The organism is Caulobacter sp. AVps18 (genome assembly GCF_058681425.1).
The window spans coordinates 3345663-3402547 of sequence record NZ_CM178737.1; the positions used below are offsets into that span (position 1 = coordinate 3345663).

At 64.1% G+C, this 56885-nt stretch carries 55 protein-coding genes, 3 tRNA genes and 1 riboswitch (2 of these 59 cut by a window edge); of the genes, 17 read left to right on the forward strand and 41 right to left on the reverse strand.

Going from position 1 to position 56885, the window contains the following annotated elements; translation table 11 throughout:
• Positions 1 to 129: the 5' end (the start) of a DsbA family oxidoreductase gene (locus ACW179_RS15275; RefSeq protein WP_492060327.1), read on the reverse strand. Its footprint begins 516 nt before the window's first position; only the first 129 of its 645 coding nucleotides appear in the window; the start codon lies at positions 127 to 129; its stop codon lies beyond the left edge, outside the window.
• Between the two features lie 13 nt (positions 130 to 142).
• On the reverse strand, positions 143 to 1468 hold the full coding sequence (locus ACW179_RS15280; RefSeq protein WP_492060328.1) for a diguanylate cyclase domain-containing protein: 1326 nt from the start codon (positions 1466 to 1468) through the stop codon (positions 143 to 145).
• 257 nt (positions 1469 to 1725) lie between these two features.
• Here ACW179_RS15280 and ACW179_RS15285 point away from each other — a divergent pair, with 257 nt between their 5' ends.
• Together ACW179_RS15285 and ACW179_RS15290 are read left to right on the forward strand one after the other, a co-directional pair.
• Positions 1726 to 2853, forward strand: a complete 1128-nt coding sequence (locus tag ACW179_RS15285; protein ID WP_492060329.1) for a CaiB/BaiF CoA transferase family protein — start codon at positions 1726 to 1728, stop codon at positions 2851 to 2853.
• 210 nt (positions 2854 to 3063) lie between these two features.
• On the forward strand, positions 3064 to 4011 hold the full coding sequence (locus tag ACW179_RS15290; RefSeq protein WP_492060330.1) for a YihY/virulence factor BrkB family protein: 948 nt from the start codon (positions 3064 to 3066) through the stop codon (positions 4009 to 4011).
• Here ACW179_RS15290 and ACW179_RS15295 read toward each other — a convergent pair.
• From ACW179_RS15295 to ACW179_RS15310, 4 genes are all read right to left on the reverse strand, one after another.
• Positions 3983 to 4216 carry a sulfurtransferase TusA family protein gene (locus ACW179_RS15295; RefSeq protein WP_492060331.1) on the reverse strand — a complete coding sequence of 78 codons (234 nt, stop codon included), beginning with the start codon at positions 4214 to 4216 and terminating at the stop codon, positions 3983 to 3985. The genes ACW179_RS15290 and ACW179_RS15295 overlap by 29 nt on opposite strands.
• Complete coding sequence (locus tag ACW179_RS15300) at positions 4209 to 4949, reverse strand: pseudouridine synthase (protein WP_492060332.1); 741 nt, start codon at positions 4947 to 4949, stop codon at positions 4209 to 4211. The genes ACW179_RS15295 and ACW179_RS15300 overlap by 8 nt, the downstream gene beginning before the upstream one ends.
• Positions 4946 to 5857: a class I SAM-dependent methyltransferase gene (locus ACW179_RS15305; RefSeq protein WP_492064328.1), complete on the reverse strand. Its 912-nt coding sequence runs from the start codon at positions 5855 to 5857 to the stop codon at positions 4946 to 4948. Before ACW179_RS15305 ends, ACW179_RS15300 begins: the two co-directional genes overlap by 4 nt.
• 61 nt (positions 5858 to 5918) lie before the next feature.
• Positions 5919 to 6008, reverse strand: a tRNA-Ser gene (locus ACW179_RS15310).
• 103 nt (positions 6009 to 6111) lie between these two features.
• On the opposite strand from ACW179_RS15310, the gene ACW179_RS15315 reads away from it, so the two are divergent.
• The 5 genes from ACW179_RS15315 to ACW179_RS15335 are packed head-to-tail and all read left to right on the forward strand — an operon-like array spanning position 6112 to position 10290.
• Positions 6112 to 7014 (forward strand): septal ring lytic transglycosylase RlpA family protein, encoded by a 903-nt coding sequence (locus ACW179_RS15315; protein ID WP_492060333.1) that lies wholly within the window; start codon positions 6112 to 6114, stop codon positions 7012 to 7014.
• Positions 7015 to 7068: 54 nt separating this feature from the next.
• Positions 7069 to 7695: a dTMP kinase gene (gene tmk / locus ACW179_RS15320; RefSeq protein ID WP_492060334.1), complete on the forward strand. Its 627-nt coding sequence runs from the start codon at positions 7069 to 7071 to the stop codon at positions 7693 to 7695.
• Positions 7692 to 8702, forward strand: a complete 1011-nt coding sequence (locus ACW179_RS15325; protein WP_492060335.1) for a DNA polymerase III subunit delta' — start codon at positions 7692 to 7694, stop codon at positions 8700 to 8702. Before tmk ends, ACW179_RS15325 begins: the two co-directional genes overlap by 4 nt.
• Positions 8699 to 9487: a TatD family hydrolase gene (locus ACW179_RS15330; RefSeq protein ID WP_492060336.1), complete on the forward strand. Its 789-nt coding sequence runs from the start codon at positions 8699 to 8701 to the stop codon at positions 9485 to 9487. The genes ACW179_RS15325 and ACW179_RS15330 overlap by 4 nt, the downstream gene beginning before the upstream one ends.
• Positions 9484 to 10290 (forward strand): MBL fold metallo-hydrolase, encoded by an 807-nt coding sequence (locus tag ACW179_RS15335; RefSeq protein WP_492060337.1) that lies wholly within the window; start codon positions 9484 to 9486, stop codon positions 10288 to 10290. Before ACW179_RS15330 ends, ACW179_RS15335 begins: the two co-directional genes overlap by 4 nt.
• 276 nt (positions 10291 to 10566) lie before the next feature.
• Here ACW179_RS15335 and ACW179_RS15340 read toward each other — a convergent pair whose 3' ends face one another.
• On the reverse strand, positions 10567 to 12645 hold the full coding sequence (locus tag ACW179_RS15340; RefSeq protein WP_492060338.1) for a TonB-dependent siderophore receptor: 2079 nt from the start codon (positions 12643 to 12645) through the stop codon (positions 10567 to 10569).
• 150 nt (positions 12646 to 12795) lie between these two features.
• On the opposite strand from ACW179_RS15340, the gene ACW179_RS15345 reads away from it, so the two are divergent.
• From ACW179_RS15345 to ACW179_RS15355, 3 genes are read left to right on the forward strand one after another with little or no spacing between them, the layout of a single operon-like run.
• Positions 12796 to 13524, forward strand: coding sequence for an ABC transporter ATP-binding protein (locus tag ACW179_RS15345; protein ID WP_492060339.1), 729 nt, complete (start codon positions 12796 to 12798; stop codon positions 13522 to 13524).
• Positions 13521 to 14954, forward strand: a complete 1434-nt coding sequence (locus ACW179_RS15350) for an ABC transporter permease (RefSeq protein ID WP_492060340.1) — start codon at positions 13521 to 13523, stop codon at positions 14952 to 14954. Before ACW179_RS15345 ends, ACW179_RS15350 begins: the two co-directional genes overlap by 4 nt.
• Positions 14951 to 16309, forward strand: coding sequence for an ABC transporter permease (locus tag ACW179_RS15355; RefSeq protein WP_492060341.1), 1359 nt, complete (start codon positions 14951 to 14953; stop codon positions 16307 to 16309). Before ACW179_RS15350 ends, ACW179_RS15355 begins: the two co-directional genes overlap by 4 nt.
• 89 nt (positions 16310 to 16398) lie before the next feature.
• On the opposite strand, the gene ACW179_RS15360 is transcribed toward ACW179_RS15355, so the two are convergent.
• The 5 genes from ACW179_RS15360 to ACW179_RS15380 form a co-directional block, all read right to left on the reverse strand.
• A complete protein-coding gene (locus ACW179_RS15360) occupies positions 16399 to 17859 on the reverse strand; it encodes an AcvB/VirJ family lysyl-phosphatidylglycerol hydrolase (RefSeq protein ID WP_492060342.1) in 1461 nt (486 codons plus the stop codon).
• Positions 17860 to 17930: 71 nt separating this feature from the next.
• Positions 17931 to 20459, reverse strand: a complete 2529-nt coding sequence (gene mprF, locus ACW179_RS15365) for a bifunctional lysylphosphatidylglycerol flippase/synthetase MprF (RefSeq protein WP_492060343.1) — start codon at positions 20457 to 20459, stop codon at positions 17931 to 17933.
• Positions 20460 to 20518: 59 nt separating this feature from the next.
• Positions 20519 to 21082 carry a DUF1003 domain-containing protein gene (locus ACW179_RS15370; protein WP_492060344.1) on the reverse strand — a complete coding sequence of 188 codons (564 nt, stop codon included), beginning with the start codon at positions 21080 to 21082 and terminating at the stop codon, positions 20519 to 20521.
• 84 nt (positions 21083 to 21166) lie between these two features.
• Positions 21167 to 22489: a sensor histidine kinase gene (locus ACW179_RS15375; protein WP_492060345.1), complete on the reverse strand. Its 1323-nt coding sequence runs from the start codon at positions 22487 to 22489 to the stop codon at positions 21167 to 21169.
• 50 nt (positions 22490 to 22539) lie between these two features.
• Entirely contained in the window at positions 22540 to 23223 is a 684-nt protein-coding gene (locus tag ACW179_RS15380) for a response regulator transcription factor (RefSeq protein WP_492060346.1), read from the reverse strand.
• A gap of 217 nt (positions 23224 to 23440) precedes the next feature.
• Between ACW179_RS15380 and ACW179_RS15385 the strand changes: the two genes are divergently transcribed.
• From ACW179_RS15385 to ACW179_RS15395, 3 genes are all read left to right on the forward strand, one after another.
• Positions 23441 to 24640, forward strand: a complete 1200-nt coding sequence (locus ACW179_RS15385) for an IS256 family transposase (RefSeq protein ID WP_492059584.1) — start codon at positions 23441 to 23443, stop codon at positions 24638 to 24640.
• 198 nt (positions 24641 to 24838) lie between these two features.
• Positions 24839 to 25057 (forward strand): hypothetical protein, encoded by a 219-nt coding sequence (locus ACW179_RS15390; RefSeq protein ID WP_492060347.1) that lies wholly within the window; start codon positions 24839 to 24841, stop codon positions 25055 to 25057.
• Between the two features lie 93 nt (positions 25058 to 25150).
• Positions 25151 to 25909, forward strand: a complete 759-nt coding sequence (locus tag ACW179_RS15395) for an AcvB/VirJ family lysyl-phosphatidylglycerol hydrolase (protein WP_492060348.1) — start codon at positions 25151 to 25153, stop codon at positions 25907 to 25909.
• Positions 25910 to 26474: 565 nt separating this feature from the next.
• On the opposite strand, the gene ACW179_RS15400 is transcribed toward ACW179_RS15395, so the two are convergent.
• The 5 genes from ACW179_RS15400 to proS all read right to left on the reverse strand — a co-directional run bounded on the left by ACW179_RS15400 (position 26475) and on the right by proS (position 34023).
• Entirely contained in the window at positions 26475 to 27932 is a 1458-nt protein-coding gene (locus ACW179_RS15400) for a cobyric acid synthase (RefSeq protein WP_492060349.1), read from the reverse strand.
• Between the two features lie 256 nt (positions 27933 to 28188).
• A complete protein-coding gene (locus ACW179_RS15405; RefSeq protein ID WP_492060350.1) occupies positions 28189 to 30141 on the reverse strand; it encodes a TonB-dependent receptor plug domain-containing protein in 1953 nt (650 codons plus the stop codon).
• Positions 30142 to 30279: 138 nt separating this feature from the next.
• Positions 30280 to 30467: riboswitch (cobalamin riboswitch) on the reverse strand.
• Between the two features lie 268 nt (positions 30468 to 30735).
• On the reverse strand, positions 30736 to 31422 hold the full coding sequence (locus tag ACW179_RS15410) for an ABC transporter ATP-binding protein (RefSeq protein WP_492060351.1): 687 nt from the start codon (positions 31420 to 31422) through the stop codon (positions 30736 to 30738).
• Positions 31415 to 32695 carry a lipoprotein-releasing ABC transporter permease subunit gene (locus ACW179_RS15415; protein ID WP_492060352.1) on the reverse strand — a complete coding sequence of 427 codons (1281 nt, stop codon included), beginning with the start codon at positions 32693 to 32695 and terminating at the stop codon, positions 31415 to 31417. The genes ACW179_RS15410 and ACW179_RS15415 overlap by 8 nt, the downstream gene beginning before the upstream one ends.
• Positions 32695 to 34023, reverse strand: coding sequence for a proline--tRNA ligase (gene proS, locus ACW179_RS15420; RefSeq protein ID WP_492060353.1), 1329 nt, complete (start codon positions 34021 to 34023; stop codon positions 32695 to 32697). The genes ACW179_RS15415 and proS overlap by 1 nt, the downstream gene beginning before the upstream one ends.
• 442 nt (positions 34024 to 34465) lie before the next feature.
• Between proS and ACW179_RS15425 the strand changes: the two genes are divergently transcribed.
• Positions 34466 to 35229, forward strand: a protein-coding gene (locus ACW179_RS15425) for an IS5 family transposase (RefSeq protein WP_492059466.1) whose coding sequence is annotated in 2 segments (ribosomal slippage) — positions 34466 to 34801 and positions 34804 to 35229 — 762 coding nt in all. Because the reading frame shifts where the segments join, the coding sequence is not laid out codon by codon here.
• 76 nt (positions 35230 to 35305) lie between these two features.
• Here the strand turns inward: ACW179_RS15425 and ACW179_RS15430 are convergent.
• The 23 genes from ACW179_RS15430 to ACW179_RS15540 all read right to left on the reverse strand — a co-directional run bounded on the left by ACW179_RS15430 (position 35306) and on the right by ACW179_RS15540 (position 55061).
• Positions 35306 to 35566, reverse strand: a complete 261-nt coding sequence (locus tag ACW179_RS15430; protein WP_492060354.1) for a DUF1467 family protein — start codon at positions 35564 to 35566, stop codon at positions 35306 to 35308.
• Positions 35566 to 35985, reverse strand: a complete 420-nt coding sequence (gene mce / locus ACW179_RS15435; protein WP_492060355.1) for a methylmalonyl-CoA epimerase — start codon at positions 35983 to 35985, stop codon at positions 35566 to 35568. Before mce ends, ACW179_RS15430 begins: the two co-directional genes overlap by 1 nt.
• 110 nt (positions 35986 to 36095) lie before the next feature.
• Entirely contained in the window at positions 36096 to 37790 is a 1695-nt protein-coding gene (locus ACW179_RS15440) for a ribonuclease J (protein ID WP_492060356.1), read from the reverse strand.
• Positions 37790 to 38569 (reverse strand): type III pantothenate kinase, encoded by a 780-nt coding sequence (locus ACW179_RS15445; protein WP_492064329.1) that lies wholly within the window; start codon positions 38567 to 38569, stop codon positions 37790 to 37792. The genes ACW179_RS15440 and ACW179_RS15445 overlap by 1 nt, the downstream gene beginning before the upstream one ends.
• Positions 38566 to 39327 carry a biotin--[acetyl-CoA-carboxylase] ligase gene (locus ACW179_RS15450; RefSeq protein ID WP_492064330.1) on the reverse strand — a complete coding sequence of 254 codons (762 nt, stop codon included), beginning with the start codon at positions 39325 to 39327 and terminating at the stop codon, positions 38566 to 38568. Before ACW179_RS15450 ends, ACW179_RS15445 begins: the two co-directional genes overlap by 4 nt.
• Before the next feature lies 1 nt (position 39328).
• Positions 39329 to 40768, reverse strand: a complete 1440-nt coding sequence (nuoN, locus tag ACW179_RS15455) for an NADH-quinone oxidoreductase subunit NuoN (protein ID WP_492060357.1) — start codon at positions 40766 to 40768, stop codon at positions 39329 to 39331.
• A gap of 8 nt (positions 40769 to 40776) precedes the next feature.
• Positions 40777 to 42279, reverse strand: coding sequence for an NADH-quinone oxidoreductase subunit M (locus tag ACW179_RS15460; RefSeq protein WP_492060358.1), 1503 nt, complete (start codon positions 42277 to 42279; stop codon positions 40777 to 40779).
• Positions 42276 to 44339: an NADH-quinone oxidoreductase subunit L gene (gene nuoL / locus ACW179_RS15465; protein WP_492060359.1), complete on the reverse strand. Its 2064-nt coding sequence runs from the start codon at positions 44337 to 44339 to the stop codon at positions 42276 to 42278. Before nuoL ends, ACW179_RS15460 begins: the two co-directional genes overlap by 4 nt.
• Before the next feature lie 8 nt (positions 44340 to 44347).
• Complete coding sequence (gene nuoK, locus ACW179_RS15470) at positions 44348 to 44653, reverse strand: NADH-quinone oxidoreductase subunit NuoK (protein WP_492060360.1); 306 nt, start codon at positions 44651 to 44653, stop codon at positions 44348 to 44350.
• Positions 44650 to 45261, reverse strand: a complete 612-nt coding sequence (locus tag ACW179_RS15475) for an NADH-quinone oxidoreductase subunit J (protein WP_492060361.1) — start codon at positions 45259 to 45261, stop codon at positions 44650 to 44652. The genes nuoK and ACW179_RS15475 overlap by 4 nt, the downstream gene beginning before the upstream one ends.
• 77 nt (positions 45262 to 45338) lie before the next feature.
• Positions 45339 to 45830, reverse strand: a complete 492-nt coding sequence (gene nuoI / locus ACW179_RS15480; protein WP_492060362.1) for an NADH-quinone oxidoreductase subunit NuoI — start codon at positions 45828 to 45830, stop codon at positions 45339 to 45341.
• A gap of 231 nt (positions 45831 to 46061) precedes the next feature.
• Positions 46062 to 46298, reverse strand: coding sequence for a hypothetical protein (locus tag ACW179_RS15485; RefSeq protein ID WP_492064331.1), 237 nt, complete (start codon positions 46296 to 46298; stop codon positions 46062 to 46064).
• A gap of 8 nt (positions 46299 to 46306) precedes the next feature.
• On the reverse strand, positions 46307 to 47377 hold the full coding sequence (gene nuoH / locus ACW179_RS15490) for an NADH-quinone oxidoreductase subunit NuoH (protein WP_492060363.1): 1071 nt from the start codon (positions 47375 to 47377) through the stop codon (positions 46307 to 46309).
• 5 nt (positions 47378 to 47382) lie between these two features.
• Positions 47383 to 49443, reverse strand: coding sequence for an NADH-quinone oxidoreductase subunit NuoG (nuoG, locus tag ACW179_RS15495; RefSeq protein ID WP_492060364.1), 2061 nt, complete (start codon positions 49441 to 49443; stop codon positions 47383 to 47385).
• Positions 49444 to 49448: 5 nt separating this feature from the next.
• Entirely contained in the window at positions 49449 to 50768 is a 1320-nt protein-coding gene (gene nuoF / locus ACW179_RS15500; RefSeq protein WP_492060365.1) for an NADH-quinone oxidoreductase subunit NuoF, read from the reverse strand.
• Positions 50769 to 50771: 3 nt separating this feature from the next.
• Positions 50772 to 51038: a hypothetical protein gene (locus ACW179_RS15505; RefSeq protein WP_492060366.1), complete on the reverse strand. Its 267-nt coding sequence runs from the start codon at positions 51036 to 51038 to the stop codon at positions 50772 to 50774.
• Entirely contained in the window at positions 51035 to 51262 is a 228-nt protein-coding gene (locus ACW179_RS15510) for a hypothetical protein (protein ID WP_492060367.1), read from the reverse strand. The genes ACW179_RS15505 and ACW179_RS15510 overlap by 4 nt, the downstream gene beginning before the upstream one ends.
• Positions 51262 to 51948 (reverse strand): NADH-quinone oxidoreductase subunit NuoE, encoded by a 687-nt coding sequence (nuoE, locus tag ACW179_RS15515; protein ID WP_492060368.1) that lies wholly within the window; start codon positions 51946 to 51948, stop codon positions 51262 to 51264. Before nuoE ends, ACW179_RS15510 begins: the two co-directional genes overlap by 1 nt.
• Before the next feature lie 3 nt (positions 51949 to 51951).
• A complete protein-coding gene (locus ACW179_RS15520; protein ID WP_492060369.1) occupies positions 51952 to 52287 on the reverse strand; it encodes a nuclear transport factor 2 family protein in 336 nt (111 codons plus the stop codon).
• Positions 52284 to 53498, reverse strand: a complete 1215-nt coding sequence (locus ACW179_RS15525) for an NADH-quinone oxidoreductase subunit D (protein WP_492060370.1) — start codon at positions 53496 to 53498, stop codon at positions 52284 to 52286. The genes ACW179_RS15520 and ACW179_RS15525 overlap by 4 nt, the downstream gene beginning before the upstream one ends.
• Positions 53498 to 54097, reverse strand: coding sequence for an NADH-quinone oxidoreductase subunit C (locus tag ACW179_RS15530; protein WP_492060371.1), 600 nt, complete (start codon positions 54095 to 54097; stop codon positions 53498 to 53500). Before ACW179_RS15530 ends, ACW179_RS15525 begins: the two co-directional genes overlap by 1 nt.
• Positions 54094 to 54714: a NuoB/complex I 20 kDa subunit family protein gene (locus ACW179_RS15535; protein ID WP_492060372.1), complete on the reverse strand. Its 621-nt coding sequence runs from the start codon at positions 54712 to 54714 to the stop codon at positions 54094 to 54096. The genes ACW179_RS15530 and ACW179_RS15535 overlap by 4 nt, the downstream gene beginning before the upstream one ends.
• The gene (locus tag ACW179_RS15540) at positions 54684 to 55061 is read right to left on the reverse strand and encodes an NADH-quinone oxidoreductase subunit A (RefSeq protein ID WP_492060373.1); all 378 of its coding nucleotides are present in this window, start codon (positions 55059 to 55061) and stop codon (positions 54684 to 54686) included. Before ACW179_RS15540 ends, ACW179_RS15535 begins: the two co-directional genes overlap by 31 nt.
• 200 nt (positions 55062 to 55261) lie before the next feature.
• Here ACW179_RS15540 and ACW179_RS15545 point away from each other — a divergent pair.
• From ACW179_RS15545 to ACW179_RS15555, 3 genes are all read left to right on the forward strand, one after another.
• Positions 55262 to 55338: transfer RNA gene (locus ACW179_RS15545), tRNA-Asp, on the forward strand.
• A gap of 69 nt (positions 55339 to 55407) precedes the next feature.
• A tRNA-Asp gene (locus tag ACW179_RS15550) sits at positions 55408 to 55484 on the forward strand.
• Positions 55485 to 55586: 102 nt separating this feature from the next.
• Positions 55587 to 56600, forward strand: coding sequence for an LLM class flavin-dependent oxidoreductase (locus ACW179_RS15555; RefSeq protein ID WP_492060374.1), 1014 nt, complete (start codon positions 55587 to 55589; stop codon positions 56598 to 56600).
• 10 nt (positions 56601 to 56610) lie between these two features.
• On the opposite strand, the gene ACW179_RS15560 is transcribed toward ACW179_RS15555, so the two are convergent.
• Positions 56611 to 56885: the 3' end of a glycosyltransferase family 4 protein gene (locus tag ACW179_RS15560; RefSeq protein WP_492060375.1), read on the reverse strand. Its footprint extends 940 nt past the window's final position; the window shows 275 of its 1215 coding nt (coding positions 941-1215); its start codon lies off the right edge, out of view; the stop codon is at positions 56611 to 56613.

A 56885-nucleotide genomic window follows, 5' to 3' on the forward strand; every position in this document is an offset into this window, starting at 1 on the left:
GGGCCGCCAGACCACAGCGGCCTTTAGATCGGGCCTGGAAGCTAGAGCGGTCTTCACCCGCCTCCAGCCCAGATAGCACCAGGGACAAACCACATCGGCGACCACGTCGACGATCAAAGGTGGAGTCATGCTGCGATCCTCGTCAGCTCGCTTCGCGTTGCAGGGCGCGGGCGGCGGCACGCTCAAGCGCCTTGACGGCGCCTTCATTGCCCTCGATCTGGGCGACTCCGATATCGAACTCGCAAACGAAAGGCGGACGATCTTCGCCGGCATCGAAGGCCGTACAGCCGATCACGGCCGCGATTCGCTCAGCGGCGGCGCGGGCGGCGGCCTGATTTGTAGCGGGCAGGGCCAGGGCGAACACTTCCGGAGCAAGCCGCGCGGCAGTGTCTTCCACGCGGACCAGGCGACCGACCATTGAGCCGATCTGAGGAATGGCGCGATCCAGCCAGCCATTCTGTCTCGCCCAGACCGTTTCGGGCTTGTCGGCGACGCGCAGGACGCAAATCGACAGGGGCCTGGCCCGCTCTCGTGCCGCAGCAGTCAATCGCGCAAGGTGGGCGGCGAACAGGTCGCGGGTGAACAAACCCGTGGCAGCGTCCATGAGTCCCGAGCTGCGAGCCTTCTCCAAGGCACCGCGGATCGACTCGCCCCGGCGATAGTTGCGTGCAAGCTCCATGACGCGCCGGGCGGTCTCGACCTCGGCGGTTTCGGGCGAGGCGACATCGGATACCCCCCGGTGGAAGGCCTCCGACATGGTCACATAGCTCTCGGCCTTGAGGTACAGCATCGCCGGGATGTGGAAGAGGCGGGTGTTGCGACGCATGCCTGCCGCTATGGACAGCGCTTCCTGCTGGTTGTCGCCGGCCCAGAGAACCACGGAATCAAACGCGCGCTCGTGCAGGTAGTCGAACGCCGTATAGGCGGTGAAGGCCCCGACGACCTCAGCGCCGCTGCGCTTCAGCGCATTGGACAGGGCCAGAAACTGCGGCGCAGGCTCACCGACAGCCAGAATTCGAAATGGCGAGGGCTGGGGCTCGGGCAGGTCCATCCGGCGACCCCGCTCCCCGAAGGTCTGGAGCCGAAGCTCGAACTCTTCCTCGGCGATGGCCGTGCGGACCAGAGATTCCAGGCGCAGGGCGGCCTGGGACGGGTGCAGCGGCGGTGACAGGGTCAGGTCGAAGGCCTGGCCTAGCTGGATATCGTCAGGCTCGCCGATGGCGATGACCGGCAGGCGGCGCGGCGCAACAGCGGCCTTCAGCCGACGGGCGAGGGATTGCGTATCGGGACCGGCGCTAGCCAGATCGACAATCACCGCCTCGATGGGCAGGTCGCCAAGGGCGGCGAGGGCGGCATAGGGCCCCCGCGCGGTGATGGTGCGCCAGCCAAGGCGATCCAGCCCCTCGGCCAGGGGACCAGCGCGCAGATCGTCACGCGCCACGATCAGGATCCGGGCGTCTACCGCCACACTCAACCTCCGCCCGAACCCCACTGAACCCAGGCCAACGATGGCCCGCGAGATTCGACGCCGCAACATAGCAGAGGCTATCGGGCGGGATAGGGATGCAACGCCGCAGGCCCGTTTAAGGGCTTGCTGCGCGGTCATTTGGCGCGGACGGCGGTGTCGGGGGCAGCGGTTTAGCGGCAATGCTCTTGCATGACCGAACGTCACGGCCGTTCTAGTCCCTCCAGACAACGCGCCGAAGAGTCGCCAAGGAGGACGCCATGGGTCAGGGACCGCTTTCAGGACTGAAGATCGTCGAGTTCGCTGGCATCGGACCGGGCCCCTTCTGCGGCATGCTGCTTTCGGACCTCGGTGCCGACGTCGTGCGGATCGACCGTAAGGGGCATGGCAGGGGCTCGCCGGCCGATGTTACCGCCCGGGGACGGCGCTCAATCGCTCTGGACCTGAAGCAAACGGCGTCCATTGAGGCTTGCCTCAAGCTGATCGAGTCCGCCGATGGCCTGATCGAAGGCTTCCGGCCCGGTGTCATGGAGCGACTGGGGCTGGGCCCAGAGGTGATGCTGGCCCGCAATCCCCGGCTGGTTTACGGCCGGATGACCGGGTGGGGGCAGTTTGGCCCATACGCCAAGGCCGCCGGCCACGACATGAACTATATCGCCATCACCGGAGCGCTGGACGCGATCGGGACTCAGGACAAACCCGTTCCGCCGTTGAACCTGGTTGGAGACTTCGGCGGTGGCGCTCTCTACCTGGCGTTCGGCCTGCTGGCGGGGATCATTCACGCGCGGGCTTCGGGCCAGGGGCAGGTGATCGACTGTGCGATGAGCGATGGCGCAGCTTCGCTGATGGCCATGTTCTACGGCTTCAAGGCGGGCGGGATGTGGACCGAAGGACGGCGCTCCAACCTGCTGGATGGCGGCGCGCACTTCTACGACACCTATCAATGCGCGGACGGCGGCTGGATATCGATCGGATCGATTGAGCCGCAATTCTATTTGCTCCTTCTGGAGAAGACAGGGATCACCGATCCCCAGTTCCAGCACCAGATGAGCCGCGAAGAATGGCCACAGCTTCGCGAAAAGCTTGCCGCAGTTATCAAGACCAAGACACGTGACGAGTGGTGCGTTCTGATGGACGGTACCGACGTCTGCTTCGCCCCCGTTCTCAGCATGGATGAAGCCCCGAAACATCCGCACAACGCGGCGCGGGAGACCTTTGTCGAGGTAGGCGGGGTTGTTCAGCCCGCGCCAGCGCCGCGATTCTCAGCGACTCCCGGCAAGATTCAGGGCCCTCCGCCCCGGATCGGCGGGGACAATGACACCGCCCTGGCCGACTGGGGCTTTTCAGACCACGCTATCGCGCAGCTGAAGGCTACGGGTGCGCTCTAACGCGCCAGGACCGTTCAGCGGCGGTTCAGGTGGCCCCTCATAGGTAGTGCTTCAACCGGTCGCTGCGCCACCCGTCCCTCGATGCGGTGATCGGTTTCAGGCTCGTCCTGCGGAGACGCGTCGCCTTTCCCGGGCGGCGCGTCTTTGTCGTTTCCCGCAGGATGGCAGGCGGGGTTGCGCCGAGGCCCGGGCGCGGGCAGTTTCCGCCCGATGCAAGACCCCCAACCTATCCGCTGGCGCGACCTGGATCTGGATCCGATCCACTGGGCGCGAGAAGTGCTGCGCGTCCTGGGCCTTGCCCTGGCGCGCATCTGGGGTCGCGACGTCATGCTCTATGTTGGGGGCGTGTCATTCTTTGCGTTGCTTGCCGTGTTTCCCGGGTTGGCGATCCTGATCGGCATCTACAGCCTGATGCTGACGCCGCAGCAGGCGGCCGCTCAGGCTGAAAACTTCGCCGATCTGATGCCATCGGGGGCGCGATCGTTGTTTGAGAGCGAACTGACCCGGCTGGCGCATGCGCCTGAACAGGCCGTCTCCGCCCAAAGCGCCGTCGTACTTGTGATCGGTGCCTATGCCGCGCATCGCGGCTTCAAGGCCTTACTGGCCGGCCTGTCGTTCATCCACGACGAGGAGGATCAGCGCGGTTTTGTCGGCTTCAATTTGATGGCCTTGTTCGTCCTGATCGCCGCTTTCGGGCTGCTGTTCGTGATGTCGGGAATCTTTCTTATCTTCCGCCTGCTGGGAAGCGCCCTGAACCTGCGACCGCTGGAAGGTGTGCCCTGGATCCAGAGTGAGTGGACCTGGGCCAGCCTGGGCGTCGTCATCGGCATGACCCTGATCTATCGTTACGCCATGTCACGGGCACCTGTCGGCTGGCGCGCCTCCATCGCCGGGGGCATTGCCGCTGCGGTGCTTTGTTTGTTCATGTCATCGGCCAGCGCCTTCTATGTCGAGAAGGTCGCTCGTCTCGGCGCCACCTATGGCTCGATCTCTGCGGTGATCATCTTCCTGATCTGGCTGTCCTGGAGCGTGAACGCCATCTTCCTGGGCGGAGCCTTGGCGACCGAGGTGGAAATCGCTCTTGATGAGCGCCCGCGGGATTTGGTCGAAGGTCCGCGCGCTGTGGCGCTCAAGGAGCCTTTGACACCAGAAAGCTGAGGGTGCCGCCGGGCTCATCGTTGATCTCGATCACGGTGGCACCGGCGCTTACCGCGAAATGCGGAACATCGATGCGCGCCATCGGATCGTCGGCAATCAGGCGAACCTGCCCTCCAGCTGGTGCAGCTTCCAAGGCCCGACGCAGGCGAAGTGTTGGCACCGGGCAGCGATGCCCCCGGGCATCGACGACGACTGGATCATCCATCGCCAAACACCGTTTCGGCATCTCGTGCCGTCAGGGTCCGGTGCTGGCCAGGTTCCAGGTCAGCGGGCAGGGCGATGCCTCCGATCCGCTCGCGGTGTAGTCCGACCACATGGTTGCCCACCGCAGCGAACATCCTCCGAACCTGATGATAGCGCCCCTCCTTGATGGTCAGCCTGGCGGTGTGGCTGTCGATCACCTGCAGTTGCGCTGGTAGCAGGGGCTTTTCCTCACCCTCGAGCATCAGGTCGCCGGCGGCGAACCGCTCGCCCTCGTCACCGCGCAGCGGCCGGTCCAGCTTTGTCAGATAGATCTTGGGTACGTGCCGCTTGGGCGATATCACCCGATGCAGATAGTCGCCGTCATCCGTAATGAGGATCAGGCCCGAGGTATCCTTGTCCAGCCGCCCCACCGTCGAGAGGCCCGGATCGCGGATGCGCCAGCGGCGCGGCAAGAGGTCATAGATCCTCTCGCCATCTTCCTTGTGGGAACACACAACGCCTAGCGGCTTGTGCATGATCAGCACCAGCGGCGCGGGCGGATCGACCGGCGCGCCCCGGATGGTCATACGCGCCGGCAGGTCAGGCGTGACGGCGACCTTGACGCCCACATCCTTCAGAACCTTGCCATCCAGCACGACCTTGCCGCTGGAAATAAGCGCCTGGACGTCCTTGCGACTGCCATAGCCCAGATTGGCCAGCAGTCGGTCAAGGCGCGCCATCAGGGCCTTTGTCACTTACGCGCCTCATAGACCTTGTAGCCGTTGGTTTCGCCGGCCAGCCGCACCTTGGAAAAATGCTCGGCCAGAATGACTTCATAGGGCAGGTGTCGATTGGCGACGATCCATAGGGTCCCGCCTTTTCGCAAGGTCGTCGCCGCAAGGCGGATAAAGGCTTGGCCCAGCGAGCGGTCCTCGCCGCCGGTTTCATGGAATGGCGGATTGGTGATCACGAAATCCAGTCCGCTGAGTTGAGTCGCCGCCTGCCGGACGTCATCCCAGATCATGGAGGCTCGAGGATCTTCGATATTGCGACAGGCGGCGTCGACCGCCCGACGATCCAGATCAATCAGGCTAAGCTTTGTCACCTTGGACGAGCTCAGGGCGGCGCGCGAAAGCCAGCCAATGCCACAACCAAAGTCGGCACCTTCGCCAGCCAGAGGCGGCAGGGTTTTGAGGAGCAGGTCGGTGCCCGGATCAAGCCTGTCCCAGCTGAACACACCGGGCTGGGTCCACAATCCGTCTGCATCCCGACGCGGCGCGCCGGCCTCGATCGCTTCTGCCAGGCCCGTGGGCGCGTCCGGCCGCAGGGCGACGCAGATCCGATGATGCCGCTTGGCGCTTTCGCCGACGACGCAGCCAAACGCCTGAAGCTCCTTGCGCAGTCTTTGACCGCCGCGATCCTTGGGTGCGAAGACGGTGAGGCGACCCTCGGCGCTAAGCGTTCGTAGCGCATGGGCCAGGACATAACGCCGCTCGATTACGCCGGCTGGAGCCCGGACTGTCACACTGTCCAGCGAGCCGTCGTCGAGAGTGGCCAGGTCGGTTGCGCCTGAAATCAGCGGCGAAACCTGCAGCGCATCGGACGCCACCTCAGCCAGATCATGATCGGCCTGGCCGTAGAGCGCGGTGCGAGAGGTCGACATCGAAATCCTGGATTTGGGCCCGCCGCGCTGGATCGACAGATCCGGCGCGGCGGTGAAGGTGTGGCGGACAGGGTGGGATTCGAACCCACGGTAGGCTTCCACCTACGGCGGTTTTCAAGACCGCTGCCTTAAACCACTCGGCCACCTGTCCAGACGCGCGGCTATATCAGCGTGTCCGCGCCTTAACCAGACCGCAAAACACTTCCGTCACCATGATGCTCACAAAGGACGCCCTGGCGTCGGAAAGTCGGCACATGGCAGCGGATCAATACATCTGGCGCGGCCTGCGCGCATTCTGTCTGATGGCTCTGGCCGCGGCCAGTCTTACGGCTTGCGCCACGCCAAAACCCAAGTTCGACGGCGGCGGCTCGGTCGCGTCTTCGCCGCGCGGCCCCATGGTCTCGCCGTCCGGCCGACCTTCGCGCGGAACCGAAAAGCCCTATCAAATCAGGGGCGTGTGGTATTATCCCAAGGATGATCCCGACTATGACGCCAAGGGCGTAGGCTCATGGTACGGCGAGCAATTCCACAATCGCCGGACGGCCAATGGCGAGATCTTCGACATGGACCTGCCGTCTGCCGCCCACACGACCTTGCCCCTGCCAAGCCTGGTCGAGGTGACCAATCTCGACAATGGTCGCAAGATGATCGTGCGGGTTAACGATCGTGGTCCTTTTGTGGATGACCGGGTCATCGACCTGTCGCGCGCCGCTGCGGAACAGTTGGGCTACCGGCGACAGGGTGTCGCACGGGTGCGTGTCCGGTATGTCGGGCCTGCCCCCAAGACCGCTTTCGACGCGCGTCAGTACGCTCAGACGGGTGTTTCACAGTCCAGGCCGCAGTCTTCGATCGACGCGGTCGATTCGCCGCGGGCCTGGCCGTCGGAACCCGCGCCCGTTGTCGCAGCGCCGCCCGCGCCCGTTCGTCAGACCAACTTCCGGGTTCAGGCCGGGGCCTTCGCCAATCGTGAGAATGCCGAACGAGCCGTAGCCGAACTTCGCGAGGCTGGTCGGGCGACCATTGAGGCGTTCGAGCGCTCCGGGGGCGTACTTTACCGGGTAACGGTCACTGCGGGGGAGGATGAGGGCGAGGCCTGGTCCATGCGCGACCGCGTGGTTGCGCTGGGCTATTCCGGGGCTACTGTGCTGCGCCCCTGACGCGCGACTGCGAGACCTCTAGACAAGGCGTGCGATCCGGTCGAATTGAGACCCGTGACACGTGGCGCATTCATCAGTTTCGAGGGCGGCGAGGGGGCTGGAAAGTCCACTCAGATCCGACGCCTCGCTCAGCGGCTGGAAGCTGCAGGCTTTGACGTTGCGTTGACACGAGAGCCGGGCGGCAGTGCCGGCGCGGAAGCGATCCGCGATTTGCTGGTGAACGGCGAGGCCGACCGCTGGTCGTCGATCACCGAGACCTTGCTGATGTACGCAGCGCGGCGCGATCATCTTGAACGGGTCATTCGCCCAGCCCTGGATCGCGGCGCCATTGTGTTGTGCGATCGCTTTGCGGACTCGACCCGGGCCTATCAGGGCGCAGGGGGCGACGCGCCGGCTTCGCTGATCGCCTCGCTGGAAGATCACGTCCTGGGCGGCACGATCCCTGGCCTGACCCTGATCTTCGATATCCCGGCCGAGGTGGGGCTACAGCGAGCCTCAGCGCGTGGCGGCGCGGCCCGATTCGAGTCAAAAGGCCTGGAATTCCACGAGCGCCTGCGCGCCGGCTTTCTGGCCATCGCCAGGCGCGAGCCGGACCGCTGTGCGGTCATCGAGGCCAGCAACACGCCCGACGAGGTGTTCGCCGATGTCTGGAGCGTGGTTTCGGCACGGTTGTCGTTGTGAGTGTTGAGGCACCGCCCCATCCCCGCGATGTCTATGGCCTGGAAGGGCAAGGCGCGGCGGAAGCATCATTCCTTGATGCCCTGGGACGCAATCGTCTGCATCATGCCTGGCTGCTGACGGGCCCGGAGGGCGTGGGCAAGGCGACCCTGGCCTATCGAATGGCGCGCCGTCTTTTGGGTGCGCGCGCCGACGATTCTTTCGGTGTGCTGGGCGCATCGCCCTCCGATCCGGTATCGCGGCAGGTCGCTGCCCGCTCTCACCCGGACCTGATGATTCTGGAGCGAGCCACCGATGATGGCAAGGCGCGCAAGGCTATTCCCGTCGACGAAGCGCGCCGCCTGCCGGAATTCTTCGCCAATTCGCCAGCGACCTCGCCTTACCGCGTGGCGATCATCGACGCTGCCGACGATCTGAACGTCAACGCCGCCAATGCCGTGCTCAAAACGCTGGAAGAGCCGCCGCCCAGGGGCGTTATCCTGCTGGTCAGCCACGCGCCGGGGAAGCTATTGCCGACGATCCGGTCGCGGTGCCGACGGCTGGCGATACCGGCGCCGGGCGTGGCGATGGCGGCGCGGATGATCGAGCAGCGCACGACGCTGGACCATGACGCGGCTGAACGTCTGGCTCGCATGGCCCATGGCGCGCCGGGCAGGGGGCTGCAACTGGCCTCCGCCGGCGCTCTGGCGATGGACGACGCAGCAGGCGAAATCCTGCGGGGCCTGCCGGCCATTGACGAGGCGGCCTTGCTGGCCTTGGCCGACACCTTCCGGGGCGGCGAGGGGGCTGCACGGTTCGAGCTGCTCTTCGAACGCCTGGCTGATCAGATCCACGCCATGACAACTCGACTGGCCAAGGCAGGCAGTACGCCCGCTGTGGATCGCTGGGCCGCGGTCTGGGACCGGATCTCGCGATGGCCAGGAGAGGCCGAGGCCGTGAACCTGGATCGCGCCGATGTGTTCTGGAGCGCCATCTCGGACTTGCGCGCCGCCGCCAGGACAGCGATGTGAGCCGTATGCTCATCGACAGTCACGTCAATCTCCACGCCCACCAGTACGACGAGGACCGCGACGCGGTGATCGCCCGCGCCCGCGACGCCGGGATCGGCCTGATGGTCACCATTTGCGACAAGGTTTCGTCATTCGAGGCCGTCCACGCCATTGCCATGGCCCAGCCCGATATCTGGTGCACGGTCGGCACGCACCCTCACGAAGCCAAGGAAAATCCCGACCTGACAGTCGAGACCCTGGTGACCTTGGCTGAGCGGCCGCGCGTGATCGGCATTGGCGAGTGTGGCCTGGATTTCCACTATGATTTCTCGCCGCGCGACGTGCAGGCGCGCGTCTTTCGGGCTCACGTCGTCGCTGCGCGCCAGACGGGCCTGCCCCTGGTGGTTCACACCCGCGAGGCTGACGCCCTGATGGCTGAAATCCTCGAAGAGGAACATGCCAAGGGCCCCTTCAAGATTCTGATGCACTGCTACACCAGTGGCGCGGAACTGGCCGCGCGCGCGGCTGCGTTGGGCGCGTGGTTCTCGGTGTCGGGCATCGCTACGTTCAAGGCGGCTGAAGAGGTCAGGGCGATCATCCGCGACATGCCGGCTGACAGGATTATCGTCGAGACCGATTGCCCTTATCTGGCGCCTGTTCCGATGCGCGGCCGCCGCAATGAACCGGCCTACCTGCCGCACATCGTCGACAAGCTGGGTGAAATCCGGGGCTGGACCCGGGCGGAAGCCGAGGCGCGAACGGAAGACGCCTTCTTCGCCTTGTTCGAGAAGGTCACGCGCTCATGACCGGGCCACTGGAGTTCACTATTCTGGGCTCAGGCTCATCAGGGGGCGTGCCGCGCGCCGATGGCAACTGGGGTGATTGCGATCCTACCGATCCCCATAACCTGAGGACGCGCTGCTCGATGCTGGTCAGACGAAAGGGGCCTAGCGGCGATACGCCCGAGACCACCGTGGTCGTCGATACCTCGCCGGACTTTAGGCTTCAGGCGGTTCGGGCCGGCGTTCGCCGTATCGACGCCGCGCTGTTCACACACGATCATGCCGACCAGACCCATGGCATCGACGACCTGCGCCCGTTCTTCCTCAATCAGCGCCGTCGCATCCCGGCCTATATGGATGGTCCGACCTACAAGGGCCTGACCGACCGGTTCGACTACATCTTCGATAGTCGGGGAGGCTATCCGGCTATCTGCGAGCCGGTGGCCTTGCCGGAACACGGCAAGTCTTGGAGCCTGGACGGACCCAGCGGTGAAATCCCGGTCGAGAGTTTCGATCTGGATCATGGCGGAGTTCGATCTGTCGGTTTCCGGTTCAACGACGTGGCCTATACGCCCGACGTCGTGGCCATACCCGCCGAGAGCTGGCCAAGTCTGATGGATCTGGATGTCTGGGTGGTCGATGCATTGCGCTGGACACCCCATCCGACCCACGCTCACGTCGAGCTAGCGCTGCAATGGATCGCCCGCGCCAAACCTCGGCTCGCAATCTTGACAAACCTTCATATCGATCTGGACTTCAAAGCGTTGTCGGAAAAACTTCCCGTCAATGTCGTGCCGGGTTTCGACAATATGCGCTTCCTAGCATAGGTCTCAAATCAGAGGCGGCACATGTGCACTTTCAGCGGCTCGATATAGCTAGTTGATGAATTGGCCTTTTTCTCAAGATCCAGGCCATTCCAGATGTAGTGCTCAATGCGATCGTTGCTCTGGCATCGCGCCGCTTCTGTCCTTCGATCCAGGCCAGAAAGCGGAGCGTGCCGAAGCGTTCTAAAATTCCTCTATCGATAGAACTTGGCTCCGTGACCAAGTTCCGTTCCCGGCGGGTCGCTGTCTATCAAGACCGCGGCGGTATTCGAGGCAGAGCTACATTTTCCACTTTGCCCGGATCGTGACTGTCTGAGGAGCGCCGGGGGCGATCCAGAGGTTGCTGTAGGAACTTTCCAGATAGTAGGCGTCCAGCAGGTTTTCGGCGTCCAGATGCAGCGAAAGCCTCTGGGTCGCCTGGTAGCTGAGGTTCAGCCGCGCGGTGACGTAGTCGGGCAGTTTGAAGCCGGAATTGACGTCGTCGCCCGGACGCTTGCCGACATAGACCAGCCCGCCGCCGACACTGACCGCTCCGGGACCCTCTAGGGCCGTTTGCCAGTGTGCGTAGACCGCCGCCGACTGGCGCGGAATGTTGCTCAGAGCGCTACCCACGAAACCCGCGCGGGTGTCCTTGGTGATCTCTGTGTCGGTGAAGGCGTAGACCCCGGTGAGCGTCAGCTGGTCGTTAACCCGCAGGTTGGCGTCGAACTCCATGCCCTTGCTGCGGGCCTCGCCGACGGCGACCGAGAAGCCGGCATTGGCGGGATCGTTGACCAGGATGTTACTCTTGTCGATGCGGAAGGCCGAGGCTGTCCCGGTGAGCCTGCCGTCAAGCAGGGCGTATTTGACGCCGCCCTCGAAGGCCTCGCCCTCTTCAGGTGCGAAGGCGGCGCTGGCGGCGTCGGTCCCCTGATTGTAGCGGAACGATTGGCCCCAGCTGACATAGGCCGAGATCGTGTCTGACGGCGACCAGGTCAGGGCGGCGCGGGGCGAGGTGCGCGACGGGCTCTGTTTACCCACCGTGTTGTTGCGATAGTTGGTGTTGGTTTGCTGGATCCAGTCATGACGCAGGCCCACCAGGACGGTGAACTGGCCCGCCGTGATGAGATCCTGCGCATAGAGGCTCTGGCCGCGCAGTTCCTCCAGCAGGTTCTGATTCATCGTCGCCACCGGCTTGGCCTGGCCATAGACCGGTTTGAAGATATCAATGGCGTAGGGCGTGGCCGCTGTCGGGCTGAAGCGCAGGAAGACCCGGCGCTGGTCATAGCTGAAGGCGTCGCCGCCCAGGCGCATCTGATGCTCGACATCCATCATCTGGCGTTTGACGCTCAGCTCCAGGCGGCCCGACAGGTCCTGCCAGTCATAGTCGTGTACCCGCAGCTGGCGTCGCAACTGGGTCCCGACCAGGGCTGAGTTATGGGTCGACTGACCCTTGAAATATCCGTCGCGATACTGGACGCCACCCTCAAGCGAAACGCCCTCGGCGAGGTCGAACGCGGCGGAAGCCTGATGCTGCAGACTTTGCTGGTGGATCTTGCCGTCATTGGGCTCGCCCAGGAAGCGTTCGCGGGGCAGGGCCTTGCCGTTGCCGTTCACGGCCACCAAGCCCCGGTCATGGACGAAATGCACGTCCATCGCTTCGAACTGATAGAGGAAGTGGGCCTTGTCGGTCGGATCCCAGGCTAGGGATGGGGCCAGGACGAGCCGGTCGCTTCCGACGTGGTCGCGGAAGCCGTCCGTGGTTTGATAGGCACCAACCAGCCGCACAGAGACCGTGTCACTCACTGGACCACCCAGATCACCAGTCGTGCGCCAGGTGTCGAAGCTGCCATAGCCCAACTCAGTCGAGGCGTGAGCGTGGCGCAGCGGGGCCTTGGTGACGATGTTGATCGAGCCGCCGGGTTCGCCCTTGCCGGACAGAGCCGAGGCTGGCCCCTTGAGCACCTGGAAGGTCTCGACCGTGGCGGTGTCTCGACGCGGATTGAAGCCGCGATTGGCGGTGAAACGATTGACCAGCAGGTCGGGCCCCTGGTTGATGTCGCCCGAGAAGCCCCGGATCGCATAGGCGTCCCAGGCACCGCCGAAGCTGTTCTGGCGCGCCATCCCTCCGGCCAGGTCGAACAGATCCGAGAGGTTGGCCAGGCCGGTCTGATCGATGAGCTCACGTTCCAGCACGCGCACGCTCTGCGGCAACTTCAGGGGCGATACGTCCAGTCCATTGATGCTGGCATTGGCCCGCCGCGCCGTGACGGTGACGTCCTCGACACGTGCGCTGTCGGTATCAATCTCTGCCGCTGCGGACGTTGCTGACAGTGCGGTCGCCGCGCAACCCGCGAGCAGCGCGACCCGAAAATCCATGAAACTCACGTCGTTCCCCCGAAACCACACGAACCTGTCAATCCGCGATTGACTCTCAATAGTGGCGTTACGTTATAACGTACTAATTCGGGCGGGCGCGGCTTGGCAAGCGCCTTTGCGTTTTTGAATGAAGGGGTCCGGGTTTTGGTCATGACATCCGCCGCTGCGCTGGAGGCCGTGGGCCTAGAGCAGCGCTATGGGAGCCAACTGGTCCTTCGGGACCTGACCTTTTCGGTGCGGGCAGGGGAGATCTACGCCCTGCTTGGCGGCAATGGCGCGGGCAAGTCCACGACCCTGAACCTGTTTCTGGGCCTGGCCAGTCCGACGGCGGGATCGGCCCGGGTATGTGGCGTCGAGGTTGGCGCTGACCCGACAGCGGCGCGCTCGCGCATCGCCTATGTGCCTGAAAATGTCGCGCTTTATGAGCACCTGACCGCACGCGAAAACATCGACTATCTGTTGACCCTGGCGCGAGCCGACACTGAGCGGGTCTTGATCGAAGAGGCCCTAGACGCCGTCGGCCTGGCGCGGGACGCCTGGGACCGCCGGCTGGGCGGCTTCTCCAAGGGCATGCGCCAGAAGGTGGCCATCGCCCTGGCCATCGCCAGACGGGTTCCCGTGCTGCTGCTGGACGAGCCGACCTCGGGCCTGGATCCGCGCGCCGTCGCCGACTTCAATCGTCTGCTGCAGACCGCCCGCGAACGCGGCGTGGCGACCCTGATGGTGACCCACGACCTGCTGGGCGCGTCGGAGGTCGCCGATCGCATCGGCTTCCTGGCCAACGGCCATATCGAGGTCGAGCTCACCGCCGAGGGACCTGATCGCTTTGACCTTCGGGCCCTTCATCAGCGCTATGTTCAGGTCGGGGCGGCGGCGTGAGCGGGCGACCAAGTCTGATCTGGAGGGTAGCGCGCGAGGAATGGCGCGCCCTGATCCGCAACCGCGTGTCGACGGTTGCCGGCGCGATCCTGGCCGCTTTGCTGGTCAGCGCCGCTATCCTGGGGGTTGAACAGCGCAACGCTATCGAGGCGACCCGCCAGCACCATCAGGCTAGCTCGGACCAGCAGTTTGACGCCCAGCCCGACCGCCATCCGCATCGCATGGTCCACTACGGTCAGTTCGTTTTCCGGCCGCTGTCGGCCCTGGCCTTCTTCGACCGAGGCGTCGACAGCTTCACGGGCCATACGGTTTTTCTGGAAGGCCATCGGCAGAACAGCGCCAATTTCAGTGAGGCTCGGCAGTCGTCCCTGCTGCTAAGGTTTGGTGAACTGACGCCGGCCTTCGTATTGCAGACCCTCGCGCCGCTGCTGGTGATCTTCCTGGCCTATGGCGCGGTGGCTGGAGAGCGCGAGCGCGGCACGCTGCGGCTGATGGCCGCTCAGGGCCTGGCACCGAGCCAAATGCTGATGGGCAAGTTGGCGGCCTATGGGGGCGTGGTCGGGCTGATCCTGGCGCCGGCGGCCCTGGCGCTGCTGATTGCCGCGCTGGCGGGCTGGGCACCGCCGGTACCGGCTCTGCTGCTTCTTCTGGTCTATGGTCTCTACCTTGCGATCTGGGCGGTGGCTGCGGTCTTGATCTCGGCCCTGGCGCGCCGGTCGCGCGATGCCCTGATCGTTCTGGTCTCGATCTGGATGGTTTTGGTGGTGCTGCTTCCCCGCACCCTGCCTGAGATAGCGGCTTGCCTACAGACGCCGACCAGGATCGAGACCGACATCGCCATCCATGAGGATCTCAAAAAGATCGGCGACAGCCACAATCCCGACGACCCCTATTTCGCGGCCTTCAAGGCCAAGACCTTGGCCAGGTACGGCGTTCAGCGTGTCGAAGATTTGCCGGTCCAGTGGGGTGGTCTGGTGGGCATGGAGGGCGAGCGCCTGACCAGCCAGCTTTTCGACCGCTATGCCCGCGAAGCTTTCGCGCGCGAGCAGGCGCAGAACGGGTTTGTGCGCGGCTTCGGCGCGATCAGCCCGGTGATTGCCCTGCGCCAGGCCTCCATGAGTCTGGCCGGCACGGACACGGAGAGCCACCAGGACTTCCTCAATCAGGTCGAGCGCTATCGCTACGCCTTTGTACAGGCGCTCAACCGCATGCAGGTCGAGCAAATCCCCAACCAGAACGCCGGACAGGATCCGCGCATCTCGGCCGACAACTGGAAGCGTGTGCCCAGCTTCTCCTATGTCGCACCGGACAGGTTGAGCCTCGCCGGCGGCCGAGTGGCCGCCAATCTGGCCATTCTCACCATCTGGCTCGTTGCGCTGCTGGCCTTGTGCGCTCCCGTCGCTCGCCGTCTTCGTAAGGACGCCCGATGATCCGTCTTCGATATGAACTGCGGCTGTTGCTTCGGTCGCGGGTCAGCGCTGCCGCCCTGATCCTGCTGCTGACCCTTTCCATTGTGGCGGTCTGTGCAGGGCTTGCAGCCACTGCGCGCCAGAACACCGTCATCGACAGGGTGGCGGCCGCGCAGAACCGCGACCTCGCCGCCGTCGCCAAGCAATACGGGAAGCCAGATAGCGAGGCGGGCAATGCCGCCTATTACACCTTCTTCCTGACCTCGGATCGTCCTCCCAGCCTGGCCTTTGCCGCCCTTGGTCAGCGGGATATCCAGCCCTTTGTGCTGCGTGTCCGTCTGCTTGGCCTCCAGGCCCAATTGTACGAAACCGAGACGGTCAACCCCGAACTGGCCCTCCCGGGGCCCTTCGACTTCGCCTTCGTACTGATCTATCTGGCGCCGCTGGCTGTGATTGCGCTGATGCACGACCTGGTTTCCGGCGAACGGGAGGCTGGCCGTCTGCGGGTGCTGAACGCCCTGCCGGCCAAGCCTGGAAGGCTCTGGTTGCAGCGTGCCGGGCTGAGGCTGGGGCTGGTGCTCATTGCCCTGTTGGTGCCGTTCCTGGTCGGTGCAATGATCGCTCAGGCGCCCATTGCCGGTGTCGCGACGCTCACTCTGGTCGCCGTGCTCTATGTTGCCTTCTGGACGGGTCTTGGCCTGCTGGTTGGGGCCTGGGGGCGTCGCTCGGCCTTCAACGCCGCAACCCTGGTCGGATGCTGGATCGTGCTCGTCCTCCTGGTTCCTGCCTTGGGTAACGCCGTGCTGTTGCGGGCCGTGCCGGTTGGTCGCGGCGTCGACCTGACCCTGGCCCAGCGCGAGGCCGTCCACCGCGCCTGGGACATTCCGCGCGAGGCGATCTTGGGCCCCTTCAGGGCCAAGCATCCGGAGTGGAAGGACACACCGCCGGTCGTCGGCCGCTTCCACTGGAAATGGTACTACGCCATGCACGAGATGGGCGACGACAGCGTGGCGGGGCAGGTCGTTGCCTACCGGTCGAGCCTAGCCGCGCGCCAAGCCTGGACGGAACGCCTGGGCTGGCTTTCCCCGGCCGCTGCCGCCCAGACGCTGGTCCACCGCGCCGCAGATAGCGACCTTCCGGCTCATCTGGCTTACCAGGACAGCGTCGCACGGTTCCATCGTCGCCTGCAGGATTTCTACTACCCCTACCTCTTCAACGGGCGACCGTTTCAGCGGGCTGACTTCGACCGGCTACCCACCTATGAGCAGAGAAGCCCGTCGGGCTCAACTCCGCCTGGGCCGCTGCTAGCGCTTGTCGTCTTTACGGCAGGGGCCTGGTTCATGGCGTTCTCCCGAGCCCGCCGCGTCAAGGAATAGTTCCATGAAACAAGGGTGACGCACAGCCAGGCCGAGGCGAGCACGGCCGAAAAATCGAGCCAGAGCGGAACCCCGCTGCGCAGGGTGGGCTACAGCCCCGCCGCGCTATTCAGCGCCCGCCCCACAGCGTCGTAGTCGCCGTTGAAATGGTGATCACCGGGCAGACCGATCTTGCGCACTGAGGCGGGAAAGGTCGGGCAGGCGTCGTCATGCTCCTGGGCCCCATAGACACAGACCACGGGGAGGTCCTTCAGCGATGCCAGGACCGGGGCGATTGGGTAGGTGTCCCTACCGCTGACGTTGAGCCAGTCGCCTGGATGGAATTCCAGTTCGCCGGTGGCGTCGGTCCCCAGTAGGGCGACGATCCGGACCTGGCCGCGCAGGTCGGCCGGCAGGTGCTGGACGATGATTGGCAGGGCATCGGCACCGAAAGAATAGCCGGCCAGGATCACCCGTTGCTTACCCCAGACGGCCTGATAGTGCCGGATGACTGCAGCCAGATCGTCGGCGGCGTCCTGGGGGCTGCGCTTGCTCCAGAAGTAGCGCAGGGAGTCGTAGCCAACGACCGGCACGCCGGCCTCGACGAAGCCCTGTGCCAGTCCCCGGTCGATGCTGGCCCAGCCGCCATCGCCTGAATAGAACACCGCCAGGGTGTCGCCTTGCGAGGCGACCGGCACCTCGACCAACGGCAGGTCCGCCAGCCGCGCGCTGTAGCCCTGAACCTTGGGCTCCTTGGTGGGCGCAAGCGTTTCCAGGGCGCGCGACACCGCTGCGCCAATCTGCGCGCCGGCAGGAAGTGTCTCTATGCGGCCCTGCGGGAGCTTGCCGACGAAGGCTTGGGCGCTCAGGGGCGAGGCCGCCGGGGCGTCTCTGGCCTGCAGCACGAGGAACGGGACACTTAGCTTGGGGTTGGGAGCGTAGCTGAAGCCGCCTTTGGGCGATGCGAGGTGCGTAAGGCCCCCGTCGCCTGGCAACAGGGGGCGGTCGGTCAGCAGGTCTGGCCGGAAGTCAAGCGCCACACCGGCTTGGAAGATGCCTGCCGGCGATTGGGCCAGCGTGCCATAGGCCAGGGCCGCGCCAGCCCCTTGGCCCACCAGGATCGGCCGGCGATAGGACTTCAACTTAAGGGCCTTCTGGACGGCCTGGGACAGTTGGGAAAAGTCGCCCGCAGGATATAGGCCACGGGGTCCCGCCGCATCCCGGGCAGCGGTCAGGTAGTGGCTCAGGTCCACGCCGACGACCGTGACGTCGGCTTGGGTCAACTGGCGGGCGAAGTCGGTCAGGGCAGGGGTCCAGCCGCTCTTGTCGGAGATCAGGATCACGAACCGGCCCGGCTCGCCGCTGCGCCGGAAGATGGTGACCCGGCCCGCCGAGCCATAGCGAAAGGGCAGTTCGATCAGAGGACCGGTAGGGGCGGCGGGAACGACGGCCGCCAGAGCGGACGGCGCTGCGGTTGCCGGCTCGCTCAGGCCGCCGCGCGAGACCACGACAGCGCCGAGGGTCAGCGCAAGGACGGCGCCGCTGGTCAACAGGATCTTGCGGATTGGCATCATGGCGCTCCCAAGCGGCTGAGTGTGAAACTGTTTTCACAGAGCCTCCTGGCGCTCCCCTGGCCTCCGCCTTACCGATTTGTGAGGCTGGATGGTTCGCGCGCAATCAGGCGCGTGGCGTCCAGTAGGGCCGCGGCCAGGCCCGAGGGTGGAGCCGCCAGGTAGCGCGGCGTCCACACCGGATCGAACTTGCTTTTGAACACTCGCAAGCCCTCAAAGCCGTAATAGGCTCCGCCGCGCCGGGCGATCTGGCGACCGATCTTGTGCCAGAAGGGGGCCAGGCGATGATCGACCAGTCCCGAAAGCGGAGCCATGCCGAGATTGAACCAGACATAACCCTGAGCCTTGGCCCACAGGAGCAGTTCGACGAACAGGAAGTCCATCGTGCCGCGTGGCGCATCGTCGATGTGGCGCATGAGGTCAACTGAGGCCTCGACGCCGCCGCCGGTCCAGAGGTTGGCGAAGGCGATGACTTCATCGCCGCGCCAGACTAAGGCGATGGGGTCGTGCACCAACACAGCCGGATCGAAGCGGCCCAGGGAAAACCCTTTCTCGCGGCCGCCATGGGCTAGCAGCCAGGCATCAGAAATCTGTCCCAGGCGGCCCATTAAGACCGCATCGATGGGCGCTGGAATGACCTCAAAACGCAGGCCCTCGCGGTGGGCGCGGGCATGGGTCTGGCGCAGGTTGCGTCGCGCACCACCCGCCAGATCGAACGCCTCCAGTGGCACACGCGCCTCCTCGCCCAGCTTTATGGCCGAAAGGCCCAGGTCCAGGTAGTCGGTGATCCGCTCGCCGCTGGCATGATAGATCACCGGCCGCGCGTCTTGCCGGTCGGCCAGTTCACGAAAGCGCCACAGCAGCTTGCGGCCTTCCTTTGGGTCGCCGACCGGGTCGCCCAGCATGATCAGGCTGCGGCCCATGGCACCATACATCAGGAATGCTGCGCCGTCGGTGGACGACAGGATGGCTTTGTCGCCCGTGAGGGCCAGGCGAGCAGTCGTGTCGGATGAAGCCTCTACCAGTGAGCGCAGGGCACCCAGGGCTGCTGGGTCCTCGGGGGCGGCGCGGACCTGTGGCAAGCGCGCCAGCCGCCAGACGCTGCCGGTGAGGATCAGGCCGCCCAGTAAGGCGATGCTGCGGAGGAAGCGTGCATGATCGGCGTGATAGCCAAAGTGCGTCAGCAGGCGGGTTTCGAAAGGGGCGGTATTGTAGATCCAGGCACCCAGGGCGATCGATCCGGCGAACACGCCCAGGATGCCCGTGGCCAACCAGGGGATCAGCTCGTCGCCTTCGATCGAGCCCTTGCGTGTAAAGTGGCGACGGGAGGCCAGCAAGCCTAGGAACAGGAAGGCCGCGAGCACTGAGGGCGCGATATCGAGTCCGCGCAGCAAGGCGGCAGAGGTGGCCAGAAGGGTGACGGGCAGGGCCACCAGCAGCGCGCTGGCACGGCGACGAAAAAGGCCCAGCGACAGGACCATTAGCGCAAGGCCTGCCGCCAGAGAAATCAGGTGACTGGTCTCGACCACGACGAGTGGCACGACCGAGCGCAGGAAGCCCAGGCGATCGGTAGGGATTCGACCCACGGCGATCAGGACCAGGGCGCTTCCCAGGGCGAATGACGACAAGGCAAGGGTCGCCGGGCCGACCAGGCGCCAGGCCCGGCGGCCGGTCAGCGCGATGCGCCGGGCGCCGGCTTCCCGAGACAGCAGCAAGGCGCCAGCCAAGGCCAGCGGGACGACATAGTAGAACAGCCGATAGCCGACAAAGGCGGCGGTCAGGGCCGCGCGATCCAGATTCGGCAGTAGGGCCAACATTGCCCCCTCAAAAACGCCGACGCCGCCGGGTACCCCCGAAAACAGGCCAGCAACGGTACTGACCGCATAGGCGCTCGCGAAAGCCGGGAAGGGCGGTGCCACTTCGCCTACCAGCATCCAGACGAGGGCCGAGGTGACCAGGTTGTCCGCCACCCCAATGACCAGCTGGGCCAGGGCCCAGCTCAACGGCGGCAAGGTGAAAATCCGACCGCGTACCCTCAAGGCACCGCGAGCCAGGGCACAGGCCGCTAGATAGCCGATTGGGATCAGCAACAGTCCACTGCCAAAGGCCTTGGCGAGGCCAGGATCCAGGTGCAGGACCTGGAAGGTCACAGGGAGCGCAGTCATCAGGCTGACGCTGGCCAGGGTGGTTAAGCCCAAGGCGAACGAGACGACGCAATAGAGGGTCGTGCGGGCCACCTTGCCGACATCGACACCGTGGCGACCATAGAGCCGAGCACGCACGGCACCGGCGACCAGGGGCGTCAGGCCGATGCTGTTGGCGAAGGCGTAGGCGAGGAACGAACCCAGAAGCCCGGTGCGTAGGGGAACTTTGGCGCCGGCCCAGCGCAGGCCCAGTTGTTCGTTTACGGCCAGAAGACCATAGCTGATGGCCGCCATAAGCAGGGCCAGGCCGATGCGAGGCAGGCCCCAGCCGGCGATTTCGCCGTGAATTTGGCCTAAGGACAGTCCGTGAAGCTCCCGCCAAATCACATAGCCGGCGGCGGCGAGAAGCAGCGGCGGCACCAGGCGCGCGGCGAGCCTCTTCAGGGTTCGAAACATGGGCTCTCCCTTTGTAAGGCCTGCAGCCGGTTTCGCTCTGGACGTCGAGGCAGCGCCAGTCATGCGCGGGACTCCGCCCGCTCTTTGGCCTGACCGGCCAACACGATCAGGTGTGCGGTCATGTCGGCCAGCTCTCGGGTCCGTAAGGCGTCGAGCTTTTCATGCAGGGACAGGATTTCCAGCTCGGCCTTCAGATTGACCTCGTAGTCATGCTCCGCAGCGGCACGGTCCTTCGTGGCCTGGCGGTTCTGGCTCATCATGATCACGGGTGCCTGAATGGCGGCGACCATGGACAGGATCAGATTGAGGAAGATGAAGGGGTAGGGGTCGAACGGTTTGATCCCGGCGTGGGTCAGGATCAGGCTGTTGAGCACCGCCCAGAAGACAAGGAAGACCAGGAAGCCGATGATGAAGCTCCACGACCCGCCGATCTCGGCGACCCGGTCGGCTAGCCGCTGTCCGAAGGTCATGGCCCCGTCGGTCTCGTCAGCGATGTTCCGGGCGATAGCGGCTCTGCGGATGATCTGCAGGATCACACGGCGTTGCTCGGCCTCCAGCTCACGAAACCCGTGACCTAGAAGGCGGCGTGCTTCGGCATCGAGTGTCTTGATTGCTTTGCTCATCCTCCGGACTCCAGCTGGTGGCCGGCATACGATGGCCTGACAGCCTGACGCGGACTTGGCCGGAGCCTGGAAATTTTGTGAGGTTTAGGTGTCGCGGAGCGAGGAAGCGGGGGTATCGGGCAGGCTGAGCACTACGCGCAGGCCCGGTTGATTGTCTTCCAGAACCAATTGCCCCCCGTGCAGCTTGGCGCAGGCTGCAGCGATGGCCAAGCCTAGGCCCGAGCCTGACGTCGCGCGGGTCTCGTCAAGGCGCACAAACCGCTCGAGCACCCGGCCTCGATCAGCCTCAGGCACCCCCGGACCAGTGTCGGCGACGATCAGACTGACGCTGCCATGTGTGTTGGCGGACAAGGTCAGGGTCACGCGGGCTCTCGGGCCGGCATAGCGGGCGGCGTTGTGTAGCAGGTTGCCCAGGGCCTGACGGAGGATGAGCTCGTGGCCAAGGAAGGGAAGCGGCCCTTCCGGGACCTCTAGGGCCTGGACCTGATCGGCGTCCTCGATCACCGGTTCAAACAGTTCGCCCAAATCGCGGACCAGCGCCGCCAAGTCTAGCGGTGCCATCATGTCGCGCGACAGGCCTGACTCAGCCCGCGCGATATCGAGAAGGGCGCTGAAGGTTGCCAGAACTTCCTCGCACTGTGCTTGCGCTTGCGCAATCAGGACCAGGCGATCGACTTCGGGCAGAGCTTCATCCTGGGCGCGATTCAGCGCGCCCCGCAGTCGGGTGAGCGGCGAACGAAGGTCGTGCGACAGGCTGTCGGTAACAGTACGCATGCCGGTCATGAGCGCTTCAATGCGGGCCAGCATGGCGTTGACGGCGTCGGCCAAGTCGTCAAACACGTCGCCGACTCCGGCGATGGGCGCGCGAGCGGTGAGGTCACCGGCGGCGATCATCTCTGCCGCCACGGCGATGCCTTGGGCGCGGCGGACAAGTAGCCGCCCAAGAATGAGGGCAGCCACCGCCACAATCGCCAGGCTGGCAAGCAGGCCCGCGCCGGCCGCACCGATAATGGCCCAATGGAAAGCGCGTCGGTCGGCCAGGTTCTCGTAGATGACCAGCGTGCCCCCTACAGCCATGGGTTGGACCAGGATCTCGTAGTCGGCTCCGGCGATCGATCGAGTGGCGTATCCCGGCTCGGGCAGGCCCTCGGCGTCCAGTAAGGACGCGCCGCCCAGGCGCGAACCGTCATTGTCGAACACCGCATACTCGAAGGCACCGGCCTCGTTGCGAGCCCGTTGGTCGAGCGCCTTGGCCATGGAAGCCAGGCCTTCCTGATGAGCGAAGGCGACGAAATAGTCCCGTGCGGTTTCGGCCACCAGATGCTGACGTCGTGCGATCAGGCGCTCACCCGCCAGGTCGACGACGAGCAGGCCAAGGGCCAGGGCAACCGCAACAGCTCCCGCCACGATCAGGGCGAGTGTCGCGGGCTTCGCGCCTCGAATGGGACTCCCGGCCCTCAAGGTGTTTCCGAGAGGCGATAGCCCGAACCGCGAACAGTATGGAGCAAAGCCTTGTCGAAACCCTCGTCGATCTTCTTGCGCAGCCGGCTGATGTGGGTGTCGATCAAGCTGGTGTGCGGATCGAAGCGGTAATCCCAGACCTCTTCCAGCAGCATGGTCCTGGTGACCACCCGATCGCGATGACGCAGGAAGTATTCCAGCAGCTTCAATTCGCGCGGCAAAAGGTCGACGGCGCGCCCCGCCCGCACGACGCGGCGCGACAGGAGATCCAGGCTCAGGTCGCCGCAGGCGAGGCTGGTCTCGACGGGTTTGGCGCCGCCGCGCCGCATCAGGTTGTCCAGCCGGGCTGAAAGCTCGGCGAAGCCGAACGGCTTGGTCAAATAGTCGTCGGCGCCGGCGCGCAGGCCGATCACTCGCTCGTCCAGATGCGCAAGCGCGCTGAGGATCAGGATCGGAGTCTGCACCCCAGCCGCTCGCACCGCCTTGGTTACCGAGAGCCCGTCCATGCCTGGCACCATGCGATCCATGATGATGGCGTCGAAATCGGCGCTGCTGGCCATATAGAGGCCGTCCCGGCCATCGGCCACGTGCTCGGCGGTAAAGCCGGCTTCACGCAGGCCCTTGAGGATGTAGTCAGCCGTATCGGCGTCGTCCTCAACCACCAGAATCCGTCTGCTCATCGAACCTCCTTGGGCGCTTGTCCAGACTGCCCCGCACTGTGAACGACGGCTAGCCCGGTCGTGTCCCGGGACGTGGTGTAGCTCGTTGGCGATAGCGTAGCCGCTCGCGACGCGCGCCTTCCCCATGGCGCCGTAGCGAGCGAGCGGCGTAGCGGTGGTCATCCACGATCTTCGGTAGGGTTGGGTTGCGAAGCTCAACCTGAACCAAGGACCGAAGATGACCGAAGACACAATCGCCCTTCGCGGGCTGATGGAGAAGAGCGGCGACAGCGATTTTCTACGCGAGATGATCGGGTTCGCCGCCCAACGCCTTATGGAGCTGGAGGTGGGCGGCCTGACTGGGGCTGCGCACGGCGAGAAGAGCCCCGAGCGGCTGGCGCAGCGCAACGGCTACCGCGATCGCGACTGGGAGACGCGGGCGGGCACGGTGGAACTGCGGATCCCAAAGCTTCGCAAGGGCTCCTACTTTCCGGGCTTCTTGGAGCCGCGGCGGCTGGCCGAGAAGGCACTGACCGCGGTGATCCAGGAGGCCTACATCCAGGGGATCTCGACCCGCTCGGTGGATGACCTGGTCAAGGCGATGGGCATGAGCGGCATCTCCAAGAGCCAGGTCTCGCGGCTCTGCGAGGAGATCGACGAGCGCGTCCAGGCCTTCCTGACCCGGCCGATCGAGGGCGACTGGCCCTACCTGTGGATCGACGCCACCTATGTGAAAGACCGCACCGCCGGGCGTATCGTGTCCAAGGCCGTCATCGTCGCCGTGGGCGTCAACGCCGATGGCCGGCGCGAGGTGCTGGGCCTGGCGGTGGGCCCTTCCGAGGCCGAGACGTTCTGGACGGACTTCCTCAGAAGCCTGGCCCGGCGCGGCCTGCGGGGCGTCAAGCTGGTGACCTCCGACGCCCACGAGGGTATCAAGGCGTCGGTCTCCAAAATCATGAACTGCACTTGGCAGCGTTGCCGCGTCCACTTCATGCGCAATGTCATGGCTCACGCCGGCAAGAGCGGTCGCGCCATGGTCTCGGCCTTCATCGGCACGGCCTTCGCCCAGGACGACGCCCAGGCCGCCAAGACCCAATGGCGCGGCGTCGCCGACCAACTGCGGCCCAAACTCCCCAAGCTGGCCGGCTTCCTCGACCAGGCCGAGACCGATGTCCTGGCCTACATGACCTTCCCCGCCGCCCACCGCACCAAGTTGCACTCCACAAACTCCCTGGAGCGGCTCAATGGCGAGATCAAACGCCGGACAGAGGTCGTAGGCATCTTCCCCAACGAGGCCGCCATCATCCGGCTCGTCGGCGCCATTCTGCTCGAGCAGAACGACGAATGGGCCGTCCAACGATGCCGCTACATGACCCTGGAAAGTGTCGCTCCCTTGAGCGATGATCCCATCGTCAGCCTGCCCATCATGGCGGCCTGACCAATCCGGCTCAGCCGGAGAGCGCGGTGATCACGCCGACGCAGTTACACCACGCGATGGGACACGACCGATTTGTAAGGTTCGCCGGCGGTTTCTGACGTCGTTGTAAGATTGCTGAACGGACAGCGTCAGGGTGTGGCCTCAGCTTGATCTCCATCGGCGCTTACGCCGTTAGACAGACCAGAAAGAGACTTCACAATGTCCATCCGCGCTATCGTCGCCGCCGCCGTCCTGTCGACCGCCGGCTTGGCCGCCGTCGGTGCCAACGCCGCCACCCCGACTCCTGCGCCAGCGCCGGCCGTGAAGGCCATCCCGGCCAAGGCGGCCGCCGTCAAGACGACGAAGGTCAAGCCCGCTGTTCAAAAGACGGCATCCCACAAGAAGTCCCGCGCTACGCATCCGGCCAAGCCGGCCTGATCGCGGTTGCGACAAAACTGCCTCCTTGAAACCCTCTAGGCCGCGGCGCAGCTCCCCCCAAAGCGTCGCGGCCGCAATACTGTAGGCGTAGTCATGCCCCTGCCGATCGTCGCTTTGGCCGCCTCTGTCGCTGTCATGGCCGCCGCGCCTGTTGAAACGACCAATTATCCCTACAAGGACCTCGGCGTGGTGCATGTCTTCGCACCCGCCAATCCGCCACGGGGGATTGCGGTTGTTCTGTCGGGCGATGGCGGCTGGAAGCCTTGGGAGGCCAGTGGCCAGATGGCAAAGGCCCTATCCCAGCGCAGCGTGCTGGCCCTGGGCCTGGACGTCAATCCGACCATGGCCAAGATGGCCGTGGGAGAGGGCCCTTATGATCTGGCCGGCCAGATGCGGGCGGTGGCCGCAGACGCCGCGCAGCGTTATCACGTCTCGGGTCTGGTCTATTTCGGCGGATACTCGGCAGGAGCCACCCTGGCCGCCGCCGCCGCCGCCCAGGCGCGCCCCGGCGAGGTCGCCGGACTGGTCACGGCGGGCTTCTGTCCCGATCAGGACACCGGCGTGCCGGTGGGAGACGCGCAGGGGCGGACTATCGGGTACAAGATAAAGGGCGTCGCGGGCTGGGTGTATCGGCCGACCGCCCTTTCAGCGCCCTGGGCTCTGGTCGAAGGCGGCAAGGAACATCTCTGTCCCGGCGGCTCCGTGGCGGCTTTTGCCACGGCCGTGCCAAGCGCACGGCTCTGGACTGCGCCCGGCGTGCGCCACCTTTTTCAACCGCCTTCCGCGTGGAAGCCCCAGCTAGATGCGGCCTTGGACTACGTTTTGAGCGCAGGCGGCGGTGCTGGAAGCTAGGCGCAGCGCAATAGGCTATGCCGAGGGCGTCGGCTACGCTTCTGTGTCGACCATAAGGGGAGGGGGAGGCCGCAGACCTGGCCAGCCTTGCAAGCACCCTCATACTCAAATAGCGCGGGTAAGAGCGGGCACTCCCCAAATCCGTCCAGTGCGGCGCGGCGCGTCACGCTGGTGTCGATATCGACTAGGCGTTATTGCGAGTTACTTGCATTTGTAGATTTGATCTGCTGCCTCGATATGGAGCGGCCGACGGGGCGCGCCCGATAGCCGGAAGCCGGCCCTGTTTGCATGGTCTCTGATCTCGTTGTTCGGATCGAGATCGGTCAGTTCGGAGTTGGAAGTGGCGGTGCCCGAAACCGGGATTGATGAAGACCCAGTTCGACGCTAACCCCGAACCGCTGCGTGCTTTGAGACCTCTGCGGCTCGGGGCTCGCTATTGAAGCGACCGATGTGCAACACCGCCCATCATGCAAATATTTCCGATAATATATCTTAGACGATGACGCGCCGGCGCTGAACTGGTTCCAGATCGTTCTCGAGCGGGCTCGTCGTAGGAGCGCCACCCTCACCTGACCAGTCCAGCCAGAGCCGCCAGAGCGTCGATGTCGAAAGCCTGCTCCAGGGCTGCAGCAATCTCGTCCAGCGCTCGGTCAATGCGGTCGGACTGATCCAGTCCGTCGGACGTCGCGCCGAGGCCGTCCAGAAAAGCCCGGCGCGCGGTGCCCTGGTCGAACAGTCCATGGACATAGCAGCCGGCGATGCGGCCGTTGGCCGATACTGCGCCGTCCGTTTCCCCGCCATCGAAGGTCAGTAGCGGACTATGCGAGCCCGTCGTGCGCCCGACATGGATCTCATACCCCTCAAAGCGCCCTTCCCTCGCTGTGAAATGGCCCGTAACCGGGCGCAGGACTTTGTCGCCGGTCAGCACGGTGTGGACGTCGAGTAGACCGAGGCCAACTACGGTTTCAGGTGGGCCCTCAATGCCGGCGGGATCGCTGAGCGTCCGCCCCAGCATCTGGTATCCACCGCAGATTCCCAGCACCCGCCCACCCCTGCGTACGTGGGCCGCAAGATCGATGTCCCAACCCTGGGCTCGAACGAAGGCCAGATCGGCCAGGGTCGCCTTGGTGCCCGGCAGGATGACCAGATCGGCATCGCCAGGCAGGGCGTGACCGGGCGGCACGAAGCCGAAATCGACATCAGGTTCGACACGCAGCGCATCGAAGTCGTCGAAATTGGCGATCCGCGACAGCATCGGCACGACGATCCGCAACCGCCGCTTCTCGCCCGGTGTCGCTCTATCCAGAACCACAGCGTCTTCGGCCGGCAGAGATCGCGCCGCCGCCAGCCAGGGGGCCATTCCCATGTCGGTCCAGCCCGTGCGGCGGGTGATCTCGCTACGCCCGTCCTGAAACAGACTCGGGTCGCCCCGGAACTTGTTGATCAGAAAGCCCTTGATCATGGCGCGATCCGCGTCGTCCAAAACCACATAGGCCCCGACCAGGGCGGCGATGACATGGCCGCGATCAATGTCGCCCACCAGCACGACGGGCACATTGGCGGCGCGGGCAAAGCCCATATTGGCAATATCACCGGCGCGCAGATTGATCTCGGCCGGGCTACCTGCGCCTTCGACGATCACCAGGTCACACTCGGCCTCCAGGCGCCGAAAGCTGTCGACTACGGTCCCGAGAAGCTCGCCCTTGCGGGCCTGATAGCCCCTCGCCATCCAGGTTCCGACCATCTTACCAAGTACCACGAGCTGGGCACCGGTATCGCTCTGGGGCTTGAGCAGGACGGGGTTCATATCGACGGTCGGCGGAGTTCGGCAGGCCATGGCCTGCAAAGCCTGCGCGCGGCCGATCTCGCCGCCGTCAGCCGTTACGGCGGCATTGTTTGACATGTTCTGAGGCTTGAACGGTCGGACCGTAAGGCCACGATTGGCGAACACCCTGCACAACCCCGCGACCAGCACTGACTTGCCGACGTCGGAGCCACAGCCCTGGATCATCAAAGCAGCCATGCTGGCCCTCCCATCCCAAGCCCTAACCACATCAGGCCACAGACCATCAGATACAGCCCTATCCAACGCTCCGCCGGACGACCGCCCTCGCGCTAGACGCTCCAACCGTCGCGGAGCCCCGTCCAAGTTTTCGGCCTCTGGTCCCTGTCGAAAGGTCCAGCCAAGAGTCTAGCACCTTGGGAACCGCAGCGACCGCCTCGAGGAGGCGGTCGCCGCGCCCAAAAGACGCCGAGGGGGGCATCGGCGTCATTGGTCCCTAGAAGCGGGCGCGAACGCCTATAAAGGCACCGCGTCCTGGCGTGCCGTAGTTGAGGATGGTCTGATAAGCCTCATTGAAGGCGTTCTCGACGCGTCCAAAGACTTCTACGCGCTCATCGATGGCATAGGCCGCCCGTAGATCAACCAAGGTGTAGCCGCTGACCGCGACCGTATTGGCGTCGTTGTTGAAGGTCTTGCCCACCTGGCGCGCCGCAACGGTCGTGCTCAGTCCAGCCGGCCAGCGATAGGTTGCGGAGAGATTGGCCAGGGTCTTGGGACGGCGCGTCAATTGCTTGCCCGCCGAGGGACCCGAGGCATTTTCGGCCTCGGTATAGGCGTAGTTTCCGCCCAACGTCAGGCGTTCGGTCAGATTCAACTGGCCGATCAGTTCGACGCCCTTGGCTTCTGTCTTGAGGAGGTTCCTGTAGTAGCCAAAGCGGAATACGCCGCCTGGACGGCAAAGGCTGTCCGTGGACGTTGAGGAGCACGAGAAAAAGCGGATTTCATTGTCGGCTTCACGCTGGAAAATCGTAGCCGAAATCTTCGCCTTCCCACCTAGCAGGCGCTGCTCTACCCCGGCGTCCCAACTGTCAAACTCTTCCGGCGCGAGGTTCAAGTTGCCGTATTCGCTATAGAGTTCATAGAGGCCCGGAGCTCGGAAACCCTGACCGAAGCTCGCCCGTAGAACGGTGTCGCCTTCGTTGAGCGCCCATGCGGCCGAGACCTGGCCCAGGGTGTGGTCGCCATACGTATCGTGGCTCTCGTGGCGCAGGCCCCCTGTCAGTGTCAGGCCGGGCACGACCTCCGCCTGGATCTGGCCATAGACACTGTCCACGCCGACTCGCCCCGTGCTGAAGGCGGGGTTGGGCCGGCTGGTGCTGGGCGAGCGGGTGCGCATCTGCGACCGTTCGCTTTCGGCGCCAAATGATGCGGTCAGGGTCTCGGTGACGGCGAGCGCGCCTTGGTACTCCCAACGCTTGTTCTTGCCGGCGGCGTCGAAGGTCAACGGAACCGTCGGGCGAGCCGGGTTGATGTTTTCGCGATCAGTATCGGTGTAGCCGTAAGCGACGCGATTGCTCCAGCGACCGTCCAGAAGGGCGAAGTTGAGGCCGGTGTAGATCACCAGCTCCTTGGTGCGACCAAACTCAGACGAGTCGCCAGCAAAACCGTCGAAGTCGTTCTTGCCCGACGAATAGACCGACCGAACCTCAGCCGAGACAGCGTCGGTAAGGGCCAAGCGCACACGGCCGGAGAGGCCGGTGTTCTGGTAGCCATCGGCTTCGGTGCCCGTCTTGTAGACCGAGAAGCCGTCAGTCGTGAAATAGCTGCCGGCCAGTCTCCAGCTCAAGCGCTCGGCAACGCCCCCCGCCGCGCCGCGCAGATAGCCTGTGTTGCGGGCACCGCCTTCAATGCTGGCATTGGCCTCAAAGGCCTCAGTTGGCTCAGCGGTCACCATATTGACCACGCCGCCGATAGCTTGGCTTCCCCAAAGCGTCGACTGGGCGCCGCGCAGCACCTCGATGCGCGACACATCGCCGATCAGAAGATTGCCGGCATTGAAACCGCCTTGCGTCGATGACGGGTCGTTCAGCTTCACACCATCGATCAGCACCACGGTGTGCTGGCTTTCGGCGCCGCGAATATAGAGGCTGGTGGCGGTTCCCGGACCGCCATTTCGGCTGTAGCTGACGCTTGGCGTCTGGGCCAAAAGCTCGATGGCCGAAACGGCCTGGCTGGCCTTGATCGCGTCAGTGGTCAGCACGCTGATGGACGCGCCGACTTTCTCGACAGGCTGAACCGAGCGCGTCGCCGTAACGACCAGCTCGGCCACGGCGGACGAGCCTGCCTTTCCGGCGACATCGGTTTCAGGAGCCTTTTGCTCGTCAGCCAGTGCGGCCCCGGCGAACAGGGTGGTGGAGAGTGCGGTAGAGCACAGAAATGCTCGGATCATGGTCTTTCCCTTTGAACGACCCGCGCGCGTCCTCCAGCCGCGAACGTGCAGGCACGACGAGGCTAAAGGCCGCGACGCGGCCTGACTGACATGTCGTTTCGCGGGAAATCCCGTTCGTTCGGCGCACCCCGGCCGGACGATGAACGACTGCGACAGGCAGGTCTCCTGGCTCACGGGTCTATGCTTTGCGCGCCGCCTTCCCAGGACCAAGGTCCCAGTGGCATGTGACGCGTAAGCTCGCCGCTTACAGTTGCGGGGGCAGCCGAGGTATTGAACCTCGTTCCCTATTCATCCTCTTTCGAGGAACCTGACGCGGCAGCAGCCCTATATGCTGCGTCGCACAACGTCAATGTGGAGCTTCCGTGACGATCACCCTCGACCTTGGCGGTCCGCTCGCTCGACCAAAGCGCGCCTTCGCCCAGGGAGTCGCGGAGCCGGCACCCGGCGATCCTTGTCGCGACAGGGCAGGCTCTGGGTAACGGGATGCAATCCTGAAACGCCCGTCATCAGGCGGATCACGGCGATGTCTGACGAACCCTTGAATACAAGTGTCAAGGCGCAGCAGGAATCGAGTTCTGAGCCTTCTGATTGCGCCTAGAAGCGCTGCTCTTCCAGATGCCCATCCTTCAGGGCAAAGACACGGTCCATGTAGCGAGCCAGGTCCATGTTGTGGGTGGCGATCAGGGCGGCGACGCCTTGGTCTCGCGCCAGGCTGTACAGCGACTGGAAGACGGCTGCCGACGTCGCGGGGTCCAGATTTCCCGTCGGTTCGTCGGCCAGCAGTAGTTTTGGCCGGTTTGCCAGTGCGCGGGCGATAGCGACCCGCTGTTGCTCGCCGCCCGACATCTGGGCAGGCTGGTGATTGACCCGCGCTGAGAGGCCAAGGTCCGACAGCAACGCGTTGGCGCGGGCTTCGGCGACGGGCCGGGTCAAGCCCAGGATCATGCCCGGCATGGCCACGTTCTCCAGTGCGGTGAACTCTGGCAACAGGTGGTGGAACTGGTAGACGAACCCGACGGTCCCCAGTCGGATACGGGTGCGAAGCCGCTCCGACAGCTTGGAACAGTCGCGACCATCCAGCGCCACGAGTCCGGAATCTGGCCGTTCCAGCAGACCCGCTGAATGCAATAGCGAAGACTTCCCCGAGCCGGACGGGCCGATCAGGCCCACGACCTCGCCCGGATAGACATCCAGATCGACGCCGCGCAGCACAGGCAGATCGCCAGCCTCGGTCTTGTAGATGCGCTCGACACCGCGTAGCGACAGAACGGGATCACTCATAGCGCAGCGCCTCCACTGGATCGAGGCGCGAGGCCCGCCAGGCAGGCGGCAAGGTCGCGGCGATGCTCATCAGGGCCGAGAGGCCGACGATCCCACCGACCTCGGTCCAGTCGATTTTCGCCGGAATATGCGAGAGCATATAGACGTCGGCGCTGAACACCGCCGTGCCCGTAGCCCACTCCACGAAGTTCTGGATCGGGGTGATATAGGCGCAAAACAGCACCCCAAGCAGCAAACCGACCAGGGTCCCGGCCACACCGATCGAAGCTCCAGCCATCACGAAGATCCGCAAGATAGCCCCCTGCCCTGCGCCCATGGTGCGCAAGATGGCGATATCCTTGCCTTTGTTCTTCACCAGCATGACCAGGCTGGAGATGATGTTCAGGGTCGCGATCGCCACGATGCAAAACAGGATCAGTCGCATGACCTTTCGTTCGACTTGCAGGGCCGTGAAGTAGCTGTGGTTCTTGTCCATCCAGTCGGCGATCAGGGCGCCGGGACCACTGGCGGCCTCGACGGCGGGCTTCAGGGCCTTGGCATCGTCGGGGTCGTCGATCTTGATCTCAACGTAGTCGACCGAGGTGTCGCGGCCGAAAAACAGCTGCGACTGTTCCAAGGGCATGTAGACATAGGCCTCGTCGAACTGGCTCATGCCGACACTGAAGATACCGCCCACGAGATAATCCTTCTCGCGTGTCGAGGTACCGAACGCTGTGGCGGGCCCGGATGGCGAGATCAGTGTGATGGCGTCTCCGGGCGATACGCCCAGATTGGCGGCCATGCGATCACCGATCAGCACGATATCGCCACCGTATTCCCCCTGACCAAAGCCGGCCAGGGAGCCTTTCTTGATATTGCCCGAGATGGTCTTGAGGCCCTTGAGATCGGCGGGCGTCACACCCCGTACGATCGCGCCGGTCACCTGGCTGGGACCGATGACCATGGCCTGGGCCTCAACTACAGGAATGGCCTGCGCCACGCCCTTGACGGCGCGGATACGGGAGATCACGCCCTGGCGGTCAGGCCCGTTGATCATCGGAGACTGGGCATAGAGATGGCCATTGAATCCCAGGATCCGGCCGAGAAGCTCGGCGCGAAACCCGTTCATCACACTCATCACCGTGATCAGGGCGAAGACCGCCAGCATCACCGCGCAGAACGAGATCACCGCGATCAGGGCCACACCACCGTTCTTGCGCTTGGCCAGCAGGTAGCGCCAGGCGACGGACCGCTCCCAGCGGCTAAACGGACCGGCGGCCCTGAAATCAGCCATCAGGCGGCCTTGCCCTGGGTAAGACCGGCCAGCACGGACTCTAGGGAGGCGGTGGACCGCTCGCCGGTCGCCCGGTTCTTGATCTCGACCACGCCCTCGGCAATACCCTTGGGGCCGATGATCATCTGCCAAGGCAGGCCGATCAGGTCCATGGTGGCAAACTTGGCACCGCCTCGGGCATCCGTGTCATCATAGAGTACGGTGCGGCCGGCCGCCGTCAACGCCTTGTAGGCGGTGTCGCAGGCGGCATCGCAGGCCGCGTCGCCCTGGCGCATGTTGATGATGCCGACGTCGAACGGCGCAACGGATTCTGGCCAGATGATCCCGGCCTCATCGTGACTGGCCTCGATGATCGCGCCCAGCAAGCGCGAAACACCCACGCCATACGATCCCATCTGCACCGGGACGTCCTTGCCGTCCGGCCCGGTGACCAGGGCCCGCATCGGTTCGGAGTACTTGGTTCCGAACGAGAAGATGTGACCCACCTCGATTCCGCGTGCCGACAGGCGGTCCGCCTCAGGAACCAGACCGAACGCGGCCTCATCGTGCATTTCTTCGGTTGCGGCATAGAGCGCCGTGCGCTGATCGACCAGCGGCTGGAGGTCGCCGTACCAGTCAACATCGGGACCCGGCGCGCCCATCTCAACGAGATCCTTATGGCAGAACACAGCGCTTTCACCCGTGTCGGCCAAAACGATGAATTCGTGGCTTAGCTCACCACCGATCGGGCCGGTATCAGCCCGCATCGGCACGGCTTTCAGGCCCATCCGCGAGAACAGATTCAGATAGGCCACGAACATGCGGTTGTAGGATTTGCGGGCGCCTTCTGGGTCGAGGTCGAAGCTATAGGCGTCCTTCATGAGGAACTCGCGTCCACGCATCACCCCAAAACGCGGACGGCGCTCGTCGCGGAACTTCCATTGAACGTGATAGAGGTTCTTGGGCAGGTCCTTATAGCTCTTGACCGAACCCCGGAAAATCTCGGTGACCATTTCCTCGTTGGTCGGCCCGTAAAGCAGCTCACGCTCATGACGGTCGGTGATGCGCAGCATTTCGGGGCCATAGGCGTCGTATCGCCCGGACTCGCGCCAGAGATCCGCCAGTTGCAACGTCGGCATCAGCAACTCAATGCCGCCCGCGCGATCCATTTCCTCGCGCACGATCTGCTCAATACGGTTCAGCACCCGCAGGCCCAGCGGAAGCCAGGCATAGATGCCTGCTGCTTCCTGACGGATCATGCCGGCGCGCAGCATCAGTTGGTGCGACACGATCTGGGCGTCGGACGGGGCTTCCTTCAGAACGGGCAGGAAATAGCGCGAAAGGCGCATCAGAAAGACGTCTCCGGGGAATGCGAAGGCCTGAGATAGCCTCTTGCCCGTCAACTTGGCAACGCGCGCGGCGAAAAGATGACGACGGAGCGTCATTGCCCCGAAAAGAAGGCCGCGCGATCCTCGCACGGCCTTGCAAGTTCATCGTCGGGGAAGACGCCACAGAATGAGACCGCAAGAGCCGGTCTCGTACGCAGACCCTAGGCCCACGAACATCTGTTGGGGTCGAGTCTTGCAGCGCTCAGCGTCTATTTGCGCGTTTCGCCCAAGCCTTAAGCGATAGAAGGCAAAAACAGCGAACGCCGCCCAAGGCTTAGGCGCCCTTCCCTCTAGAGCGGGTTGCGATCTGATGGAATCAGATCGCCCGCTCTAGGAGCTGTGGACTCTAGGGATTCCCGAAGGGTGCGAAGCGTGATTCAAGACTGTCTTTTGGGAGGCGGTCTTGGGTGTGATGGATCGTTTGGTGCTGAGTGACGCTGATTGGGACCGGATGTCTGGCCTGATCATCGGGCGTCCTGACCAGAAGGGCTCGACCGGCCGCGACAACCGGATGTTCGTCGAGGGCGTGTTGTGGATCGTGAGGACGGGCTCGCCCTGGCGCGATCTGCCCGAGGTGTTCGGCGATTGGAATAGCGCCTTCCGGCGGTTCAGTCGCTGGAGCCAGAAGGGCGTCTGGCGGCGGATCTTCGAGGCGATGTCGGGCGATCCAGACTTCGAATACCTGATCATAGACTCCACCATCGTCCGCGCCCACCAGCACGCTAGCGGGGCCAAAAAGGGGGGTCTGAAGATCAAGCCCTTGGACGCTCGCGCGGCGGACTGAGCACCAAGGTCCACATGGCCGTGCGAGGCCTGGGCCAACCAGTCCGGTTCATTCTCACGGCCGGGCAACGGGGAGACGCACCTCAAGCGGGTCCGTTGATCGAAGGCTTGCCGGCCAAGGTCGTCATGGCCGACACCGCCTACGATGCAGATCATCTGCGTCAGGCGATCACCGCCAAGGGCGCCGTCGCCGTCATCCCCAACAATCCTTCACGCGCTCAGAAATATACGCTCGACCCGCACCTCTACGCCCAGCGCCACCTCGTCGAGTGCTGCTTCAGTCGCCTCAAGCAGTTCCGCCGTGTCGCCACCCGCTTCGAGAAGACGGCGAGAAACTACCTCGCCGTCCTGCACCTCGCTGCCGCAATACTCTGGATGCGATAAGTGTCCACAGCTCCTAGTCTTTTGTTTTCACGCGCGTTTCATTCCGAAAACCGGTTCCCACTTTTCGGAATGCGCTCTAGTAGGTAGCAGGAAGCGTTGGCAGGCTGATCAGCTGAAAGCGGATCACCAGCCACAGGACCGCGAATACCGCGACCGACACCCAGGTGGTGGTGAAGAACTTGCGCTTCAGATTGGGATTGATCGGGGCGCCGGGGTCGCCGCCGCCAGGCGGCTTCAAGCCCATCTCGTGATAGCTGCGCGATCCCAGCGGCAGGACCACGAACAGCACGGTCCACCAGATCGTCAAAAAGATCGCAATTGCGGTGATCGGGCCCATCAGTGGTGCGCCTCCTTGGGCGTTTCCATGAGTTCGACCAGAAGGCCACCCATGTCCTTGGGGTGAACGAAGATAATCAGGGTGCCGTGCGCGCCAATTCGCGGCTCGCCCAGTACGGTGGCGCCCTTGGCGACCAGAGCATCGCGGGCGTCATAGATGTTCTCGACTTCAAAGCAGATGTGGTGCTGGCCGCCCTTGGGGTTCTTGGCCAGGAACCCATGGATCGGCGAATTTTCACCGTAGGGCTCGATCAGTTCGATCTGGCTGTTGGGCAGGTTGACAAAGCAGACCCAGACACCCTGTTCCGGCATCGCCCACTTCTCGGTGACCGACGTCGCACCCAGTAGGTCGCGATACATCTTCAGCGACTCGTCGATGGACGGCGTTGCGACGCCAACGTGATTCAGCTTGCCGATCATGATCCTGCTCCCGCGCGTTTGTTGTTTGCGCGAAGGCGTAACACCTGTGCTGCACCGCGAAAAGGCCCGCGCACCGTGTCGAATTCACGGCGCGCGGGACTGCCGCTACGTCAGATTCGCAGGACCGTGGTCTCGACCACAGGCTTGCGCTCCCAGATCCTGAACGCCGCCTTCTTCACGGCGCGGGAGATGGCGCTCTCGATGGCGTCGTCCAGTTCCTTGTCATCGCCGCCCATGCGCTTGAAGGCGGTTTCGGCCTCTTCGGCCAAGTCATCCATAGCCTCGTCGAGGGGATACTCATTGTCGCCGGCCAAACCCAGCCCCCTGACCTGAGGCCCAGAGACGATACGGTTCTTGCCGTCCAGCACGATGGACACGGCCAACATCCCGTTAAAGGCCGCATGGCGGCGCTCCCGCAGGGCCTGACCGTTCTCGGGCGTCACGACGCCGCCGTCGACATACAGCCGACCGGCGGGAACTTCATCGATGATATCAGCACGCCCCGGCGCAAGGCGGACCATGTCGCCGTTGCGCGGTGTGACCTGTTGCGGAACCTGCAAGTCCTTGGCGAAGGCTGCGTGCTCGATCAGATGGCGACGCTCACCGTGGGTGGGAACGGCGATTTCGGGACGAGCCCACTGGTACATCTGCTTGAGCTCATCGCGGCAAGGGTGGCCGCTGACATGGATCCCGGGGGTGTCGCGCTCGGTGTGAAGGCGCACACCACGGTCCGCCAGCTTGTTCTGCAGGTTGCGGATCGGGATTTCGTTGCCCGGGATAACGCGTGAGCTGAACACCACATGGTCGCCTTGCGACAGCTTGACGTGCGGGTGATTGCCCTCGGCGATCCGCGAGAGGGCCGCCCTCGCCTCGCCCTGGCTGCCGGTGCACAGGAACAGGATCTCGTTTTCCGGCAGGTATTTGGCCTGGTCGTCAGTGACGAACGGCTCAATGCCTACCAGCAGCCCGACCGAGCGCGCAGCGGCGGCCATGCGGTGCATGGAGCGCCCCGCCAGACAAACCTTTCGGCCGGCGGCCTGGGCGGCGCGGATCACCGTGTCCATACGGGCCACGTTGGAGGCGAAACAGGCGACCGCGATCTTGCCGCTCAGGCTCGAGATTAGCCTGTTCATGGCCACGCGGACGTCGGCTTCAGAGCCCGCGACGCCATCGACGAACACATTGGTGCTGTCGCACACCATGGCCAGCACACCCTCGTCGCCGAGCTTGCGGATGGCGTCGATATCTGTGGCGGCCCCCAGCTGGGGTTCAGGATCAATCTTCCAGTCGCCGGTGTGCAGTATGGTGCCCAGCGGCGTCTTGATCGCCAGGCCGTTCGGCTCGGGGATCGAGTGGGTCAGGGTGATGAATTCCAGATGGAACGGACCCAGGTCGAACTGGCCGCCCAGCGGGATCTCGGTGATCGACACCTCGTCCAGCAGTCTGGCGTCGCGTAGCTTCTCGCGCAGCAGGAAGGCGGTGAAAGGCGTCGCATAGACTGGTGCTTTCAGGCGCGGCCAGAGCCAGTGCACGGCGCCCAGGTGGTCTTCGTGGGCATGCGTCAGGACGATGCCCAGGATGTCTTCGGCATGCGCCTCGATGAATTCGGGATCGGGCAGGATGATCTCGACACCTGGCGTCGTTTGGTCACCGAAGGTCACACCGAGATCGACCACGATCCACTTTCGATCGTGAGGCGGGCCAAAGCCATACAGGTTGAAATTCATGCCGATCTCGTTCGACCCGCCAAGCGGCAGGAAGACCAGTTCGTCAGTGGGGGAAGGCTTGTCGGTAAATTTTTTCATCAGGTCTCTAAAGTAGTGTTGCGGCGGTGAATTTCGAGGAGACCACGGATGGTCAGATCTGGATCAAAGTGGTCGATGCTGTCGGTCGCGCCCTCGAACAGCGAGGCGACGCCACCGGTGGCGACCACAGTCATGGGTTCGGCCCGTTCGACCTTGATGCGGGTGATGAGGCCTTCGATCAGGGCGATATAGCCCCAGAAGACACCCGACTGCATGGCCCCGACCGTGTCCTTGCCGACCACGCGGCTCGGCCTCTGGATTGCGATGCGCGGCAGCTTGGCGGCTGCTTCGTGCAGGGCCTGCATGGAGAGATTGATACCGGGGGCGATTATGCCGCCCTCAAAGGCGCCGTCAGTCGCCACGATGTCGAAGGTGGTGGCCGTGCCGCTGTCGATCACGATCAGCGGACCGGGATAGACCATGCTGGCCCCCACCGCGTTGACCAGTCGGTCGGCACCGGCCTCGGACGGCTTTTCGATCCGCACCTCTACACCCAGCTTGGCGTTCTCTCCGATCACCAGTGGCTCGACGTTCAGATAACGCCGCGACAGGTTGCGCAGGTTGAAGATCGACTGTGGCACGACGCTGGAGATGATGCAGGCGTCGATGGCGCGAAAGCCCAGGCCCTGCATGGACAGAAGCTGCGAGAGCCACACCACATACTCATCGGCCGTGCGTGTGCTCTCGGTGGCCGAGCGCCATTGGGCGATCCAGCTCTGGCCATCGTGGATGGCGAACATCGTGTTGGTGTTGCCCTGCTCGATCGCCAGCAGCATCAGGAAGCCTCGCCGAAGAATACATCGCCGGCGGTGATGCGCCGCAAGCGGCCGTCGGGCAAGCGCAGGCGCAATGCGCCATCCCCGTCTAAGCCCTCAGCCACGCCCTCAACCGTTTCGGTTCCCAGACGGGCGACGCAGGCCTCGCCCAGACCATGGGCGCGGGCTGTCCAGGCATCGGCGATGGCCGGAAAGCCGAACGCATGCCAGATCTGTTGCCAGCGCTGGAACGCGGCCGAAAGGCCTTCAATCGCCTCAAGAGGCGACGGTGGCGGCGCAGCGCGATGAGCGCTGATAGCTGTAGCGGGGCGTTCACTGTCGATGGGCTTGCGTGACAGGTTGACGCCGACGCCGACCGCGACCCACAGCCCGCCAGCAGGACTTGCGCCAGACTCGACCAGAATGCCGCTGACCTTAAGGCCATTCAGGAGCGGGTCATTAGGCCATTTCAGGCTGACAATCGCAGAGGGCGCATAGGCGGCCAGCAGATCCGAAACCGCCAGCGCCGCAACGAACGTCACCTGTGCGGCCTCAGCCGGCAGCTTGCCTGTTTGAAACAGCAAGGTTGCGGCCAGGTTGCCCTCGCCGGTTTCCCAGGCGCGTCCGCGTCGACCGCGGCCTGCGGCCTGGCGTAGACCGACAAGCCAGACAGGGCCGGTTTCGCCCGCTTCAGCCCTGCGACGGGCCTCGGCATTGGTGGAGTCGATCTCGTCGAAAACAACGACGGGCGGCCCCTCGGTGGGCGGCGGGGCCCCCGTCACGTCACGCGTGGCCAAAGGCCGCTGCAGCAGCCCGGGCCGCCGGATCGAGCCAGACCAGCGCGACCAGCACGACCGGGAAGGCGAACAAGGCGGCAGCGAAGCCTACGGCGCGAGCAGCGGGAGCCGGCGCATCCACAACGCCCTTGGAAGCGTCGAACCACATGCTCTTGATCAGACGCAGATAGTAGAACGCGCCGACCACACTGCCGACCAGGCCTAGTACCGCAGCCCACTGCATCATGACATCGCCCGTGCCGAGCGCGGCCTTGAAGACGTAGAACTTCGACCAGAAACCCGAGAACGGAGGCAGGCCAAGAGCCGACAGCGAGAAGGCCGTCATGGCCAGGGCGATACCCGGGCGTTCCTTGATCAGACCGGCCATGTCCTCGATGGTTTCCATCGGCTTGCCGTCCCGGCTCAGCGCCTGAAGGCAGGCGAAGAAGCCGGTGACGTCGACCATGTAGAGGATCATGAAGACCAGCATGGCGTGCAGGCCGGTCTCGCCGCCGGTAGCCACGCCCAGAAGGGCATAGCCGACATTGGCGATGGAGCTATAGGCCCACAGGCGCTTCAGATTAGTCTGAGCCAGACCGGCGAAGGCCCCGACAAAGACCGAGATCAGCGCAGCGATGACCAGGACCTGGCGCCATTGAGCCACCGAGTCCGGGAAAGCGTCGCCCAGAACGCGGGCAAACATCATCATGGCGGCCAGCTTGGGCGCGGCGGCAAAGAAGCCGACGACCGGGGTCGGAGCGCCTTCGTAAACATCCGGCGTCCACATGTGGAAGGGGGCTGCCGAAACCTTGAACGCCAGACCGCAGATCAGGAAGATCAGGCCAAACAGCAGGCCTACGCCATGGGAGCCATGGCCAGCGGCGGCGATGTCGACGAAGCGCGTCGAGCCGGCGAAGCCATAGATCAGCGAGGAGCCGTAAAGCAGGAGGCCCGACGACAGGGCGCCCAACACGAAATACTTCAGACCAGCTTCCGAAGCCTTGGCGTCATCGCGGCGGAAGGCCGCCAGCACATAGAGCGCCAGCGATTGAAGCTCGACCCCGATATAGAGGCTGATCAGGTCACCGGCCGAGGCGGTAACGCCCATGCCCAGCGCCGCCAGGATAACCAGGACGGCATATTCGAACTTCTGATCGTTGCGCTGTGCCAGCCAGCGGTCGCCCAACACGATGCCGACCGCGCTGGAGATGAAGATCGCCACCTTGGCGTAGGTCGCGGCGGCGTCGGACGAATAGGCACCGTTGAAGGCATCTCCGTGCGGCGCAAGCACCGCAGCGATTGCTGCAGCCAGCAGGGCCAGCACGCTGGCCAGGGTGAAGGCCGGGCTGGTCTTGCCCTGAAAGGCGCCCCAGACGAGCAGGACGAGGGCCGAGCCCGCGAGAATGACCTCGGGCAGGATCAACGAAAGGTTGGCGGAAAACGTCATCAGTCCCCTCACCCGCCCAGGGCGGCGCGCCAGGCGCCGACCAGCGCGTCGACGGACGACGCGGTCAGGTTAAACACGAAATTCGGATAGACCCCCAAAACCAGGGTCGAAATGATCAACGGCGCAAAGATCAGGATCTCGCGCTTGTCGAGGTCGGTGATCGTCTTCAGCTCGGGGTTGACGATCTCGCCGAACATGACCCGGCGATACAGCGTCAGCGCATACATGGCCGACAGGATCACGCCGCTGGCCGCCACGATCGCCGTCCAGGTGGACGCTTGATAGACGCCCGTCATGGTCAGGATTTCGCCGACGAAGCCCGAAGTCCCGGGCAGACCCACATTGCCCATAGTGAACAATAGGAAGGTCGCCGCGTACCACGGCATCCGGTTGGTCAGGCCGCCGTAGAAGGCGATCTCACGGGTGTGCATGCGGTCATAGACGACACCGACACAGAGGAAGAGCGCGCCAGAGATCACCCCGTGGCTCAGCATTTGGAAGATCGCGCCCTGCTCGCCTGCCGCATTGCCGGAGAAGATGCCCATGGTCACGAAGCCCATATGGGCCACCGACGAATAGGCGATCAGCTTCTTGATGTCGGTCTGACGGAACGCCACCAGCGAGGTGTAGACGATGGCGATGGCCGACATCGCAAACACAAGCGGCTGGAAGAACTCGGACGCGTTGGGGAACATCGGCAGGCTGAAGCGCATGAAGCCATAGCCGCCCATCTTCAGCAGGATGCCCGCCAGGATGACCGAACCCGCTGTCGGCGCTTCGACGTGGGCGTCGGGCAACCAGGTGTGAACCGGCCACATCGGCATCTTGACCGCGAAGCTGGCGAAGAAGGCCAGCCACAGCCAGGTTTGAAGCCACGGCGCGAACTTGAAGGTCATGAGCTCGGGGATCGAGGACGTCCCGGCGATCGAGATCATCGCCAGGATCGCGGCCAGCATCAGCACCGAGCCAAGCAGCGTATAGAGGAAGAACTTGTAGGCCGCATAGATGCGACGCTTGCCGCCCCAGATCCCGATGATCAGGAACATCGGCACTAGGCCGCCTTCGAAGAACAGGTAGAAGAGGATCAGGTCCAGGGCGCAGAACACGCCGATGACCAGGGTCTCCAGCACCAGGAAGCAGATCATGTACTCGACGATCCGCTTGTCGATCGACTTCCAGCTGGCCAGAACGCAAATCGGCAGCAGGAACGCGGTCAGCAGGACGAACAGGATAGAGATCCCGTCTACGCCCATCCGATAGTGCAGGCCCGCGAACCAGGTCACGTCTTCTACAAACTGGAAGCCGGGGTTCGTCGGGTCGAACTGAGCGACCATCAGGACCGAGAGCGCGAAGGTGACCAGCGTGGTCACCAGAGCGATCCACTTGGCCAGTGTATCGGTTGCAGAGTTGTCGCCCTTGACGGCGCGCACGGCCAGAAGAATGGCCACGCCGACTAGCGGCGTGAAGGTTGTAAGGCTGAGAAGGCCGGTCATGAACTCCGTCCCCCTCAACGGAATGCGTACAGGGCGAAGGTCAGCAGGCCGGCAACGCCGAGCAGCATGACAAACGCGTAGTGATAGACATAGCCAGTCTGGAGCTTGCCGGTCCGGTGCCCCACCTCGTAGCTGACGGCGCTGACGCCGTCGGGCCCGAGGGCGTCGATGATCTTCTGGTCGCCGCCCTTCCAGAACAGGTCGCCCAGGAACTTGGCGGCGCGCACGAAGGTGCGGTCGTAAAGCTCATCAAAGAACCACTTATTGTAGAAGAACACGTACAGCGGGCCGTTGCGGGCCGCGAGCTTGGCACCCAGACGCTCCTTGCCCTTGATCAGATAGACCCAGACTGCGCCGAGCAGGCCGAGGACTGACGCCACCAACGGGGCCCACTTCACCCACGCCGGAACCGAATGGGCCTCGTGAAGCACATGGTTGGTCGGCGCATTATAGATGGCACCGCGCCAGAATTCGGCCTCGTGGTGGCCGACGAAGTAGTCGACGAAGACGAAGCCGGCCGCAACGGCACCGATCGACAGCACGACCAGCGGCAGCAGCATCACCCATGGGCTCTCATGCGGCTTGTGGTCATGACCATGGCCATGGTCGTCGTGCGCATGATCGTCCGCAGCGTGATCGGCATGATCGTCATGGTCATGGCCGGCGTGCGCGTCGTGGCCGTGATCGTCATGACCCCAGCGGGCCTGACCATTGAAGGTGAAGAACGCCAGACGCCAGGAATAGAAGGCGGTCAAGCCCGCAACCAGGAGACCGATGACGAAGGCGAACATCGCGATCGAGTTCTCGCCGCCAGCGGCGAAGGCGGCTTCGATGATGGTATCCTTCGAATAGAAACCCGCGAAGCCAAGGTGCATCGGCGGGAAGCCCAGGCCTGTAATGGCGATGGTGCCGATGGTCATGGCGATGAAGGTGACCGGCAACAGCTTGGCCAGGGCACCATACTTCCGCATGTCCTGCTCATGGTGCATGCCGTGGATCACCGAGCCGGCTCCCAGGAACAGCAGGGCCTTGAAGAAGGCATGGGTGAACAGGTGGAACATGGCGGCCTGATAGGCACCGATCCCTGCTGCGAAGAACATGTAGCCCAATTGCGAGCAGGTCGAATAGGCGATTACACGCTTGATGTCGTTCTGGGTCAGGCCGACGGTGGCGGCGAACAGCGCCGTGACCGCGCCGATCACCGTGACGATGTTCTTGGCGACAGGCGCATATTCGAACATCGGGGACAGCAGGCACAGCATGTAGACGCCGGCGGTGACCATGGTGGCCGCGTGGATCAGGGCCGAGACCGGGGTCGGGCCTTCCATGGCGTCCGGTAGCCAGGTGTGCAGGAAGAACTGGGCCGACTTGCCCATCGCGCCGATGAACAGCAGGAAGCAGGCAATGTCCATCAGCGGGAAGCTATGGCCAGCAAACTCCCAGGTGCGACCGGCATTGGCGGCGATCTGCGGGAACAGCTCGGCGAACTGGATCGTGCCGAACGCCCAGAACGTGGTCATGATGCCCAGGGCGAAACCAAAGTCGCCAACCCGGTTTACCACGAAGGCCTTGATGGCTGCGGCGCTGGCCGAGGGCTTCTTGAACCAGAAACCGATCAGCAGATACGAAGCCAGCCCCACGCCTTCCCAGCCGAAGAACAGCTGCATGAAGTCGGCGGCGGTGACCAGCGACAACATGGCGAAGGTGAACAGCGACAGATACGCAAAGAAGCGCGGCTTGCTATCATCCTCGGCCATATAGCCCCAGGAATAGATGTGCACGAGGGCCGAAACCGTCGTCACAACGATCAGCATCACCGCCGACAGGGCGTCGATGCGGATCGACCAGTTGGAAACGAAATCGCCAATATGGATGAACGGCAGCAGGGTGACCGTAAAGGCCTCCATATGGCCCCAGGTCCACTGGCTGAAGGTGTACCAGGACAGGCCGCATGCCAGCACGAGGCCGCCGGTGGTGATCGCTTGCGACGCCACGTCGCCGATGCGACGCCCAAACAGGCCCGCAATGATCGCCGCGACCAGCGGGGCGAAGAGGATAAGGGTGACTATCGTCTGCATGACGTCGCTTAGCCCTTCATCATGCTGGCGTCGTCAACCGCGATATCGCCGCGGTTTCGGAAGAAGGTGACGAGAATGGCCAGGCCGACAGCCGCCTCGGCGGCGGCAACGGTCAGCACGAACATCGCGAAGATCTGCCCCACCACATCGTGGAGATAGGCCGAGAAGGAGACGAGATTGATGTTCACCGCCAGAAGGATCAGCTCGATCGACATCAGAATGACGATGATGTTCTTGCGGTTCACGAAAATGCCGAACACACCGATCGTGAACAGGATCGCAGCGACGACGAGATAGTGCGACAGGCCGATCATTCGGAGATCCCCTCACCCGGTTTGATCTGAACCAGCTCCATACCGGTCTTGGGCGAACGGGCCACCTGCTTGCCGATGTCCTGGCGACGGACGCCCGGCTTGTGGCGAAGGGTCAGGACGATGGCACCGATCATGGCGACCAGCAGAACCAGGCCCGCCATCTGGAAGAAAAAGACATAGTCGGTATAGAGAACCCGACCGATGGCCTCGGTATTGCTGACACCTTCGGGAGAAGCCATCGGCGAGGCGTTTTTGCTGGCCGCGCCGTTCGTGGCCACCGTGGCTGCGACGAAGATCATCTCCAGCGTCAGCACACCGGCCACCAGCCCGCCGACGGGCAGGTATTGGACGAAACCCTTGCGCAGCGCCTCGAAGTCGATGTCCAGCATCATCACGACGAACAGGAACAGCACCGCGACCGCGCCCACATAGACGACGATCAGCAGCATCGCCAGGAACTCCGCGCCCAGCAGGACGAAAAGGCCGGCGGCCGAGAAGAAGGCGGTGATCAGAAAGAGCACCGAGTGCACGGGGTTTCGCGCCGAGACGACGAGAAGACCCGCCGCCAGCGTCACAAAAGCCAGCAAATAGAAAGCGATCGCCTGCAAGGCTGCTCCCCTGAAAACTAAGTTCACGACGACGGCGCCAACCGGCGCATCGCCCCCTTCGGATTCGCGTCCCGTCCTTAACGGTAAGGCGCGTCCAACTCCAGATTCTTCGCGATCAGGCGCTCCCAGCGGTCGCCATTATCGAGAAGCCGTTCCTTGTCGTAATAGAGCTCTTCGCGTGTCTCGGTCGCAAATTCGATGTTGGGGCCTTCTACGATGGCATCCACCGGGCAGGCCTCCTGGCATAGGCCGCAATAGATGCACTTGACCATGTCGATGTCGTAGCGGGTCGTGCGGCGGCTGCCGTCTTCGCGCGGTTCGGCCTCGATCGTGATCGCCTGGGCAGGGCAGATGGCCTCACACAGCTTGCATGCGATGCAGCGCTCTTCACCCGACGGGTAGCGACGCAGGGCGTGCTCGCCGCGAAAGCGCGGCGACTGCGGGTTGCGCTCGTTGGGATAGATGACGGTCTTCTTCGGCGCGATCATGTGCTTCATCGCAAGGCCAAAGGCCCCCGCGAAGTCGAGAAGGGCCGCGCCCTTGACCGCCTGTGTGATGCGCTGGAACACCAGAGCTCTCCTAACACTTTTCTTTAGGGAAAGGACGCACGTCCCTGCCCTGATCTTGCTGCTGCCGACGCAAGGTCTGCTCAAGGACGCATTTTCTGGTCTTGTCGTCAGCCTTGCGGCGCGCCTCGACCTGCTCCTCGAACGACCGTTGCGGCGGCCTCGACAGTCCCGTTCCCCAGGTCGAGCAGCCGGCCAGAAGGCAGAGTGCCAGGATCCCGAGGCTCGCCCGCGTCATTTGCCGTTCCCGGTGATGACGCAGGTGTAGTTGGAAAGCTGGGCGGGATCTCCCCCGTCCTGCTTGGCTTGCAGAGTTCCACCGTCAGCCTTGCACTTGTCACCGGCCCGACGGAGTTCGTCATAGTTCACGACGCCACGCCCCAACGAGTAAGACCGACCTGTCGGGGCGTCTGTAGCCGCACAGGCCACCAGAGACGAGAACGACAAGGCCGTCACGGCGAGGGCGACCATCGGCTTCATCAGGCCCCCGGACCAAACACGCGCCAGGCGGCCACCAGAGCGACCAACACCAGCGAGGTCGGCAGGAACACCTTCCAGCCCAGGCGCATCAGTTGGTCGTACCGGTAGCGGGGCACGATGGCCTTGGCCATGGCGATCATGAAGAACCAGAAGCAGATCTTGGCGAAGAACACCAAGGCCAGGAACAGGTTGGCCAGAAACAGCGGCCATGACTGCAGGAAATCGACAGGGAAGCCCGGGCTCCAGCCGCCGAAGAACAGCACGCTGATCATCGCACACATCAGCACGATGTTGGAATATTCGGCGACCATGAACAGCAGGTACGGCGTCGAGCTGTATTCGACCTGATAGCCAGCGACGAGTTCGGATTCGGCTTCCGGAAGGTCGAAGGGCGGGCGGTTCGTCTCCGCAAGGGCCGAGATGTAGAACATGCCCATGGCGATCACCATGACCGGCAGCAGCACGATGTTCTTGAGGCCGCCGCCGAACACATTCCAGTTCCAGAACCAGCCTGACTGGGCCTCGACGATGGTCGTCAGGTTCATTGAGCCGGCGAGCAGGATCACCGTGATGATGATCAGGCCGATCGACACTTCGTAAGACACCATCTGGGCCGCCGAGCGCAGCGCGCCCAGGAACGGGTACTTCGAGTTCGAAGCCCAGCCGCCCATGATGATGCCATAGACGCCCAGCGAGCTCATCGCCAACAGGTAGAGGATGCCGACGTTAAGGTTGGAGACGACCCAGCCCGGCGCAAACGGTATGACCGCCCAGCCGACAAAACCCAGAACCAGGCTCAGCAGCGGTGCCAGCAGGAACACCACCTTGTCGGCACCCGACGGGATGATGATTTCCTTCAGCACGAACTTGAAGAAGTCGGCGAAGGACTGAAGCAGGCCAAACGGACCCACCACGTTGGGGCCCTTGCGCATCTGCACGCCGGCCCAGATCTTGCGGTCAGCCAGCAGCAGGAAGGCCAGGCTCAGCAAAACCCAGATCACGACCAGCAGGATGCCGCCGGTGGTCAGGAGGGTCCAGGTGACTGCGGGGTTTGAGAAGAACTCGCTCATCGGCCCTACTCCGCCGCGATCTTGGCTGCGCCCGAGGTCACGGCCGCGCATTCGGCCATGGTCACGCTGGCGCGCGCGATGGGATTGGTCAGGTGGAAGGCCTTGATGGCGTTCTCGAACGGCGTGTCAGCCAGCTCGCCGACGCCGCCGAGAGCCGAGAGGTCGAACACGGTCGGGATCGAGCCCGGCGCGAAGTCGATCTGGCCGAAGGTCGGGTGGTCGGCGAACAGCCTGGCGCGCAGCTGGTCCAAGCTATCATAGGGCAGCTTGTGCCCGAGGATTTCCGACAGAGCCCGCAGGATCGACCAGTCTTCCTTGGCCTCGCCCTTCGGGAACACGGCCCGCTCGCCCATCTGGACGCGGCCTTCGGTGTTCACATAGAGCCCGTTCTTCTCGGTATAGGCAGCGCCCGGCAGGATGACGTCGGCATTGTGCGCCCCGGCGTCGCCATGGGTGCCCAGATAGATCTTGAAGGCGTCCGAAGCGGCGGTTTCGCACTCGTCGGCACCCAGCATGAACAGAACGTCCAGGGCACCCGGCTTCAGCATCTGCCCCGCAGTCAGGCCACCCTCGGCCGGGACGAAGCCCATGTCGAGGCCGGCGACGCGCGAAGCCGCCGTGTGCAGCACGTTCCAGCCGTTCCAGCCGGCCTTCACGACGTTGAACGCCTTGGCCACGCCAGCGGCTGCCTTGAGCACGGCGGAGCCGTCGGCGCGGGTCAGCGCGCCCTGGCCGATGATGATGGCGGGACGCTCGGCGCTCTTGAAGGCCGTGACGAAGTCCGACTTGTTCTTGGCCAGACCCGACAGGCTCTTCGCGCCGGCGCCCAGATAGTCGTACTCGTAGGTCAGGTCGCCCTGCTCGCCGATCACGCCGACGCGCAGCTTGCCAGCGATCCACTGCTTGCGCAGACGGGTGTTGAGCACCGGCGCCTCAACGCGAGGGTTCGTCCCGACCAGCAGAATGACGTCGGCATTCTCAATGCCGGCAATCGTCGAATTGAACAGCCAGCTTTCGCGCGGGCCATCCCCCAAAGCCACGCCGTCCTGACGAGCGTCGAGGTTCTTGACGCCCAGGGCGGTGAAGAGGTCCTTGGTCGCCTTCAGGCTTTCGGCGTCCTGCAGATCGCCGGCGATGACGCCGATGCGGTCAGGCGCGGTCGCCTGGATCTTCTCGGCCACGGCCGCGAAGGCCTGGCCCCAGCTCGCAGGCTGCAGACGGCCACCGACGCGGACATAGGGACGATCCAGACGCTGGCGCTGCAGGCCGTCGACGGCGTAGCGCGTCTTGTCCGAGATCCACTCTTCGTTGACGTCCTCATTGACGCGCGGCAGCACGCGAAGAACCGCTGCGGCGCGGCTGTCCACACGGATTGCCGAACCCAACGCGTCCATGACGTCGATGCTCTCGGTCTTCTTCAGCTCCCACGGCCGGGCCTCGAAGGCGTAAGGCTTGGAAGTCAGTGCGCCGACCGGGCAGAGATCGATCACATTGGCCGACAGTTCCGACGTCACTGCCGCGCCCAGATAGGTCGTGATTTCAACGTCTTCGCCGCGCGAGATCAGACCAATTTCCGGCGAACCGGCGACTTCGGTGATGAAGCGGACGCAGCGCGTGCACTGGATGCAGCGCGTCATCACGGTCTTGATGAGCGGGCCCATGGCCTTCTCTTCAACCGCGCGCTTGTTCTCTTCGTAACGGCTGTCGTCGCGGCCATAGCCCATGGCCTGGTCCTGCAGGTCGCACTCGCCGCCCTGGTCGCAGATCGGGCAATCCAGCGGGTGGTTGATGAGCAGGAACTCCATCACCCCTTCGCGGGCCTTCTTGACCATCGGAGTCTTGGTGAAGATCTCCTGGCCCTCAGCGGCCGGTAGGGCGCACGACGCCTGCGGCTTGGGCGGACCAGGCTTCACCTCAACCAGGCACATCCGGCAGTTGCCGGCGATGCTGAGGCGCTCGTGATAACAGAAGCGCGGGATCTCTTCCCCGGCCAGTTCCGCAACCTGCAGAACCGTCATGCCGGGCTCGAACTCGACCTCGACGCCGTTGACCTTGGCGATAGCCATGCTTGTTACTCCGCCGCGATCAGCTTGGCGCCCTGCACGTGCAGGCGACCGCTACGATAGGATGCGATCCGGTCTTCCACCTCGTGGCGGAAGTGACGGAACAGGCCCTGGATCGGCCAGGCGGCCGCGTCTCCCAGGGCGCAGATGGTGTGCCCTTCAACCTGGGTCGTGACGTCCAGCAGGGTGTCGATTTCTTTGGGATCGGCCTCGCCGGTGACCATGCGTTCCATGACCCGCCACATCCAGCCGGTGCCTTCGCGGCACGGGGTGCACTGGCCGCAGCTCTCGTGCTTGTAGAAGTAGCTCAGGCGCGCGATGGCGCGGACCAGGTCGGTGTCCTTGTCCATGACGATGACGGCGGCGGTGCCGAGGCCCGAGCGCAGAGCGCGCAGGGCGTCGAAGTCCATCGGCAGGTCTTCGCATTGTTCGGCGGGGATCATCGGCACGGACGAGCCGCCCGGGATCACGGCCTTCAGATTGCCCCAGCCGCCCCGAATGCCGCCGCAGTGATCCTCGATCAGCTGACGGAACGGGATGCTCATGGCCTCTTCGACGTTGCAGGGCGTGTTCACGTGCCCGCTGACGCAGAAGAGCTTGGTGCCGGTGTTGTTGGGGCGGCCAAAGCCCGCGAACCACGAAGCGCCGCGACGCAGGATCGTCCCTGCGACAGCGATGCTCTCGACGTTGTTGACCGTGGTCGGCATGCCGTAGAGGCCCGCGCCGGCCGGGAATGGCGGCTTCAGGCGCGGCTGGCCCTTCTTGCCTTCCAGGCTTTCGAGCAGCGCGGTCTCTTCGCCGCAGATATAGGCCCCGGCGCCATGGTGGACGTAGAGGTCGAAGTCCCAGCCATGGATGTTGTTCTTGCCGATCAGCTTGGCCTCGTAGGCCTGCTTGATCGCCGCTTCGAGCACTTCACGCTCACGGACATATTCGCCGCGGATGTAGATGTAGCAGGCATGGGCCAGCATGGCGCGCGAGGCGATCAGGCAACCTTCGATCAGGAGGTGCGGGTCATGCCGCATGATCTCCCGGTCCTTGCAGGTGCCCGGCTCGGATTCGTCGGCGTTGACGACCAGATAGTGCGGACGACCGTCCTTCACTTCCTTGGGCATGAACGACCACTTCAGGCCGGTGCCGAAGCCCGCCCCGCCCCGGCCACGCAGGCCGGAGTTCTTCATGTTGTCGATGATCCAGTCGCGACCCGCGTCCAGGATGTCCTTGGTGCCATTCCAGCAGCCGCGCGTCTTCGCACCCTCAAGGCCCCAATCGTGGAGACCATAGAGGTTGGTGAAAATGCGGTCCTTGTCTTCGAGGATACCGACCATGACTCAGCTTTGCGGATCGAATGGATGGGCGCGCACATACCGCGTCCGACGAAGGATGACATAGACGAAAAGCAGCCAGCCAACGGCAATTGTCACAAGGCCTGCGACAACGGCCCCTTGCGGCGCTCCTGGAACCATGCGGCCCCAGATTAGCAACAAGGCCCCCAGCAGGCTGGCGACAAAGCCAAGGCCGCGTTCCCGGCGACCAAGCGCCCGAATCGTGTCGGCATAAACGGCCCGGCGTGTGTTGAGGTCGCTGTCGTCGATCATGACGAAGCCCCCTCTTCCGCCTTTGCGGCGCGCATCCAGCCCAGCACGAACCAGATCTGCGCACCAAGGCCGCCGGCCACCAGGGCGAGGAAAGCCGGCAACAGCCAGCCCACCCCAAAGCTGACATGGCCGACGATCGCCGCGCCGGCCAGCACGAAGCAGACCGCGTCGATGGCAAGCATCGTGGTCAGGCGCTTCTTCTGGAGGACGGCGTCAGTGGACATCAGGCGGCGGGCTCGGCCTTGGGAGCCTTTTTGGGCTTTTCGGGCAGGTTGGGGATCTTGATCTTCTTGGCCAGCGAGCCGTCGAAGAGCTTGGGATCGGTCAGGGTCTTGATCGAATCCTTGGGCTCGGACGCCTTGCGACCATTATAGCTGCCCGGCTGGGGCGACTTGCCGGCGGCGAAGTCATCGAGGATCTGGGCCAGGCTCTCCGGCGTCAGGTCCTCATAGTAGTAGTCATTGATCGCGGCCATCGGTGCGTTGCAGCACGCGCCCAGGCACTCGACTTCTTCCCAGCTGAACTTGCCATCGGCCGAGACGTGGTTGGCGTCGCCAATCTTGTCCTTCAGCACTGCGCGCAGGTCCAAAGCGCCGCGCAACTGGCACGGCGTGGTGCCGCAAAGCTGGACGAAAGCCACCTTGCCGACCGGCTGGAGCTGGAACATCACGTAGAAGGTCGCCACTTCCAGAACCCGGATAACGGGCATCTGAAGCTGCTTGGCGATTTCCTGGATGGCGGGTTCGGAAATCCAGCCCTCCTGCTTCTGGGCAAGCCAGAGCATGGGGATCACCGTCGATTGCTTGCGCTCGGCGGGGTACTTGGCTTTCCACCAGTCGGCCTTGGCCTGGCTTTCAGCCGTGAAGGCGAAGCTGGCGGGCTGCTGCTTGGCGAGACGACGAACGGACATGCGTCAGGCTTTCACGAAATCGACGCGGGCGATCTTGTCGCCGGCGAAGGTGTAGATGGCGGCGACCTCGAAAGGCGTCGCGTCGGGCGAACGGAAGACCCGCTCATGGTCGATGACCCTGTTGCCGATCACCACGCGCGACAGCAGTTCGGCGCGATTCTGCGGAAACTGGGCGAACAGACCGACATGGCGCTCGTGGAAAGCCGCGACGCCATGCAGGTTCGGCTCGGCGTTCAGATCGGCGACCATCACGTCGTCGGCAAAGTACCGGCACAGCCCGTCGACGTCCTGCGCATTGTAGGCGTCCAGCTGGGCTTGGGCGACAACAGCCAGGCTCAACGGTCGATCTCCCCGAACACGATATCCAGCGAGCCAAGGATGGCCGAGACGTCGGCCAGTTGGTGGCCCCTGTTGATCCAGTCCATGGCCGCCAGGTGTGGGAAGCCCGGCGCGCGGATCTTGCAGCGATAGGGCTTGTTGGTGCCGTCCGAGACCACGAACACGCCGAACTCGCCCTTGGGGGCTTCGACGCAGGCATAGACCTCGCCGGCCGGGGTGCGGAAGCCCTCGGTATACAGCTTGAAGTGATGGATCAGGGCTTCCATCGAGCGCTTCATCTCAGCGCGGCGCGGCGGGCTGACCTTGTTGTCTTCGGTCATCACCGGGCCGGGCGTGTTGCGGAGCATCTCGCAGGCCTGACGGATGATCTTGGTCGACTCGCGCATTTCCTGCATGCGGCACAGATAGCGATCGTAGCAGTCGCCGTTCTTGCCCAGCGGGATATCGAACTCGAAGTCGTTATAGCACTCGTAGGGCTGGTTGCGACGCAGGTCCCAGGCGATACCCGAGCCCCGCACCATCACGCCCGAGAAGCCCCAGTCGATCGCTTCCTGACGAGTCACCAGGCCGATGTCGACGTTCCGCTGCTTGAAGATGCGGTTGTCGGTGATCAGACCTTCGATATCGTCACAGACCTTGGGGAACGCCTTGGCCCAGGTGTCGATGTCTTCAATCAGTTGTGGCGGCAGGTCCTGGTGGACGCCGCCTGGCCGGAAATAGTTGGAGTGCAGACGAGCGCCGCAGGCGCGCTCGTAGAACACCATCAGCTTTTCGCGCTCCTCGAAGCCCCAGAGCGGCGGCGTCAGAGCGCCAACGTCCATGGCCTGGGTCGTCACGTTCAGCAGGTGGCTCAGAATACGTCCGATTTCCGAGTAGAGCACCCGGATGATCGAACCGCGCCGGGGGACTTCAACGCCCAGCAGCTTCTCGATGGCCAGGCAGAAAGCATGCTCCTGGTTCATCGGCGCCACATAGTCGAGGCGGTCAAAGTACGGGATGTTCTGGAGGTAGGTGCGCGCCTCCATCAGCTTTTCGGTGCCGCGATGCAGCAGGCCGATGTGCGGATCGACGCGCTCGACAATTTCGCCGTCCAGCTCAAGCACCAGGCGCAGCACGCCGTGCGCGGCCGGGTGTTGCGGACCGAAATTGATATTGAACTTGCGAACCGGGGTCTCCGGGATCGCGGGAACGATGGAAGCGTCGTCAGCCATCACTTGGCCTCCGCTTTTTCGTCGCCCGGCAGGGCATATTTGGCACCCTCCCAGGGGGAGAGGAAATCAAAGGCACGGAATTCGGTGATCTTCACCGGCTCATAGACCACCCGCTTCAGCTCGTCATCGTAGCGAACCTCGACATAGCCGGTCATCGGGAAGTCTTTCCGCAGCGGATGGCCGTGGAAGCCGTAGTCCGTCAGGATCCGGCGCAGGTCCGGATGCCCGTCGAAGAAGATGCCGTACATGTCGAACGCCTCGCGCTCGAACCAGTTGGCGACTTCGAAGACCGGGGTGATGGTTGGAACCGGTGTGTCCTCGTCGGTAGAGATCTTCAGGCGGATGCGCTGGTTCTTCACCAGCGACAGCAGGTGATAGACCACGTCGAACCGCGCGGCGCGTTCGGGATAGTCTACACCGGCCAGGTCGATCAGCTGATGAAAACGGCAGGCGGCGTCGTCACGCAGGAAGACCAGCGTATCGCAGATCGTCGCGGCGCGCGCCACGATGGTCAGTTCGCCGAACGCCACCGAGTGGCCCAGCACGCCTGGTGCGCGGGCGACAATGTCCTGGCCGAGGGCCTCGAGGGTTTCGCTCATCGCTCGATGGTCCCGGTGCGACGGATCTTCTTTTGCAATTGCAGCACGCCATAGACCAGAGCCTCGGCGGTCGGCGGACAACCTGGGACGTAGATGTCCACAGGCACCACGCGATCGCAGCCGCGCACAACACTATAGCTGTAATAGTAATAGCCACCGCCATTGGCGCAGCTGCCCATCGAGATCACGTACCGCGGCTCGGGCATCTGGTCATAGACCTTGCGCAGAGCCGGAGCCATCTTGTTGGTCAGCGTGCCCGCGACAATCATCACATCGCTCTGACGCGGGCTGGCGCGCGGTGCAAAGCCATAGCGCTCGAGATCGTAGCGCGGCATGGCCGATTGCATCATCTCGACAGCGCAGCAGGCCAGGCCGAAGGTCATCCACATCAGCGAACCCGTGCGGGCCCAGGTGATGAGGTCATCGGCTGCGGCGGTGATGAAGCCCTTGTCGGCCAACTGGCCCGAGATCCCGTCGAAGAAGGGATCGTGCAACTTGGGGTCATAGCCCTGAACCGTCGAGCGGCCAGCAGAACCAGCCGGGATCAGCGACACGCCATTGGCGGGCGAGCTATTGGCGGGAACGATCACTCCCATTCGAGGGCGCCCTTCTTCCATTCATAGATAAAGCCGACAGTCAGAACGCCCAGGAAGGTCATCATCGACCAGAAGGCGAAAGCGGCCGCTTCGTGCGGCAGCTTCATCAGGCTGACGGCCCAGGGAAACAGGAACGCCACTTCCAGATCGAAGATGATGAACAGGATCGAGACCAGATAAAACCGGACATCGAACTTCATGCGCGCATCGTCGAAGGCATTGAAGCCGCATTCGTATGCGGACAGCTTTTCAGGGTCCGGCGCCCGGGGCGCGAGCACGGCGGCTGCGGCCAGAAATGCGACGCCGACAACGGTCGCAATCCCGAGAAAGATCACGATGGGCAGGTACTGGAGGAGGAAGGCGTTCATGACAGCCCTTGGCTTGAATCGAGCGGGTTGTAGCCCATGCCCGCCCACGCTTCAAACGCCTGCGACACATTGAGAAACGGTCGCAACTGCAGCTCGTCCACAGCTTCGACGACATGAGCGTTGACACGAGTCCGCGACCGACATATCAGACGCGCCTCGCCGAAGGGCGGGTCGCACTTTCGCTTCGGCGAAGGCTAGATGCGGATGTAGCTCAGTTGGTTAGAGCGCCGGCCTGTCACGCCGGAGGTCGCGGGTTCAAGTCCCGTCATTCGCGCCACTTTCGGGTGGTTCTGCTTCCCTCTTCTCTTCGGCCAATACGGACGATTGTCGCGCCCCGGCGCTCGACGCGGATGTAGCTCAGTTGGTTAGAGCGCCGGCCTGTCACGCCGGAGGTCGCGGGTTCAAGTCCCGTCATTCGCGCCACCGTCCGGCGCAATTCCCCAAAAGCGACCGATTTGAGCGGCTTTGCGGCTCGAAAGGCGTAAAAGCCTTGAGGTTGATGCGCCACGACACGATGTAACGTGGATGACTCAAGCGCCCTCCCCCGTCTTTTCCGTTCTTGACCTGGCACCCGTGCCCATGGGCTCCACTGTCGGCGACGCCTTGCGCAACAGTCTCGACCTTGCGCGAAACGCCGAGCGACTGGGCTTTCACCGCTACTGGCTGGCCGAGCATCACAACATGCCGGGCATCGCCAGCGCCGCAACGGCCGTGGCAATCGGTCACGTGGCAGCCGGCACCTCGACCATTCGAGTCGGCTCGGGCGGAATCATGCTGCCAAACCATGCACCCCTGATGGTGGCCGAAGCGTTCGGCACATTGGCGGCGCTCTTTCCCGGACGCATCGACCTGGGCTTGGGTCGCGCGCCGGGTACCGATCAGGCCACGACGCGTGCTCTGCGCCGCTACATGGGGGCGGTTGATTCGTTCGCCCAGGACGTCGTCGAGCTACAGAACTGGTTCAGGCCAGCCCAGCCGGGGCAGTCAGTCCGGGCGGTCCCTGGCGAGGGGCAGGACGTGCCGCTCTGGCTTTTGGGGTCCAGCACCTACAGCGCCCAGTTGGCTGCCGCCCTGGGTCTGCCCTTTGCCTTCGCGGCCCATTTTGCGCCCGATCATCTGATGGATGCGGTGACGCTCTATCGTCGACACTTCAAGCCGTCCGAATCGCTCGCAGCGCCCTATCTGATGGTGTGTATCGGCGTTTGCGCGGCACAGACCGATGCCGAGGCCGCGCGACTGTCGACCTCGACCCAGCAACAGTTCCTCGCTCTGCGACGTGGCAACCCCGGGCTGCTGCCGCCGCCGGTCGACGATATCACTCAGATCGCATCGCCGGCGGAACTGGCGGGCCTGGACCATACCTTCCGCTACTCTGCGGTTGGGTCGCCCCAGACCATACGCCATAAGATCGAATCGGTGCTGGCCCTGACGGGTGCAGACGAAATCATGGCCGCCTCGCAGATCCACAACCATGCGGCGCGGGTGCGGAGCTACGAAATCCTGGCCGGCGTGCGTTCCGACATGGCCTTGGCGGCCTGACCGTTGGCGGCTAGTGGCGAAGACGGGGCGTGACCGGGTCAGCAAACCCGTCGTGCCCGGTCAGCCGTCCATAGATCCCGCAAAGCTTTCGGAAGACCGCATCCCAGCCGTGCCGTGATTCGGCGCGCCGCCTTGCAGCGTCGCCTAGCGCCTCGGCACCTCGGCTGAACACCGACTCGATCGCTTCGGCAAAGGCGCCAGCTTCCGATACAGGTGACAGGGCACCGACGGACTCGTCGACCGACTCCGCAACGCCACCCGCCGCGATGCCGATAACAGGAAGGC

Coding starts and splice junctions, on each gene's coding strand:
- ACW179_RS15285 (WP_492060329.1), top strand. CDS start 1,726: ATGGGTCAGGGACCGCTTTCAGGACTGAAGATCGTCGAGTTCGCTGGC.
- ACW179_RS15290 (WP_492060330.1), top strand. CDS start 3,064: ATGCAAGACCCCCAACCTATCCGCTGGCGCGACCTGGATCTGGATCCG.
- ACW179_RS15295 (WP_492060331.1), bottom strand. CDS start 4,216: ATGGATGATCCAGTCGTCGTCGATGCCCGGGGGCATCGCTGCCCGGTG.
- ACW179_RS15305 (WP_492064328.1), bottom strand. CDS start 5,857: ATGTCGACCTCTCGCACCGCGCTCTACGGCCAGGCCGATCATGATCTG.
- ACW179_RS15315 (WP_492060333.1), top strand. CDS start 6,112: ATGGCAGCGGATCAATACATCTGGCGCGGCCTGCGCGCATTCTGTCTG.
- ACW179_RS15335 (WP_492060337.1), top strand. CDS start 9,484: ATGACCGGGCCACTGGAGTTCACTATTCTGGGCTCAGGCTCATCAGGG.
- ACW179_RS15340 (WP_492060338.1), bottom strand. CDS start 12,645: ATGGATTTTCGGGTCGCGCTGCTCGCGGGTTGCGCGGCGACCGCACTG.
- ACW179_RS15345 (WP_492060339.1), top strand. CDS start 12,796: ATGACATCCGCCGCTGCGCTGGAGGCCGTGGGCCTAGAGCAGCGCTAT.
- ACW179_RS15355 (WP_492060341.1), top strand. CDS start 14,951: ATGATCCGTCTTCGATATGAACTGCGGCTGTTGCTTCGGTCGCGGGTC.
- ACW179_RS15360 (WP_492060342.1), bottom strand. CDS start 17,859: ATGCCAATCCGCAAGATCCTGTTGACCAGCGGCGCCGTCCTTGCGCTG.
- mprF (WP_492060343.1), bottom strand. CDS start 20,459: ATGTTTCGAACCCTGAAGAGGCTCGCCGCGCGCCTGGTGCCGCCGCTG.
- ACW179_RS15370 (WP_492060344.1), bottom strand. CDS start 21,082: ATGAGCAAAGCAATCAAGACACTCGATGCCGAAGCACGCCGCCTTCTA.
- ACW179_RS15380 (WP_492060346.1), bottom strand. CDS start 23,223: ATGAGCAGACGGATTCTGGTGGTTGAGGACGACGCCGATACGGCTGAC.
- ACW179_RS15385 (WP_492059584.1), top strand. CDS start 23,441: ATGACCGAAGACACAATCGCCCTTCGCGGGCTGATGGAGAAGAGCGGC.
- ACW179_RS15390 (WP_492060347.1), top strand. CDS start 24,839: ATGTCCATCCGCGCTATCGTCGCCGCCGCCGTCCTGTCGACCGCCGGC.
- ACW179_RS15395 (WP_492060348.1), top strand. CDS start 25,151: ATGCCCCTGCCGATCGTCGCTTTGGCCGCCTCTGTCGCTGTCATGGCC.
- ACW179_RS15400 (WP_492060349.1), bottom strand. CDS start 27,932: ATGGCTGCTTTGATGATCCAGGGCTGTGGCTCCGACGTCGGCAAGTCA.
- ACW179_RS15405 (WP_492060350.1), bottom strand. CDS start 30,141: ATGATCCGAGCATTTCTGTGCTCTACCGCACTCTCCACCACCCTGTTC.
- ACW179_RS15410 (WP_492060351.1), bottom strand. CDS start 31,422: ATGAGTGATCCCGTTCTGTCGCTACGCGGTGTCGAGCGCATCTACAAG.
- ACW179_RS15415 (WP_492060352.1), bottom strand. CDS start 32,695: ATGGCTGATTTCAGGGCCGCCGGTCCGTTTAGCCGCTGGGAGCGGTCC.
- proS (WP_492060353.1), bottom strand. CDS start 34,023: ATGCGCCTTTCGCGCTATTTCCTGCCCGTTCTGAAGGAAGCCCCGTCC.
- ACW179_RS15430 (WP_492060354.1), bottom strand. CDS start 35,566: ATGGGCCCGATCACCGCAATTGCGATCTTTTTGACGATCTGGTGGACC.
- mce (WP_492060355.1), bottom strand. CDS start 35,985: ATGATCGGCAAGCTGAATCACGTTGGCGTCGCAACGCCGTCCATCGAC.
- ACW179_RS15440 (WP_492060356.1), bottom strand. CDS start 37,790: ATGAAAAAATTTACCGACAAGCCTTCCCCCACTGACGAACTGGTCTTC.
- nuoN (WP_492060357.1), bottom strand. CDS start 40,768: ATGACGTTTTCCGCCAACCTTTCGTTGATCCTGCCCGAGGTCATTCTC.
- nuoL (WP_492060359.1), bottom strand. CDS start 44,339: ATGCAGACGATAGTCACCCTTATCCTCTTCGCCCCGCTGGTCGCGGCG.
- nuoK (WP_492060360.1), bottom strand. CDS start 44,653: ATGATCGGCCTGTCGCACTATCTCGTCGTCGCTGCGATCCTGTTCACG.
- ACW179_RS15485 (WP_492064331.1), bottom strand. CDS start 46,298: ATGGTCGCCCTCGCCGTGACGGCCTTGTCGTTCTCGTCTCTGGTGGCC.
- nuoH (WP_492060363.1), bottom strand. CDS start 47,377: ATGAGCGAGTTCTTCTCAAACCCCGCAGTCACCTGGACCCTCCTGACC.
- nuoG (WP_492060364.1), bottom strand. CDS start 49,443: ATGGCTATCGCCAAGGTCAACGGCGTCGAGGTCGAGTTCGAGCCCGGC.
- nuoF (WP_492060365.1), bottom strand. CDS start 50,768: ATGGTCGGTATCCTCGAAGACAAGGACCGCATTTTCACCAACCTCTAT.
- ACW179_RS15505 (WP_492060366.1), bottom strand. CDS start 51,038: ATGATCGACGACAGCGACCTCAACACACGCCGGGCCGTTTATGCCGAC.
- ACW179_RS15510 (WP_492060367.1), bottom strand. CDS start 51,262: ATGTCCACTGACGCCGTCCTCCAGAAGAAGCGCCTGACCACGATGCTT.
- nuoE (WP_492060368.1), bottom strand. CDS start 51,948: ATGTCCGTTCGTCGTCTCGCCAAGCAGCAGCCCGCCAGCTTCGCCTTC.
- ACW179_RS15525 (WP_492060370.1), bottom strand. CDS start 53,498: ATGGCTGACGACGCTTCCATCGTTCCCGCGATCCCGGAGACCCCGGTT.
- ACW179_RS15530 (WP_492060371.1), bottom strand. CDS start 54,097: ATGAGCGAAACCCTCGAGGCCCTCGGCCAGGACATTGTCGCCCGCGCA.
- ACW179_RS15535 (WP_492060372.1), bottom strand. CDS start 54,714: ATGGAAGAAGGGCGCCCTCGAATGGGAGTGATCGTTCCCGCCAATAGC.
- ACW179_RS15540 (WP_492060373.1), bottom strand. CDS start 55,061: ATGAACGCCTTCCTCCTCCAGTACCTGCCCATCGTGATCTTTCTCGGG.
- ACW179_RS15555 (WP_492060374.1), top strand. CDS start 55,587: ATGACTCAAGCGCCCTCCCCCGTCTTTTCCGTTCTTGACCTGGCACCC.